At 34.6% G+C, this 57,671-nt stretch carries 47 protein-coding genes, 4 tRNA genes and 2 pseudogenes (2 of these 53 running past the window's edge); 20 read left to right on the forward strand and 33 right to left on the reverse strand.

What is annotated here, in order from left to right; genetic code table 11:
- From P700755_RS14455 to P700755_RS14485, 7 genes and pseudogenes are all read right to left on the reverse strand, one after another.
- Positions 1-1,041 (reverse strand): annotated as a pseudogene (locus P700755_RS14455) (DUF885 domain-containing protein) (it extends 667 nt beyond the left edge of the window).
- 1,359 nt (positions 1,042-2,400) lie between these two features.
- The gene (locus P700755_RS14465; RefSeq protein ID WP_015025389.1) at positions 2,401-3,213 is read right to left on the reverse strand and encodes a class I SAM-dependent methyltransferase; all 813 of its coding nucleotides are present in this window, start codon (positions 3,211-3,213) and stop codon (positions 2,401-2,403) included.
- Between the two features lie 9 nt (positions 3,214-3,222).
- A complete protein-coding gene (locus P700755_RS14470; protein WP_015025390.1) occupies positions 3,223-4,977 on the reverse strand; it encodes a T9SS type A sorting domain-containing protein in 1,755 nt (584 codons plus the stop codon).
- 155 nt (positions 4,978-5,132) lie between these two features.
- Positions 5,133-5,946: pseudogene (locus P700755_RS19485) on the reverse strand (IS1595 family transposase).
- A gap of 486 nt (positions 5,947-6,432) precedes the next feature.
- A tRNA-Leu gene (locus P700755_RS14475) sits at positions 6,433-6,516 on the reverse strand.
- A gap of 389 nt (positions 6,517-6,905) precedes the next feature.
- Positions 6,906-6,978, reverse strand: a tRNA-Lys gene (locus tag P700755_RS14480).
- A gap of 204 nt (positions 6,979-7,182) precedes the next feature.
- Positions 7,183-7,255, reverse strand: a tRNA-Lys gene (locus P700755_RS14485).
- Positions 7,256-7,359: 104 nt separating this feature from the next.
- On the opposite strand from P700755_RS14485, the gene P700755_RS14490 reads away from it, so the two are divergent.
- Complete coding sequence (locus P700755_RS14490) at positions 7,360-7,890, forward strand: shikimate kinase (RefSeq protein ID WP_015025391.1); 531 nt, start codon at positions 7,360-7,362, stop codon at positions 7,888-7,890.
- Here the strand turns inward: P700755_RS14490 and P700755_RS14495 are convergent.
- Positions 7,887-8,387, reverse strand: coding sequence for a phosphoribosyltransferase family protein (locus P700755_RS14495; RefSeq protein WP_015025392.1), 501 nt, complete (start codon positions 8,385-8,387; stop codon positions 7,887-7,889). The genes P700755_RS14490 and P700755_RS14495 overlap by 4 nt on opposite strands.
- A gap of 7 nt (positions 8,388-8,394) precedes the next feature.
- On the reverse strand, positions 8,395-8,778 hold the full coding sequence (locus P700755_RS14500; RefSeq protein WP_015025393.1) for an RNA-binding S4 domain-containing protein: 384 nt from the start codon (positions 8,776-8,778) through the stop codon (positions 8,395-8,397).
- Positions 8,779-8,847: 69 nt separating this feature from the next.
- Between P700755_RS14500 and P700755_RS14505 the strand changes: the two genes are divergently transcribed.
- Positions 8,848-9,759, forward strand: a complete 912-nt coding sequence (locus P700755_RS14505) for an FKBP-type peptidyl-prolyl cis-trans isomerase (RefSeq protein ID WP_015025394.1) — start codon at positions 8,848-8,850, stop codon at positions 9,757-9,759.
- Between the two features lie 81 nt (positions 9,760-9,840).
- On the opposite strand, the gene P700755_RS14510 is transcribed toward P700755_RS14505, so the two are convergent.
- The 3 genes from P700755_RS14510 to recR all read right to left on the reverse strand — a co-directional run bounded on the left by P700755_RS14510 (position 9,841) and on the right by recR (position 13,016).
- Positions 9,841-11,187 carry a dihydrolipoamide acetyltransferase family protein gene (locus P700755_RS14510; RefSeq protein ID WP_015025395.1) on the reverse strand — a complete coding sequence of 449 codons (1,347 nt, stop codon included), beginning with the start codon at positions 11,185-11,187 and terminating at the stop codon, positions 9,841-9,843.
- A gap of 81 nt (positions 11,188-11,268) precedes the next feature.
- Entirely contained in the window at positions 11,269-12,387 is a 1,119-nt protein-coding gene (locus tag P700755_RS14515) for a glycosyltransferase family 2 protein (RefSeq protein ID WP_015025396.1), read from the reverse strand.
- Between the two features lie 5 nt (positions 12,388-12,392).
- The gene (gene recR / locus P700755_RS14520) at positions 12,393-13,016 is read right to left on the reverse strand and encodes a recombination mediator RecR (protein WP_015025397.1); all 624 of its coding nucleotides are present in this window, start codon (positions 13,014-13,016) and stop codon (positions 12,393-12,395) included.
- Positions 13,017-13,098: 82 nt separating this feature from the next.
- On the opposite strand from recR, the gene P700755_RS14525 reads away from it, so the two are divergent.
- A complete protein-coding gene (locus P700755_RS14525) occupies positions 13,099-14,553 on the forward strand; it encodes a sodium:solute symporter (protein WP_015025398.1) in 1,455 nt (484 codons plus the stop codon).
- Positions 14,554-15,209: 656 nt separating this feature from the next.
- On the opposite strand, the gene P700755_RS14530 is transcribed toward P700755_RS14525, so the two are convergent.
- The 6 genes from P700755_RS14530 to P700755_RS14555 form a co-directional block, all read right to left on the reverse strand.
- Entirely contained in the window at positions 15,210-15,692 is a 483-nt protein-coding gene (locus tag P700755_RS14530) for a DUF192 domain-containing protein (RefSeq protein WP_015025399.1), read from the reverse strand.
- Positions 15,679-16,500 carry a prolipoprotein diacylglyceryl transferase gene (gene lgt, locus P700755_RS14535; RefSeq protein WP_015025400.1) on the reverse strand — a complete coding sequence of 274 codons (822 nt, stop codon included), beginning with the start codon at positions 16,498-16,500 and terminating at the stop codon, positions 15,679-15,681. The genes P700755_RS14530 and lgt overlap by 14 nt, the downstream gene beginning before the upstream one ends.
- A 51-nt stretch (positions 16,501-16,551) precedes the next feature.
- Positions 16,552-16,797: a membrane protein insertion efficiency factor YidD gene (yidD, locus tag P700755_RS14540; RefSeq protein WP_041758882.1), complete on the reverse strand. Its 246-nt coding sequence runs from the start codon at positions 16,795-16,797 to the stop codon at positions 16,552-16,554.
- A 5-nt stretch (positions 16,798-16,802) separates the two neighbouring features.
- The gene (gene cysS, locus P700755_RS14545) at positions 16,803-18,296 is read right to left on the reverse strand and encodes a cysteine--tRNA ligase (RefSeq protein ID WP_015025402.1); all 1,494 of its coding nucleotides are present in this window, start codon (positions 18,294-18,296) and stop codon (positions 16,803-16,805) included.
- Between the two features lie 3 nt (positions 18,297-18,299).
- Complete coding sequence (gene folE / locus P700755_RS14550) at positions 18,300-18,977, reverse strand: GTP cyclohydrolase I FolE (protein WP_015025403.1); 678 nt, start codon at positions 18,975-18,977, stop codon at positions 18,300-18,302.
- Between the two features lie 129 nt (positions 18,978-19,106).
- Positions 19,107-19,619 (reverse strand): adenine phosphoribosyltransferase, encoded by a 513-nt coding sequence (locus tag P700755_RS14555; RefSeq protein WP_015025404.1) that lies wholly within the window; start codon positions 19,617-19,619, stop codon positions 19,107-19,109.
- Positions 19,620-19,681: 62 nt separating this feature from the next.
- Between P700755_RS14555 and P700755_RS14560 the strand changes: the two genes are divergently transcribed.
- Positions 19,682-19,755: transfer RNA gene (locus tag P700755_RS14560), tRNA-Arg, on the forward strand.
- Between the two features lie 59 nt (positions 19,756-19,814).
- Here the strand turns inward: P700755_RS14560 and P700755_RS18845 are convergent.
- Positions 19,815-20,519, reverse strand: coding sequence for a DUF6965 family protein (locus tag P700755_RS18845; RefSeq protein WP_342626360.1), 705 nt, complete (start codon positions 20,517-20,519; stop codon positions 19,815-19,817).
- Between P700755_RS18845 and P700755_RS20095 the strand changes: the two genes are divergently transcribed.
- Both P700755_RS20095 and P700755_RS14570 read left to right on the forward strand, forming a co-directional pair.
- The gene (locus P700755_RS20095) at positions 20,496-20,633 is read left to right on the forward strand and encodes a hypothetical protein (protein ID WP_157609311.1); all 138 of its coding nucleotides are present in this window, start codon (positions 20,496-20,498) and stop codon (positions 20,631-20,633) included. The two genes, P700755_RS18845 and P700755_RS20095, sit on opposite strands and share 24 nt — an antisense overlap.
- A 413-nt stretch (positions 20,634-21,046) precedes the next feature.
- Positions 21,047-23,011: a P-loop NTPase fold protein gene (locus P700755_RS14570; RefSeq protein WP_169314468.1), complete on the forward strand. Its 1,965-nt coding sequence runs from the start codon at positions 21,047-21,049 to the stop codon at positions 23,009-23,011.
- Positions 23,012-23,414: 403 nt separating this feature from the next.
- On the opposite strand, the gene P700755_RS14575 is transcribed toward P700755_RS14570, so the two are convergent.
- Positions 23,415-24,005 (reverse strand): hypothetical protein, encoded by a 591-nt coding sequence (locus P700755_RS14575; RefSeq protein ID WP_157609312.1) that lies wholly within the window; start codon positions 24,003-24,005, stop codon positions 23,415-23,417.
- A 167-nt stretch (positions 24,006-24,172) separates the two neighbouring features.
- Positions 24,173-24,847, reverse strand: a complete 675-nt coding sequence (locus tag P700755_RS14580; RefSeq protein WP_041758409.1) for a hypothetical protein — start codon at positions 24,845-24,847, stop codon at positions 24,173-24,175.
- A 119-nt stretch (positions 24,848-24,966) separates the two neighbouring features.
- Here P700755_RS14580 and P700755_RS14585 point away from each other — a divergent pair, with 119 nt between their 5' ends.
- Entirely contained in the window at positions 24,967-26,001 is a 1,035-nt protein-coding gene (locus P700755_RS14585; protein ID WP_015023751.1) for an IS630 family transposase, read from the forward strand.
- Between the two features lie 2 nt (positions 26,002-26,003).
- Here P700755_RS14585 and P700755_RS14590 read toward each other — a convergent pair whose 3' ends face one another.
- Together P700755_RS14590 and P700755_RS14595 are read right to left on the reverse strand one after the other, a co-directional pair.
- A complete protein-coding gene (locus P700755_RS14590) occupies positions 26,004-26,801 on the reverse strand; it encodes a hypothetical protein (protein ID WP_041758410.1) in 798 nt (265 codons plus the stop codon).
- A gap of 247 nt (positions 26,802-27,048) precedes the next feature.
- Positions 27,049-27,492, reverse strand: a complete 444-nt coding sequence (locus tag P700755_RS14595; protein WP_157609313.1) for a site-specific integrase — start codon at positions 27,490-27,492, stop codon at positions 27,049-27,051.
- A gap of 228 nt (positions 27,493-27,720) precedes the next feature.
- Between P700755_RS14595 and P700755_RS14600 the strand changes: the two genes are divergently transcribed.
- The 13 genes from P700755_RS14600 (at position 27,721) to P700755_RS14660 (ending at position 41,170) form a co-directional block, all read left to right on the forward strand.
- Positions 27,721-28,449, forward strand: a complete 729-nt coding sequence (locus tag P700755_RS14600) for a hypothetical protein (protein ID WP_015025407.1) — start codon at positions 27,721-27,723, stop codon at positions 28,447-28,449.
- A 145-nt stretch (positions 28,450-28,594) separates the two neighbouring features.
- Complete coding sequence (locus P700755_RS14605) at positions 28,595-29,116, forward strand: nuclear transport factor 2-like protein (RefSeq protein WP_015025408.1); 522 nt, start codon at positions 28,595-28,597, stop codon at positions 29,114-29,116.
- A gap of 638 nt (positions 29,117-29,754) precedes the next feature.
- Positions 29,755-30,249 (forward strand): RidA family protein, encoded by a 495-nt coding sequence (locus tag P700755_RS14610; protein ID WP_015025409.1) that lies wholly within the window; start codon positions 29,755-29,757, stop codon positions 30,247-30,249.
- 20 nt (positions 30,250-30,269) lie between these two features.
- The gene (locus P700755_RS14615) at positions 30,270-31,025 is read left to right on the forward strand and encodes an SDR family NAD(P)-dependent oxidoreductase (RefSeq protein ID WP_015025410.1); all 756 of its coding nucleotides are present in this window, start codon (positions 30,270-30,272) and stop codon (positions 31,023-31,025) included.
- A 62-nt stretch (positions 31,026-31,087) separates the two neighbouring features.
- Complete coding sequence (locus tag P700755_RS14620; RefSeq protein ID WP_051008010.1) at positions 31,088-31,531, forward strand: nuclear transport factor 2 family protein; 444 nt, start codon at positions 31,088-31,090, stop codon at positions 31,529-31,531.
- Between the two features lie 23 nt (positions 31,532-31,554).
- A complete protein-coding gene (locus P700755_RS14625; RefSeq protein WP_015025412.1) occupies positions 31,555-32,424 on the forward strand; it encodes an SDR family oxidoreductase in 870 nt (289 codons plus the stop codon).
- A gap of 19 nt (positions 32,425-32,443) precedes the next feature.
- Entirely contained in the window at positions 32,444-33,496 is a 1,053-nt protein-coding gene (locus tag P700755_RS14630; RefSeq protein WP_015025413.1) for a proline iminopeptidase-family hydrolase, read from the forward strand.
- Positions 33,497-33,531: 35 nt separating this feature from the next.
- Positions 33,532-34,572 (forward strand): hypothetical protein, encoded by a 1,041-nt coding sequence (locus tag P700755_RS14635; RefSeq protein ID WP_015025414.1) that lies wholly within the window; start codon positions 33,532-33,534, stop codon positions 34,570-34,572.
- A gap of 2 nt (positions 34,573-34,574) precedes the next feature.
- Entirely contained in the window at positions 34,575-35,990 is a 1,416-nt protein-coding gene (locus tag P700755_RS14640) for an MBOAT family O-acyltransferase (protein ID WP_015025415.1), read from the forward strand.
- 647 nt (positions 35,991-36,637) lie between these two features.
- Complete coding sequence (locus P700755_RS14645; protein ID WP_015025416.1) at positions 36,638-37,147, forward strand: DUF4402 domain-containing protein; 510 nt, start codon at positions 36,638-36,640, stop codon at positions 37,145-37,147.
- A gap of 108 nt (positions 37,148-37,255) precedes the next feature.
- Complete coding sequence (locus P700755_RS14650; protein WP_015025417.1) at positions 37,256-38,080, forward strand: fimbrial biogenesis chaperone; 825 nt, start codon at positions 37,256-37,258, stop codon at positions 38,078-38,080.
- Between the two features lie 11 nt (positions 38,081-38,091).
- A complete protein-coding gene (locus P700755_RS14655) occupies positions 38,092-38,565 on the forward strand; it encodes a DUF4402 domain-containing protein (protein ID WP_015025418.1) in 474 nt (157 codons plus the stop codon).
- A gap of 10 nt (positions 38,566-38,575) precedes the next feature.
- Positions 38,576-41,170, forward strand: a complete 2,595-nt coding sequence (locus tag P700755_RS14660; RefSeq protein WP_015025419.1) for a carboxypeptidase-like regulatory domain-containing protein — start codon at positions 38,576-38,578, stop codon at positions 41,168-41,170.
- A 539-nt stretch (positions 41,171-41,709) separates the two neighbouring features.
- Here the strand turns inward: P700755_RS14660 and P700755_RS14665 are convergent.
- The 10 genes from P700755_RS14665 to P700755_RS14710 form a co-directional block, all read right to left on the reverse strand.
- Positions 41,710-43,002 (reverse strand): T9SS type A sorting domain-containing protein, encoded by a 1,293-nt coding sequence (locus P700755_RS14665; protein ID WP_015025420.1) that lies wholly within the window; start codon positions 43,000-43,002, stop codon positions 41,710-41,712.
- A gap of 218 nt (positions 43,003-43,220) precedes the next feature.
- Positions 43,221-44,138 (reverse strand): glycoside hydrolase family 17 protein, encoded by a 918-nt coding sequence (locus P700755_RS14670; RefSeq protein WP_015025421.1) that lies wholly within the window; start codon positions 44,136-44,138, stop codon positions 43,221-43,223.
- Between the two features lie 3 nt (positions 44,139-44,141).
- Positions 44,142-46,718 (reverse strand): MFS transporter, encoded by a 2,577-nt coding sequence (locus P700755_RS14675; RefSeq protein ID WP_015025422.1) that lies wholly within the window; start codon positions 46,716-46,718, stop codon positions 44,142-44,144.
- A gap of 5 nt (positions 46,719-46,723) precedes the next feature.
- Positions 46,724-48,223 carry a glycoside hydrolase family 30 protein gene (locus tag P700755_RS14680; RefSeq protein ID WP_015025423.1) on the reverse strand — a complete coding sequence of 500 codons (1,500 nt, stop codon included), beginning with the start codon at positions 48,221-48,223 and terminating at the stop codon, positions 46,724-46,726.
- Positions 48,224-48,246: 23 nt separating this feature from the next.
- Positions 48,247-49,530: a glycoside hydrolase family 17 protein gene (locus P700755_RS14685; RefSeq protein WP_015025424.1), complete on the reverse strand. Its 1,284-nt coding sequence runs from the start codon at positions 49,528-49,530 to the stop codon at positions 48,247-48,249.
- A gap of 6 nt (positions 49,531-49,536) precedes the next feature.
- Positions 49,537-52,989: a hypothetical protein gene (locus P700755_RS14690; RefSeq protein WP_015025425.1), complete on the reverse strand. Its 3,453-nt coding sequence runs from the start codon at positions 52,987-52,989 to the stop codon at positions 49,537-49,539.
- Positions 52,990-53,141: 152 nt separating this feature from the next.
- Positions 53,142-53,903 carry a PKD domain-containing protein gene (locus P700755_RS14695; protein ID WP_015025426.1) on the reverse strand — a complete coding sequence of 254 codons (762 nt, stop codon included), beginning with the start codon at positions 53,901-53,903 and terminating at the stop codon, positions 53,142-53,144.
- A gap of 10 nt (positions 53,904-53,913) precedes the next feature.
- Positions 53,914-54,795 (reverse strand): glycoside hydrolase family 16 protein, encoded by an 882-nt coding sequence (locus P700755_RS14700; RefSeq protein WP_015025427.1) that lies wholly within the window; start codon positions 54,793-54,795, stop codon positions 53,914-53,916.
- 19 nt (positions 54,796-54,814) lie between these two features.
- Positions 54,815-56,287 carry a carbohydrate-binding protein gene (locus tag P700755_RS14705; protein ID WP_015025428.1) on the reverse strand — a complete coding sequence of 491 codons (1,473 nt, stop codon included), beginning with the start codon at positions 56,285-56,287 and terminating at the stop codon, positions 54,815-54,817.
- 8 nt (positions 56,288-56,295) lie between these two features.
- Positions 56,296-57,671, reverse strand: the 3' end of a protein-coding gene (locus tag P700755_RS14710) for a glycoside hydrolase 5 family protein (protein ID WP_015025429.1). Its footprint extends 1,795 nt past the window's final position; the window shows 1,376 of its 3,171 coding nt (coding positions 1,796-3,171); the start codon falls outside the window, past its right edge — the gene reads right to left on this strand; its stop codon occupies positions 56,296-56,298.

The following is a 57,671-nucleotide window of genomic DNA, read 5'->3' on the forward strand; positions in this document are numbered from 1 at the left end:
GACACCATAGGGTTTTCTAGGTAAAGTCTTGAAATAGGCCGGGAGCTTGGCATCGATACGTTTGGCTATATCACGGGCTTCTTTTAAAAGGTCTTCTCCAGTTTTAGCATAAAACTGCTCATCGGTTCTAAGGAATTGGATGAACTCTTCAAAGCTCCCCTCAAAACCAAGGTTAGTTATGATGGCTTTCATTTCTGTATGGATTCTCGCCACTTCATCCAAACCAATTTGATGAATGTCTTCAGCAGTTAGATCCAAGGTTGTATAGTAATTTAACCGATTTTGATAGTAGGCTTCGCCTTGTGGTCCTTCTGAGACCCCTAAAGTGGTTTTAGTAGTGGGCAAATAGTCCACTTCAAAAAAGCTCTTAACACGTCTAAATTGTGGAATGACATTGGCCTTTATGGCTGTTCTTGCTGCTTGAATCACAGAGTCTTTTTGAGATTCTGATAGAGTAGAAGGGAGGTTCTGAAAGGGTTCGTAAAAGTAACTGTCTTCAGGTTGGTCAACGATTTGAGAATCGTAAGTCGATTCATAGCCTTCAAAAATCACTCGGGGTTGGGTGATGCCTTTTTTTAAGCCTTGTCTCAGAAGTTTAAAATGTTGGTCGACATATGTAGGAATAGCGTTGAGTTTGTTGAGATAAACTTTCACTTGCTCATAAGTGTTGAGGTCTCTCACTTCATAAGATAGACTAAGATGGAAACCAGAATCGGACAGTAGTGGATTTAAGTAGGCTTCAAACTCATAGAAGTCCACTGTTTCCTTAAGCTTAAACTTTAGCATTTCTAATGAAATCTGTTCAGTTTCTGAAAGTTGACTGTTATCTATTTCAGCTAAATCGGTAAGGAGTTGACTCGCAAAATCAGCTTCTTGTTGGTAATAAGTTTTTGTGTATAGACCCAAGGGATAGGTTTTTAGATCATACCCTTTATGGTCTTGATAGGTCTGAACGATGGAATCTAATTGCCGACTAGGGGTCTGACTCTTACCTAAATTTACTACTAAAAGGCAGACTATAGAACATATAATGTATTTCATGGATGTTTATTTTAAAGTTTAAAGATAGATTATATGCAGGAAATAGGGTCGTCTAACAACTTCCAACTAAGGAGATATCTTATAATATTGATTTTGAGATTAAGGGGTTAAAAAATATATAAGACCTATTCATATTAGACTAAAGGTATTTTTTCAAACAAAAATTCATTGAAACCACTCGAACTGACATTTCTAATATGCTATTATCATCAAGTTTTTAAAGTTATAAAAAAGCTGATATTAAGTTGTTTTGTCTTCTCGAGTATTCCGACGTTTTCGTAGGGATACTCGAGATGTGTCTTGTTATCTGAAGCGTTTTCGACTAGTTTCAATGATTTTTTCAAGCAAAAATTCATTGAAACTAGTCGAACCGACATTTCTAGTATGCTATTATCATCAAGTTTTAAATCTATAAAAAAACTGATATTAAGTTGTTTTGTCTCATCGAGTATTCCGACGTTTTCGTCGGGATGTATCGAGATGTGTCTTGTTATCTGAAGCGTTCTCGATACAATTTCAATGATTTTTTCAAACAAAAATTCGTTAAAACCACTCGAACTGACATTTCTAGTATGCTATTATCATCAAGTTTTAAATCTATGTTTTCGAAATAAACCGTTTTTTTTCGCCTGCTTTTTATCAAAAATAATCAATAAATCTGTGCTGAGCTACGTCGTAGTATAATTCAATTTATTTATATGACATTATAGGTTTAATTTGGCATTAAAGAAATATGTAAATTAAGAATTATGAAAATTGATATATGTTCACTTCTCTGGATCTAAAAATATAACTCCTCTATCTTAGGTGATTAAATTCTTTCTCACTGAATTTTTCCATTTGATTTAAAGCGGTGTTCTAAGATTAATGTGTCCAATGTTTATCTAAAATTATATAGATATGAGACCTTCAGCGTAAAGGGATGCCTTCAATTGTGTAGCCACAAAATACTTACAGTATTATTTGAATTGGTCTTTATTAAAATCAAGAACTCAACCCGTAAAATATCAACACTCACAGGCAATGCCTTTGCTTCAAATAGCGCATGCTAAGTGTGAACAACAACTATTGAATACGCTGATTAGGACTCAGCTTAATCTGATAATCAAAATAGTGAATTTCGTTAAAAATAAATCAGAAGGAAATTGAAAGTAATTAAATACTGACTTCTACACTTTTTATTTCCTCTTAGTTGAGCAAAGTATCGCGTAGATATGAAGTGTTTATAGTGTGGGTGGACGTCCGCAAAACACTTCAATGCCCAAACATCCAAAGTCTTTAGTGCCAAAGCAGCAGTGAGCGTATTTCTTTTTTAATCTTTTCTGTTTCTATAAACTCAACATATAAATACTAGCTGGTTTAAACTAGAGCCTTCTTCTTCAATAGCCATCTATCTTGAGGTAGATAGTCTTTACCTTTAGGTGAAATCACAATTTTATCAAGTATGTTGACCTCTTTAAATAATAATTCTAAAAATAGGTCTGGATGAAATGCAGAATATGTTCTATGCCCTTCCTTTACGTTTCCTTTTATAATTAGTTCTCCTTGGTCGAATTTTTTCCTTTCTTCCTCTATCAGCTTTGGCCTGAAATTTTCTCCCTGAGTTGTTATAAGCATTACCCCGCCTGGTTTTAAGACTCTTTTTAATTCATTAAACCAGTTAAAGTGCATTTCTTTTGAAAGGTGGGTAAAAATTGAGATTCCATAAATGGCATCAAATGTGTTATCTTCATAAGGAAGTTTTGCTTCCAAATTATTGTGATTAAAGTTCACCTTCTGAATATTCTTTTTGCACCATTGTATAGATTCTTTATTATAATCTGTTCCATAAAAACTAGATTGGTCATTAGAAATATAAGGCATATGCCTAATTATTCTTCCAGGACCACACCCCCAATCTAAAATTTTTCCTCCAGACAAGTTTATGTGTTTTCCTAATAGTTTAAAAATCCATTCAGCAGTTGTTTTACCCCCAAAATAATATTTTGAGTAATCAATTTGAAAAGATTCATACATTAAGTAATCAGGCGGCAGTAAAATTTCCGGATTATCTTTTTTAAATTTTTTATTCAGTTTTTTATTTTTATTTCTCTCTAATACGTACCTCAATTTATCAAGAGGATAGAGAAGTCTATACTGTCGAAGAGTATTTGATATTTGTCCTTTGTTCATTCCTTTTTGCTATTCGATGATTAACTTTATACTGCCTGTTCCTGAAAGAGTCATAACTTTTGCAATATAGACACCACTAGATAAATCGGAGACATCAATATTCATATTTAGGCTGTTTGGATAAAGAGCTTTAATCTGATGACCAAGAATATCAAACAGATATAGGGTTTCGATGATTTTATTTTCTGAGCGTATGGTCAATTGGTCTTTCGCTGGGTTTGGATAACTGCTCAATTCTCCCTTAATATTGGATAATTGATCAAAGCCATCGCTGAGTGTATTGGATACTTGCTCAATATCATCAAATAAGAATGTCGCATTAGCAGAGGCATCGTTTGGTCCATTATAGCCTAGCATCAATGTCAGAACATTATAAATTGGGTTATCCCCGTTTGAAAGGTCCCAAGTATAGGTTGCCCATTCGCCCGATACGGTAGTGAAGACGTCTTGTTCTTTTCCGAAATCCTCTACATTACTTTCTAACTTAAATTTCAACAAAGTGCCTACAGGGGCATCGGTATATACTTTCATAGAGATAGTTCCAAAAGTAGACATGTTTTCAATAAAGTCTGTTAAGGCCAACTTACTCCGCATAAATCCATCACCGCCACTTCGAATAAATTGCCCAACGTTAAGACTAGGGTTGTTTGCGTTTATCTGTGGATTCGGAATGACAGATGCTATTGCACCAAAAAAATTGGTAAAGTCTGAAGTGACGACACTGTTCTCAAAATCAATGGGTAGACTGGTTGGCTCAGGCTCTAGTATAGAAGGACCTATTTCTTGTTGTACATCGTCAAACAAAAATGTAGAGGTGGCTGAACCATTTCCAACATTGCCAAAGTCGAACATAAATTGTATTCTATCGTATTCGTTAGACTGACCGTGAAAATTCCAGCTAGCAATCTCCCATTCTCCAGAAACTGTAGTTAGATAATCTAAATTGGTAGTGCCAGAAGGCCCTTGAAGCTCTAATTTTATTCTTGTGCCTACTGGAGCTGTTGTATTCACCTTCATAGAAATTTGCCATAATGTAGAAAGGTCTAGATTATTAGCAAAAAACACTTTACTTCCAGCCCAAAAATCGCCTCCATCTCGAACAACTTGACCTACTTTACTAGAAGTGTTGATGCCATTCATTTCAGGGTTCGTAATCACGCTTAATGTTGCTCCTGAATAGCTCAGAAAATCGGTATCAACGATTCCTGTTTCAAAATCTATCGGTAAAGAAGCTGGAACTGGCGCTAATGGTCCCTCGACTTGTTCGATATCGTCAAAGTAAAAGGTTGAGTTTGATGTACCGTCACCTATATTTCCAAAATCGAACATAAAAACAAGTTCATTGAGGTTGTTAGCGGTGCCAACAAAGATCCATTCTAGAGTTTCCCATGCACTAGAAACAGTTGTGGTAGCATTTACATCTGCCGATGGTCCTGATCCTTCTAACTTAAACTTAACCGTAGTTCCTACAGGCGCATCAGTGTATACTTTCATCGAAATTTTCGTTAGTACAGAAAAATCAAGATTGTCGACTAATAAAATTTTACTTCCCGCAAAAGCGGCACCTCCATCCCTTACTATTCGAGCTACAGAGTTGCTGGTATTGATTCCTGAAGCCATTGGATTGATAGTTACAGTAGCGGTTCCTCCATCAAAATCGACAAAGTTTTCAGTAGTTATATCTTCTTCAAAATTAATTGGCAAGCTTTGAGAAAATCCCAGATAGAGACAGGAAAGGCATAAAAGGAGTGCGATTTTTTTCATTTTTTTTTAAATTTAAGACTAAGTCAGTTTTAAGGTTTACAGTATTTCCTCAAAACGTAATAGAGATTGTATTATTTATAATTTGGCAGTAAAAATAAACAAGTATTTTCATTTTTCACAAAATACTTTTATAGAGGCCGCTATTTAAGCACATATTAATTTGGAATGATATATTTTTGTGTATAAATCATTCTAGAAATAAGGTTGTGAAAGATGGTTTTCTTAGTTCTAGACCTGCTCAATCGGTAATAGAATTCATCAAAATATCCATTAATATGAAAAGAACTTTCATATAAAAATGTAGTTTTGATTTACGATTTGGTATGACGTATCATAGTATGTAAGATTTTGAAGTTTTTCCAGAATCACTAGGTATTGGTTTAATGTTGTATTTAGTGGCTATGGGTCTATGTCGTCGCCATAAATTTGTATTTATATTTTTAGTTTTTGAGATGTGTTTATCAAATAGTGGACGTAGTTCTTTAGTAGAAAAGTCATTTATTTGATTCCCTTACATTTTTTACTTATCCATCATCTGTCAACTCATGGGCTACCCCAGATTTTTTTATCTTGGTATCACAGCTTCTCCTAACCTTGCTATTTTCTTTTTCCCCTACTACAGACTCATCTATCTCAACTCTATTCACCATTAGGAAGTTTACAGTAGACTTCACAGAGTTACGAACCTAGTGCATGAACATTCGGGCAGTTACGGTGCAATGTCTACTCGTTTTGCCAAGTAGCTTGCTGATAAACTTCGAGTGGTAGTTGCCATTCTAAAACTGATGGTAAAAGCCTTATCCAGTCTGAATTTCACTCTATAGAAAAGGGTGTTTGCTGAAGGTGACTCCGTATGGATGTATTTATTGGAGATGATAGTATAATTAGGAAGGATTAGACACGAGGTATGACTGCATTTAAACCATTTTCCCACTTGATTTCTGATAGATATTCCTTAGAAGGTTCCACCGAATTGGACCGAACATAGGACTATTGGGCATTTTGTCTTTCAAAATTAATCATATAATTACTGTTTTAGTAGTTTATACTATACAGCAAGTATGAAGTTACAGGGTGGCCTCTATACTTCTAAATCTATTAAATTTTCGATAGGGTCTAAAGAGTATTAGATGGTTTGGTCTGTTGCGTCGTTTTATTGAATTCAAGTTTAGATATATAAATTTACATTAACGGTTGTTTTAAAATTATCGCCAATTCGTTATATCAAAAAAAACTTCACGTCTACTTGTGAATGTTCCGTTATAAAATCACGTTGCTATGTTTTTTATTCCGTTTCTAATGTGTCATAAAACAATGGGCTATATATAGAATAAGTAAGTTGCCTTAAGGGTTGAGTGCATCTAAATATTAGAAAACTTTGTTTAAACGATAGTGAATAAAGATTTTTCATAAAAAAACTCCCGCAAAACAAAAGTTTTGTAGGAGTTTAAAAAGTGCCCAGAGCGGGAGTCGAACCCGCACACCCCGAAGGACACATGGCCCTCAACCATGCCTGTCTACCAATTCCAGCACCTGGGCATAATAAATACGAATATAAGCACTCAAAGCTGTTTTTGATAATTTTTAAAAGAATTTATCAATACAATCATAAATGAAAATATGTATTTATAAATGAAGGAGGTGTACCCTCAAAAAGAAATTAAGTAAAATCTAATAGATAATATACTGTTCAAATTCACCTTTCGGCTTGCTCAGGATAAACTTCTCACCAAACAAAATCATAACCTAATCATTGTGATCTGACTGGGGCTTCCTTCGACTTCACCTCTCGGCTTGCTCAGGATAAACTTCTCACCAAACAAAATCATAACCTAATTATTGTGATCTGACTGGGGCTTCCTTCGACTTCACCTCTCGGCTTGCTCAGGATAAACTTCTCACCAAACAAAATCATAACCTAATTATTGTGATCTGACTGGGGCTCGAACCCAGGACCCTCTCCTTAAAAGGGAGATGCTCTACCAACTGAGCTATCAGATCTTGTAATAAACTAAGAACTTAAAATTAAAAATTCATCTGACTGGGGCTTCCTTCGACTTCACCTCTCGGCTTGCTCAGGATAAACTTCTCACCCAACAAAATCAAAACTTAATTATTGTGATCTGACTGGGGCTTCCTTCGACTTCACCTCTCGGCTTGCTCAGGATAAACTTCTCACCAAACAAAATCATAACCTAATTATTGTGATCTGACTGGGGCTCGAACCCAGGACCCTCTCCTTAAAAGGGAGATGCTCTACCAACTGAGCTATCAGATCTTTTAACGTCTTTTTGCGGGTGCAAATATAATATCTTCCTTCGGTATTTCAAGTAAAATTAAATTAAATTTGAAAGAATTTTAATTTATTCAAAAATACAAGATATGAAGTTAGTTTTATTAGGATATATGGGGGTTGGAAAGTCAACTTTAGGTAAGCTTATTGCCAAAACATTCAATATCCCTTTTATAGATCTCGATAATTACATCGAAAATAAAGAGCAATTATCGATATCACAGCTTTTTGAACTCAAAGGTGAGATTTATTTTAGAAAGGTCGAGGCGGAAGCCTTAATCGAAATTCTCTCTAAAAATGAAGATTATGTTTTGTCTCTGGGTGGGGGTACTCCAGTTTATGCGGATAATATGAAGAGTATTATGGAGGCTCTAGATGTCACGTCAGTTTATGTAAAGTTAAATCTTGAAGAATTAAGAGATAGGCTTTTTCAACAAAAAGAATCAAGACCCGTGATAGCTCATTTAAGTTCAAAAAGTGATTTTGATGATTTTCTAAGAAAGCATTTGTTCGAACGCCAGCAGTTTTACTTTATGGCCGACCACGTTTTAAATGTGACAGGAAAGACTGAATCTGTAAGTTTGGATGAATTGACGTCTCTTTTAAATCAGAATACTTAAATCAGTTCTGCTTTAGATGGAGAACTAAAGTCTACTTCAACCCTTTCATTGAGAGATGTGGATAGCGAAATCCCCTTAAAATCTGCTTTGATCGGGTATTTTTTATGGTTTCTATCTACCAATACAGCAGTTTTAAATTGTTTTAAAGGCACATCCAGAAAGTGTTTTGCAGCAAAAATGAGTGTTGAGCCCGTATTTAGAACATCATCGACGAGGATAACGCTTTTGTTCTTATATAGAGAGGGCTCTATAGATACTTGGACAGAATGTAATGGATTCTTTTTGTCTAAAGTGACAGTTGCTAAGACTACCTCGGTATCTGTTAATTGCTTTAGCTGTGCTGAAATTCGCTCTGCAAGTAAAGCGCCATTTTTATAAATGCCAGCGATAATAATTACCTTATCCTCCAAGCAAGTCTCTAAAATTTGAAGAGAAATTCGTTTGATTTTAATGGAGATATCCTCATCAGATAAAATTAAGGTTGGGCTTGTTTCCATGTTCGTTTTATTCAATATCGTCTTTAGTGTCTTCTTTTAAATCGTCTAGCTCTCTACGGTCTTTCTTGGTAGGTCTTCCTGCACCCTTTTTTCGATAATAGTCTTGAGAATATTTGAGTAATTCTAATTTTTCTAAACTTTCTTTTGGAGTAATATCAGTACAATAAATAGCAACAAGCTTAGCTCCAACTCTCGACTTTGGAATGTCTAGAATTTCTATTTTGTAATTGATTTGATTTTTTCTTATTTCTAGCTTGTCGGTAGGAAACACATTTCTTGAGGGCTTTACAGAATTCCCACCTATTTTGACATGGCCTTTTTTACAAGCACTTGTTGCAATATTTCTTGTTTTGAAATACCTTACAGACCATAAATATTTATCAACTCTCATTAAAATCAAATTTTTATCGTCTAACAAAAATAGAAGAAAATCGTATCTTGCAACAAAAATTACAGTTAAATGAAATTACAAAGATTGCTTTTTATTTTAATGCTTGGTTTTATCTTTTCATGTAGTAATGATGACGATACCGGGGAACCACTTGAGCTTAGAGATCCTGAAGAAGTGAGGGATGAAAATATGCTTCAAATAGAAGGTTTTTTGGAGACCCATTTTTATAGATTTGAAGATAATCCTCAAAATTCGAATTTTCAAAATATAATATTCGACACAATTGCTGGTGATAATGCAAACGAAGAGCCTGTTATAAATTCAGAATTTTTAAAATCCAAACTTGTTTTTCAACAAGACGTAGAGTTTAAATTATATTATTTAAAATTTCGAGAAGGAGCGGAGTCTGTTAGAACCCCAACCTTTGCAGATTCTGTTCTAGTTACCTACAGAGGATTCTCTTTATTTAACAATCAAACATTTGATGGGTCACCTAATCCACTTTGGTTTGATTTAACTAATAATATTAGAGGATTTTATGAGGTCATGGATGAGTTCAAGGGGTCAACAAGTTTTCAAGAAAACCCTGATGGTACTATCAGTTTTGATGACAACTTTGGTATTGGAACCGTATTTATTCCTTCTGGAATAGCTTATTACTCAGCGCCTCCTTCAGGTTCTGGTATTGCAGCTTATGAACCTATAGTTTTCAATATTCAATTGTATAGGTCTATAGAAGCTGATCATGATCAAGATGGTGTCCCGTCGTGGATGGAAGATATTAATGAGGATAGGCGTTTAACCAATGATGATACCGATGGGGATAATATCCCAGATTTTGCAGATGTAAACGACGATGGTGATGGAACACTTACCGAAGATGAAATTGAAATTGATGCTGAGGGAAATCTTATTCTTCCAGATTCCAATGGAAACGACACCCCAGATTATTTAGATCCTACTTTTCCAGAAGATGCTTAATCAAATAAATAGTAAATTAGATACAAAAAAAAATCCCTTTATTTTAAAAGGGATTTTTTTTGTTCAATAGTAAGGATCCAATTAGATAGTTTGATTGGTATCAAATTTCTCTAAGTAGTCTTTCATCCTTTGAATAAACTGTCCACCTAAAGCACCATTAACGACTCTATGGTCATAACTGTGAGATAAGAACATCTTATAGCGGATACCTATAAAATCACCTTCCGGGGTTTCAATAACAGCAGGAACTTTCCTAATAGCACCTATGGCCAATATTCCTACTTGTGGCTGGTTGATAATCGGTGTGCCCATTATACTTCCAAAAGTTCCTACATTGGTTACAGTGTAAGTTCCTCCTTGAGTTTCGTCTGGTTTCAGCTTTCCATTTCTGGCTCTTCCTGCAAGGTCATTTACTTTCTTGGCCATGCCTAAAAGATTAAGCTGATCGGCATCTCTTATAACAGGGACTATTAAATTTCCATCTGGTAGAGTTGCAGCCATTCCTAAATTGATATGTTTTTTCATGATGATTTTATCACCATCAACTGCGATATTAATCTTGGGAAAGTCTTTTATGGTTCTAGCAACGGCCTCCATAAAAATAGGAGTAAAGGTGAGTTTTTCACCTTCTCTTTCTTGAAAAGCTCCTTTATGTTTTCCTCTCCAATTCCAAATGTCTGTGACGTCTACCTCAATAAAGGATTGCACATGTGCAGAAGTTTGAATGCTAGCAATCATATGGCTAGAAATCAATTTACCCATTCTACTCATCTCCATTATTTCGTCACCTGCATTTATATTCACAGGAGTACTAGGTTTAGCGACAGTTTCTACTGCTTTTTTAGGTTCTGGAGACTTCTCATTAACAAATTTTTGAGCAGAAGCTCCACCTTCTTTTTTAGTCTTTATATAAGTTAGAATATCGTCTTTGGTCACTCGCTCATCTAGGCCAGTCCCCTTAATTTTATCTAACTCCTCTACCGAAATATTTTCTTTGTCAGCAATATTTTTAACTAGCGGAGAATAAAATTTGGAAGAGTCTGAATAATTTGATGCGGAAGCCGTTGTGTTCTTAGCACTTTTTACACTATCTTGAATAGCAGAGGCAGATTCTATTTCATTTTCTGAGACTTCTTCAGGTTCGGAGGTAGAACTAGCTTCCCCTTCATTCTCATCAGAATCTTCACTCTCTACTTCTATAATAGCTACGACTTCGCCAACTTTGACTACATCATCAACATCAAACAATTTTTCAACTAAAACACCATCATATTCACTTGGAACTTCAGAATCTACTTTGTCTGTAGCAATTTCGAGAACAGCTTCATCAGCTTCTATGGTATCTCCAACTTCTTTTAACCAAGCGGTAATTGTTGCTTCAGCAACACTTTCTCCCATTTTGGGTAATTTCAATTCTTTTTTTGCCATATATATAACCTAAAAGGTAATTTTATATTTAAGATTGCAAATTTACTAAATTTAAGCCACTTATATTTTTAATACATTAACTTATTCGTTCAGTTTTAAAATCACACCCTTAAAATGTTTACTCTCACTTCCAATAATGAAATTTTGCTTTCTTGGTCTATATCGAAATATATTATTTTTATGCTTAGTTTTAATCAGTGCCTCTATAGACTCTTTATAAGAAATAAACTCAGCATCAAAAACAATAAGAGTATTAGTACACTCTTCAGGTATTTTAACAGCAAAGTTTGCTTCAGAAGCTGTTTTTGATTTGATTTGTTTTGTAAGACAAGAGTCTTCAGTTATGATAAGTGTATTTCTTTTAGACGAATCTATGGATTTTAGGCTTTTCAGTCTTACTTTCTCAATAATTTTGGCAAGCTTCAAAATTTGTTTTACTAGCTTATAAGATGTTTTATAATTCCTAAAATGCTTTTTATAAAAAATATACATGGCATTATAAAACCTCTTTAAGTAAACTTGATCTTTTGTAGTGCTTTCTCCTTTAAAATGAACAGCTTGAATTTCGCCAAAGTAATAATTCTTAAAACCTGCTTTTAGTATTCTATAACTTAAGTCGATATCTTCTCCGTACATAAAATAATCTTCGTCAAAACCATTAACTTGTCTGTACAAGGAGGTCTTCATAAACATAAAAGCACCAACTAAAATATCGGTTTCTCCTCTCTTATTTTGATTTAATTTAAGGTTATAATACTGACTGCAATCACCTAATAATTTCATTAGAGCTACTTTTGGCGTGGGAACATTTCGTTTGCTCTCTTTTAAAAACTCTCCCGCTCCATCTATCAATTGGACTCCAATAGCCCCTGGATTTTGGAGTTCTTTGTGAAAGCCTATTAGCTTTGTAAAACAATCTTCTGGTAATACAGTGTCAGGATTCAAAATGCATAAATACTCACCTTTTGCCTGTTCTACCCCTATATTATTTCCTTTGGAAAATCCTAGATTTTCAGTATTTGAAATTAAAATAACATCTGGAAAAAATGCTTTGACGAACTTACAGCTTTCATCTTCAGATTTATTATCGACAACAATAATTTCAGCATCTAGATGCTCTATAGCTTTAGTAACACTGTCTAAGCATAACATCAAATAATGTGGTACTTTATAATTGAGTATAACGATTGAAAGTTTCAATTGGCTTAGTTTTTTAATGAATTTTCAAAAGGGACGCGTTGAAGAATGCTTCTTCCTAGCGTAATTTCATCTGCGTACTCCAACTCATCTCCAATTGAAATACCTCTAGCTATTGTAGAGGTTTTAAGCGAGTGTTTTGAGGCTTGTATTTGTTTATAAATATAAAAGTTAGTGGTATCTCCCTCCATGGTACTACTCAGAGCAAAAATTACTTCTATAACTTTTCCAGTTTTAATCTTATCAACCAGACTTTCAATGTTCAATTGATTAGGTCCAACACCATCCATTGGACTTATTTTTCCACCCAATACATGATAAATCCCTTTATATTGTTCTGTATTTTCGATAGCCATGACATCCCTTATATCTTCAACTATACAAATTATAGAATGGTCTCTGCTTTGGTTTGCGCAAATTCCACATAACTCCTTATCTGAGATATTATGACAACTTTTACATTGTTTCACTTTTGTCTTTAAATCCACCAAGGCTTTTGCAAGATCTGTGGTTTGAGACTGTGGTTGTTTTAAAAGGTGTAAAGCCAAACGTAGTGCAGTTCGCTTTCCAATACCCGGAAGTAAAGCAATTTCTTCAATTGCTGTCTCAAGAAACTTAGATGAAAAATCCATGAGGGCTAAAATACAATTTTGAGTTTTCTTTTTATAAAAATCTCATCAAAACATTTGTACTTTCGCTTTCCAAAATTAAAGTATGCAGGCTTACCAAATTCTACTCCTCGTTTTAGCTTATTTTATCGTCTTAATCTTGATCTCTTTTCTGACCAATAAAAGTGGGAATAACAGTGAATTCTTTCAGGCCAATAAACAATCTCCCTGGTATTTGGTCGCCTTTGGTATGATTGGAGCCTCCCTGAGTGGGGTAACGTTTATCTCCATCCCGGGAACTGTAGAGTTTAATAGCTTTAGTTATTTCCAAGTGGTATTAGGATATACTATTGGTTATGCGGTTATAAGCTTGGTTCTTATGCCTCTCTATTATAGAATGAATCTGACTTCAATTTACACTTATTTAGAGTCTAGATTTGGAAATTATGCCTACAAAACAGGCGCCTCTTATTTTATACTTTCTAGAATTGTGGGATCGAGTTTTAGGCTCTTTTTAGTAGCTAATGTATTGCAACTGATTGTTTTTGATGCTCTCGGTATTCCTTATTACGTGACGGTGAGTATCACTATTTTATTGATATGGCTTTATACGTTTAGAAGTGGAATCAAAACTATTGTCTGGACAGATACCTTGCAAACCCTATTTATGCTTATAGCGCTAGGGTTTTCTATATATTATATTTCTGATGCTCTGGAAATTAAAAGTCTTTGGGGCTATTTAGAGACTCATAATAATTTTCAAATCTTCTTTTTTGAGGATTATAAAAGTTCAGATTTCTTTTTTAAGCAATTTATTTCAGGAATGTTCATCGCTATTGTGATGACTGGACTTGACCAAGATATGATGCAAAAAAACTTGACGTGCAGGACACTCAAGGATGCTCAAAAAAATATCTTTTGGTTTACTTTAGTTTTGACTGTTGTCAACTTTTTATTTCTTCTTTTAGGTCTGCTATTAACAGATTTCGCAGATGTTGCCGGAATTAATGAAATCAAAGATGATTTATTTCCAGCTATTGCCACCTCTGGTGTCTTGGGAATTAGCGTAGCTATTACCTTTATTCTCGGGCTTATCGCAGCGGCTTATTCAAGTGCAGATAGTGCGTTAACCTCATTAACGACCTCTATTAGTATAGATATTTTAGATATTCAAAAGCGATATTCTGAAGCTTCACAAATCAAAGTTCGTCAATACATTCATATTATCATTTCTTTAGTTCTTATAGCGGTTATGATGATTTTTAAATATGCTGTAGCAGACAAAAGCGTAATTAACAAGTTATTCGAATTTGCGGGGTATACCTATGGCCCTCTTTTGGGATTATATGCTTTTGGTCTTTTCACAAGATGGAACGTAAAGGATAAATGGGTTCCTGTTATTGCTATACTATCTCCAGTTTTATCTTATGTTATCAGTCAGCTCAGTTTTACTTATCTTAAGTTTGAATTTGGCTTTTTCATACTGATTTTGAATGGGCTTTTAACTTTTCTAGGTTTACTATTGATTCGTCGCCAAAAGAACCAAGGTGCAAACTTCTAAAGCATCAATATCAGAAGCTTTCAATTTCTTTTCAACTCTAGATTCTCTGTGTCGGGATTAAAGATGACACGCTCTGGTTTAAGCTGGTGTAAATAGTCTTCGTACTCTTTTTGTAAACTCGTGTTGATGTCTAAAGTTACTGTATGAATATCGGTTCCCTTTTGTGGTTTATACCAATTTAGACCTATAATGTCGCAATAAGTCGTTTTACCGATACGAATTCGGCATAGGTTTTTTTCGCCTGTATTTTTAATTTCAATTAATCAAAAAACCTGTGCTGAGCTACGTCGTAGTATAATTTAATTTATTCATACGGCATTATAAATGTAATTTGGTATTAGTTACAATCTCCACGACACTACCCCGACCTTTTCGCTTTCCAACAGCTGTCAATTATGTTCCTTCTCCAACAAGGCGAGTATCGCTCTATTAGCATATCGACTACTTTTTTTTGAAGCTTCAATCACTAGAGTTTTGTAAGTTACTTTAATCAAAATTTTGTTTAAAATTATCAGCTTTTGATTACTATTTTGTTAAAGTCTGTTAATAACTGTAACAAACCTTATCTTTTTGCGTTATATAATTAAGTATTATTATTTGGATTAGTCTCTGATAAAGCTTGTTTGATAAAAGGTGATTTAAAAAATCATCTTTTATTACTTTAAAACAACTTGGTCCCCTTTTTTTATAGTGAGTTGGTTGACTTGGCCAGCATTTAATTCCAAAACAAACATTGAAGGAATTTCCGATGAAATATAGTCTTCTGAAAGTGGTTTAGTATCCAAATTAAAATCAACAATTTCTAATTCTGAATTGAGATAAATCAAATCTAAAGGGATAAACGTATTTTTCATATAGAACGTTTGTCGCTTTCTTTGATCCTCATATATAAAAAGCATTCCTCGATTAGTCTTCATTTGCTTTCTATGCATTAAGCCAGTTTCCTTCTGGTAATCGCTTTTAGCTAATTCAATTTCAAAAGTGAAAGGGAGAGTATCCATATCCTTTACGAATTTGAGCAATGTATCTTTTCTGAAAGAAAATGCTTGAGTAAGATCAGTTTCCTTATTTTTATCTGTCTGGCAGGAGAACAAGGCACCTATGATATTCAAGGCCACTAAAATTTTAAGCTTTTGCATTAGACCTTGAAGAAAAATAAATAATCCCTAAGCCAATTAAAATCATAGGTAAACTCAGGAGTTGTCCAGTGTTGAATATCCAATCGGCACGATCTGCAACCTGAGGCTCTTTGACGTATTCTACAATAAAACGGATGGTCCATAAACTTGCAAAAAAGACTCCAAAAAGAATTCCTTTTTTTTGTTTCAAGTTAGTTTTCCAAAAGAGGAAAGATAAGACGGCAAATAAAATAAAATAACAAATGGACTCATACAGCTGAGCTGGATGTCTTGGAAAACTTTCACCAAGCTGCACAAACACAACACCAAAATCGGAAGTAGTGGCTTTACCTACTATTTCTGAATTCAAAAAATTACCAACTCTTACAAAACCTGCTCCCAAGGATACGGGGACTACAATCCGGTCCAAAATCCAGAAAATAGGTTTTTGCATTACCTTTTTGCTGTAGAAATACATACCAATAGCAATTCCTATAGCAGCTCCGTGGCTTGCTAAACCTCTAAAGCCAGTTAATTCAATCTCGGGAACAAAGCTCACGGGTAGAAAAACAGATAAAGGGTCTTCTAGAAACAATTCGGGTTGATAAAAAATAACATGACCCAATCTAGCCCCAATTAAGGTGGAAAGTATGGTGTAAATGAGAAGCTTATCTAGCTTTTCTAAAGAAACCCCTTCTTTGAAGAATATCTTTTTCATGATATAAAACCCAGTCCCGAACGCAATGAGGAACATAAGGCTGTAATATCGAATCATAAAAAAACCTATATCTAGACCTAAAGACGGGTCCCACTGGATAGCATGGAGCATAATTCTGTTATTTAAAAAATGCTAATATAATTATAATTGAAACCTGAGAGGTTAATCTTGCTGTTTTTTGGGCTTTGGAACTGGATCATACCCAGAATCTCCCCAAGGATGGCATTTTGAAACGCGTATGATACTCAAGTATAAGCCTTTCAAGACACCATGTGTTCTAAAAGCTTGGAAAGCATAATGAGAACAAGTTGGTTGAAATCTACAACTAGGTCCTAAGAGTGGAGAAAGTATCCATTGGTAAGCTTTTATGAGTGCCAAAAATGGAAAAATTAATACTTTTCGCCACATCATCTTTAGGATTTGATCGTAAAGCTAGTCCCTTCCTTCTGGTCTTTTAACTCCACATCCATTTTTAATAATTTATCCCTTATTTTATCACTTGTTTCGAAGTCTTTATTAAGCCTAGCATGATTTCTCATCTGAATCATAAATTCAATAAGTTCTTTGAAATCATCTGTATTTGCCTCACTTTTCGAGGTGTCTTCCAAATCTTCGAGTCCCATCACTTCAAAGATGAAGTCATTCATGGTTTTCGACAATAGATCAAGACTCTCTCGACTCAATCTTTTATCGCCAGACTTTGCGAGATTAATTTGTTTGACTGCCTCAAATAAATGGGCAATAAGAATGGGACTATTAAAGTCATCATTCATCGCTTCATAGCACTTGTCCTTCCAGGTATTCACATTGAAATCTGAAGTTTTTGAAGCTTTTAAGACCTTTAGAGTGGATAGACTCTCCATCAGTTTTTGAAAGCCTTTTTCTGATGCAGATAATGCTTCATCAGAAAAATCAAGAATACTTCTATAATTGGCCTGAAGCATAAAAAACCTAATCACTGGTGCTGTATACGATTTGGAAAGTGTTTCATTGTCGCCAGTAAATAATTCTCGGGGTAAAATATTATTCCCCGTACTCTTAGACATCTTTTTACCGTTGAGGGTCAGCATATTAGCATGCATCCAGTAGTTTACGGGATCTTTACCCGTCGCTGCCTGACCCTGTGCAATCTCACATTCGTGATGTGGGAATTTGAGGTCCATGCCTCCACCATGAATATCAAATTCATCGCCTAGGTATTTAGAACTCATCACGGTACATTCTAGATGCCATCCAGGAAAACCAATACCCCATGGAGAGGGCCAACGCATGATGTGTTGAGGTTCTGCTTTTTTCCATAAGGCAAAGTCTTGAGGATTTTTCTTGTCAGATTGTCCCGCAAGTTCTCTGGTATTAGAAATAAGATCTTCAATTTTTCGGCCGCTTAATTTTCCGTAGTGATGTTTTTCGTTATATTTCAGGACATCAAAATACACATTACCATTAACTTGGTAAGCAAGTCCTTTGTCGATAATTGTTTTGATAGTTTCAATCTGTTCAATAATATGACCAGTAGCTGTAGGTTCAATACTAGGAGGTAGGTTGTTGAATTTTTCAAGAATTTGATGAAAATCAATACTGTATTTTTGAACCACTTCCATTGGTTCTAACTCCATCACTTTAGCTTTTTTAGCAATGCGGTCCTCTCCCTCTTCACCATCGTTTTCTAGGTGTCCCGCATCGGTGATATTACGGACGTAACGTATTTTATAACCTAGATGCTTTAAGTAACGAAACACCAAATCAAAAGAAATAAAGGTTCTACAATTCCCTAAGTGAACATTGCTGTATACCGTTGGTCCGCAAACGTACATGCCCACATAGCCTTTTGTGATAGGTTGGAAGTCCTCTTTTTCTCCTGTAATGGAATTATAAATCTTCAGGGATTGGTGCTCGTATAAAGCCATGTATTAAAATTTAGTATCTAATTTGATATAGCTGAGAAGTTCTTTCCTCACATCTTCATCTTTAAATTTCCCTCCATATTCACTAGTCACCGTACTGCTTTCAATGTCATTGATGCCTCGACTATTCACGCAAAGGTGCTTAGCATCTATAACGCAGGCTACATCTTCTGTCTCAAGAGCTTTTTGCAACTCTTTCACCACTTGCATGGTCAATCGTTCCTGAACTTGTGGGCGTTTAGCGTAATAATTCACAATTCTATTCATTTTTGAAAGACCAATGACCCTTCCGCTGGAAATATAAGCGACATGAGCCCTACCAATGATAGGGAGCAAATGGTGCTCACAAGTAGAATATACGGTAATGTTTTTCTCAACCAACATTTGACCATACTTATAGTTATTTTCAAACGTAGACACTTTAGGTTTTTTATGGGGACGCAAACCGCCAAAGGTTTCGTTTACATACATTTTAGCGACTCGGTTTGGAGTCCCCTGTAAACTGTCATCGGTCATATCCATACCTAAGGTTTCCATGATTTCATGAACATGGCCTTTTATTTTTTCAATCTTTTCATCATCACTCATGTCAAAAGCATCCTCTCTTATAGGATTTTCGTATGAGGTGGCTATGTGATTATCTCCTAGTTCTTCAGTTAGATCTTCTTTATTTTGATCGCTCATCTGTCTTGTATAATTAGAATTTGCAAAGATAGGTTTTTTGCCAAATTTCTTATCCCATAGGACTTATTTATCGGGGTTTTCGGCTATAAATTAACTAAGCTTTTGTAGTTTTTCTGAATTTGATTTAGATTAAAAATGAATTAAAGACTTCACTTTGTCTTTTGGAAGCAGTTGTCGACCTTTTAGAAAGTCGAGTTCAATGATGAAATTGACTTGTTTGATTTCTCCTCCAAGAGTTTCAATAAGTCGACAAGCTGCTGCTGCTGTTCCTCCTGTAGCTAATAAATCGTCGTGGAGTAAAATCTGCTCTCCTTTTTGAATAGCATCCTGATGAATCTCGATCGTGTCGCTGCCATATTCTAAGTCATAGGACTGAGAAATGGTTTTCGCCGGTAGTTTCCCAGGTTTACGAATAGGGACAAATCCTACGTCTAGCGCTTTGGCAATAAGCATCCCCAAGAGGAAACCTCGAGATTCTATGCCTACGACTTTATCGATAGGTTGACCTTCAAGGCCTTTTATGATTTCTGAAACGGCAAAAGAGCACGCAGTGGGGTCGAGGAGTAGGGGTGTGATGTCTTTATAAGAGATGCCTTCCTTAGGGAAATCTTCTATAGTTCTAATATAATTTTTAAGTTCCATGATATTTACTTTATAATGTTTGGTAAAAGTATAAAAATAAATATATTTGCAAACTCAAAACAGGCCACGTGGCGCAACTGAATAGCGCATCTGATTACGGCTCAGAAGGCTGCAGGTTTGAATCCTGCCGTGGTCACTTATTTACTACCTAAACCCCTCATAATGAGGGGTTTTTTATTTTATGTGGCGCCCGATTTAAAAACTTAATCTTTTCGTTAACCTCTCTCTTACCTTTTGCAAACGTTCAACATAAGGAATAATGGTTGGTGAATTTTTACATTCGATAATCAGAAAGTGGGATTCTATCATATTTTTTAAATCTAGAATTTTTTCTCCTGAATTTAATATCATCGTATTTTTAGAAAGATTCTTTCCTTCAAAATAATGCATGAGGTCCATTATCTCCTTTTGACTTATGTAAGAGGGTTCACTTTCCTCTTCTAAAGAAGTAACAAACAAATCCCATTCCTTAGCTTCTAGTTCAGGGTCGTATAAGTCAGAATTGAACTCTTTCCAATCCTTCTGGATCAAATAATCTGCTAAATCATTCCCATCGTTTCTCTCTTCTTCTGTGGATACATGTTCTAGGTAATCATATACTTTAAAGGTTGTATCTGTTAATCGTTCTTCAAAATCCTTTGCTCTATTCGACCAAAGATCAAAAGCCTTGCTTTCTTTGGATAAGTCTGGAAACAAAATAACATCTCTTCCTTCTAAGATCTTACACTTTTCAAATTTCAGACTTGAAAGATTATACACAGCTAACCAAATCAAGTCTGAAGGAGTTTTAGGTAAACCAAAATACAAAGCTCCGTATATAGCTGTTTTTGGAGCTTCAACTAAAGCTATAGGATTATTTTTAAAATCTTTGAGTAGATGTTCACCAAAAAGGCTACTTATAAATCTTTTTTAAGAGCTTCAAAATCCTTTAAAGAGAGAAGTGATGATAAATATGCTAAACCAGTTAAAACCACCTTAAATAAGGATAATCGAAGTGATTATTTTAAAAGATAGAAAGAGAAAAACCTGATTCAACTCTGAATGATTATTACAGGTCTAAAAAGAATTGAATCTATTTATTTTAAAATTAGTTGAGGATCCTTTTTGTATTTAGCCTGTAAACCCTACTAAAGATATCATAATGTCAGTTTAGGAAAGAATTATATTTTGGAACGGAATTTGTTAATTTATTTTAAAAGTCATTAATATTATAACTAACTTCTTGTCGATTAAATATCTTAAATAGTCATTACCTTTGATGGAATATTTACTGAACTAAGTAAGAAATTAGAACTGTAAGAGCAACAAATATTCCAACTCCAATTGTACAAAATGGATTAATTCAACAATCGTTGATTTGGTAAAAAATGTTTTTTATGTGGGAGTTGCTTTATAACATTATAAAAAATCTAAAATCCAAATTAAAAATGGAAACTTCAGAGAATACAAGTGATATAAATCAAAATGTTAAGAACTATTTGAATGATTATATTAAAATGGAAAATCCACAATACGCTGTAATGATTACAGGTAAATGGGGGTGTGGTAAAACATTTTTCGTCAAAGACGAACTCGAAACATGGATAAATAGAGATAAAATAAGTGATGATGAGTTAAAACGAAATCCTATTTATATAAGCGTTTATGGAATAAGCAATATCAAGCAACTTGTTCAAAAAATAAAAGAAAAAATTTCACCATTATTATATTCTAAAAGTGCTGAAATTCTAAAGAAAATTGGAGCAGGTATTATAAAAACTGCTATAAAAGTAGATTTTAATTCTAATGATGAAGGTACTTATTCTTTACAATCAGAGTTAGATTTAATAAGTATATTTAAAAGTAACGATGCAAATATAAAAGGCAAAAAGGTATTTATTTTTGATGATTTAGAACGTTCTGAAATTCCATTAAATCAATTATTTGGTTTTATTAATGAATTCGTTGAACACCATCAATGCAAAGTGATTTTGGTATGTGATGAAGAAAAACTGATTGATCAAAACTTGGCTAAATCTATAAAAGATAATCAGGAAGAGGAAAAAGAGGAAAAGACACCTTATAGATTAGCATACAAAGACTTCAAGGAAAAATTAGTAGGCCAAACCTTAAGTATAGAAGCTGATTATGAACTTGCTGTTGCAACTTTCATAGATAAGAAAGCAGATAAACAAAAGATTTTTTTTAATGAAAATATAGAACTGATTTTAAAAATTTTTAAAGCATCAAAAACTGATAACTTAAGAATTTTACGCCAATTTTTTTCTGATTTTGAGCGCTTCATACAACCTATTGATAATGAATATGGACGGGATAAAGAAATTAATAGTTTGAAGGTTCCTGTGATGGTTAACTTTCTAATCCTGTATTTGGAGTATAAGTCTGGAAATGATAAAGTTGAAGAACTTTCATCTTATATTGGTGTTATAGCAACTGGTTTTTATTTTTCTTTAATAGATAGAAAAGTACCAGATTATGAAATTAATTTTGATACTAATTACGGGCAAATTATCAGAAACTTTAATCTAAATCTCACTACAATTATCCCAGACTACCTAATATTCTCAGATTTCATAAATAAAGGTAAAAATGATTATCTAGACTCTGATGTAACAAAACTAGTTGAAGAGGTATTAAACAATAAAAAAGATGAAATACCAAGTTGGAGAAAACTATATAAATGGGGTAAACTTGACAATACAGAATTTACGAGTTTACTTGATTTAGAATTTAAAAAATTTGTAGAAGAGCAGATTGATAATATTGGAGTTTTAACTCACTTGTTCTACATATTTCATAATTTAAAAAAACATCAAATCTTTGATAAAGAAAATGATATTAATACGTCGTACATTAAAAATATTGAAATAATATTGAATAATTCGAATGATTTTGAACCTCAAATTAAAGAGTTTGCATTTAACTTAAATTATCAAAATCGTGATCTTGAAATAGATAATATTAAAGATGTAGAGGGAGTAATTAGAAAAGTTAATAAACTCATCAGTAAACACGAATTTAAAATAGTTCAAAAAAAAATAATAGAAATAGTAGAAAGTCTTTGTGATGGAAATATTGATAAACTAGAAGAAGATCTGCAAACTAGACAAGCCTTTGGAAGTAAAGTTTATTGGTCGCATAATATTTTTGATGGAGTTGATCCAGATAAACTTTACAACAAGTTTTTTTTGATAGGTATAGATAGTCAATTAAATTTTTTGGAAATGCTTAAACATAAACGTTATAAAAGCGCTGAATACATAGGAACTGAAAAAGAATTTCTACAAAACTTTAATATTAAATTAATTGAGCGATTAAAAGAAGTTGAGCTTGTTGAAAAAGTAAGACTTAAAAAATATGTAGAAATACTAAATGAAATTATTACACTTTAGATCATAAAGAAATTAGAAGGAAAAGAGTAATCTTTCTATAATAAAATTGATGGAGGCGTGATGACCAACAACCCTACTTAATTAGGTGATATTGAAACCTTAAAAGCTTTAGGTAAAATATTTAAAGATTTATAAACTCTATCTTTAGGTACTGGATATAAAAAATATACCGAAGGAGATTCTAAAAGGAAAAAATGATGATTATTTTATTGGATGCGTATGAATGGAAGAAAAACACAACAAAGAATCACAAATGTGAATCCATGAGCTTAGAATACTAGTGTTTCACATTAAAGTAGAAAAGAGTTGTTTTTTACCTCAGTTCTTTGTTAGCCTCTCTATTTATTTTTCATATCTATTATACCAATCACTTACAAAACAACAAAGTGAAAGTGCTTTTAAGCTATTCTTTTCCGTAATCAGTCGATTTTCCATGCATAACAGAGTGTCTGTTTAGGTTGCTAAAATATTTTGATTTATTAATCTTAATCGATGGAACATTTAAAGAACTATCGTCTTTTAAAATTTTCACAAAGCTTGGGTTTTTTTTATTGTCCAAGTGTTTATCTAAATTCTTTCTATTATGAAAAATCTTCCCATCTATAATTCCATCTCCTTGAGACAAAAATAAAATTGTAGAAGAATAGAACATATTAGACTTATGAGCTTTAAATGCCTCTTCAATTATGGATTTTCTATCTGAGTGTTTTGTAATTAACCGCTCTTCGATTTCTTGTAAATTATCTTTAAAGAAATTCATCAAAATAGTTTCTGCTTCTTCTGTTTTTCCTGATTTAATTAATTCAATTACTTCAGATATTTTTTTCATTTTCATCTGGGCAGAAATATACCAACCATAGTTTAATAATGTCCTAGTATTTTTCTCGATAGAATTATTTTTAATACCGAATACTTTTGATAGAATTGGCGTTATATCAACATTTTTTTCTAATTCCTCTAATAGTTTTTTTGTGGTGGTTTTGACTCTTTTCATTTTATCAAATGTAGTTTTTTGGTATTGTTGCAACGTTTTCAGCTTCGAGAAGTTGGCGATTTTCACCATAAATGTTTATGCTAAGAACCAATGTTTGATTAACCACAAATGAGTCTGCGGAGCACTGAATCGCCAATTTTTTCTAGCTGCTGTTAGCTGCTAGTGTTCTATTTCTTTCCATATTTTCTAAATGCTGCAATGAATTGGTAAATTAAAAAACCTACGAGGATTTTATTTATGTAGTCAATTGTCACGCTTAGTCCACTAAGCTCTGTCTTTTTGACTAAAAAATCGGTTCTGTGAGTGATATCGAGAAATGCAAAATAATAACCTATTAAGTCATAGTCAATTTGGTTGCTATCGAACATTCTTCCTAAAGTCCATAGATACAAAATGTAAAAAATTACAGAGAGAATTATGGTTGCGAAAAACGGTTCTTTGATTGATAGTCCATGATTATTTGAAAGACTATTAATTTTTAAAATTAGTCTGTCCCAAAAAGGAAGATTTGCAATTTTCCGTAAAGCTTCATTTGAAACTGCTTGGAGTTTTTGAGACTCATAAAAATTACCTGATGATTCTAATAGCTTCTTTAGTTGCAGGAAGGTTTCATATCTTGTTTTATAATAGTTATCATCAAGTTTGTCAGGGTAATGAATATTCTCTACAGTTTTGAATTTGTCAAACCCTTTATAATTGTCGGGAAACTCACAAGATGTGATTGATGTTTGTCCGAACTTGTTTCTGTAAAATGAAATGATTGAAAAGTCGTTAAAGGAAATATTGTCAAACCATACATTGTCAAGGTTTGATTTATGAATTTCAAATTTCTTGTCGGTCAATTCATTTCTAAATGGTTTTATGTTGTAAAAATTAGAACCAAGTTGAGTTGAAAAATTATGGATATTAACTTCGAATCAATAGTTCTTTATTTATAGTTAAATATTTCGTATATTTATAGATGGAAAAAATAGACTTAAGGAGTGTTTCTGATCAGGAAAGAGGTATAATTCGAAGGGATGCTGTAAAAATGATAAAACGTGGAGATAAAAAAAAAGACATAGCTCTGTTTTACGGTGTTCATGTAAATACTGTTAGAGATTGGTGGAAGCTTTACAATAAAGAAGGTCATAAATCTTTGTCATATCAAAAACGAGGAGTCAAATCAGAAGATCGAAAACTACTCAATAAAGATCAAGAAGCTGCAATCCAAAAAATGATTATTGATGTAATGCCCGATCAACTAAAGTTAGATTATGCTTTGTGGACTACAAGGGCAGTAAGGGATTTGATAGCAAGAGAGTTTAGTATTACAATCGGAAGAAGAGCTGTCGGTAATTATCTCAACGCTTGGGGATTCACGCCTCAAAAGCCAAAAAAGAGAGCTTATGAACAATGTTCCAAAAAAGTTCAAAAATGGTTAGACGAAGAATATCCAGCAATAAAAGAGAAGGCAAAACAAGAGAAGGCAACTATTCATTGGGGGGATGAAACGGGTGTAAAAAACAATAATCATCATGGACGTTCCTATGCTCCAAAAGGAAAAACTCCTGTTAAAAAACATATGTCGAAGCGGTTTTCAATCAACATGATTTCTACAGTTACAAATCAGGGTTTAATTCAGTTTATGATATATAAAGAAAATATGAACTCAGATGTATTTATTCAATTTTTAGAACAGCTCATCAAATCGCAAGAAACCAAAGTATTCTTAATCCTTGATAATTTACGAGTCCATCATAGTAAAGTTGTAAAGAAATGGGCGGAAGAAAATGGCGAAACCATAGAACTATTTTACCTGCCATCATACTCACCTGAGCGAAACCCAGATGAATATCTGAATTGCGATTTAAAGTATGGACTCTCGGATAAACCGGCACCAAAAACACAAGAAAAAATGAAAGAAAATTTAGAGAATCATATGAAAATGCTTCAAAATGATAGCGAAAGGGTAGCAAAATATTTTAAACATGAGAGCATCAAATATGCTGCATAAAATTAAAGATCTTTAAGTGCGAGGTTAATATACCAGTTGTCAATTTTTGAACTTTCTACAATGAGTTCACCAGTTGAATAACCTTTTATTGATAAAGCAGATAATTTTGCATTTACGATTTTTGTAAGTCTATGCTTAATGTTCGCAGAATATTGGAGGCATAGACTGATTTTGAATTTTTCCTTTTCCTCATCGGTAAAATAGTAACCTATTTTATTTTTAACTTCATTGGAATATGGTCTTTTATAGATTCCTCTCATTTCAGTAGCATTTTCATTGAGGCTAAAAACAATATTCTTGGTGTCGTATATATAGTATGAGTGTTTATCCTCTAAAAGAGTTTTAAGGTCTGTATTGATGCTCTTTAAAAGCTTTTTCCACCTGATGGGAAAAATATTGTCTTCGGTACATGAAACAACAGCGTTCTTAAGGTTCAACAGGAAAAGTGAGTTGTTTAGCAAGCAGTTGTTAACTGTCACGCTTTGCAAATTACTATTCCTTATTCGTCCTTGTAATATTGAGCTACCAAAAAATAATGAAAAGTTAGTTGTAGTAAAAGTCTCTACATTAATTTGTGCTATGAAGCAACTAATAAATTGAATACTGATGCCTTTAAAATTAATTGTTTCATTGTTTTCAATTTCCAGATTTCTAAATTTACAGTTGATAAATGAAAAAGTAATTTTTCCGTTTTGAAATTGAATACCATTAAAATCGGATTTCCTAATTACAATTTTAGTGTTAATAGGGTAGTTATTATTTTCAATAATTGAATATGGTGTCAAGTATATTGTATTCATTTATTTCTTCATTGTCGTTTTGTCGTAGGTCGTCCGCTACACTTACAGCTAACAAAACAAGTTGTGTTATTTCTATTTTATTTATAGTATGAATTTAGTATTTTTTTATTGTCTTAAAAGTCATGGTATTAAAAATATAATTTAATAAACGGTGGAGTCTCGGAGCTATCTAATGGCCTACAATGGCTCTACAATTACCTTCGTCTGAGAAGCCAATGGTTAATCATATTTTTTAATAAATTATAGACTACTGGAAAAAAGCATGACCTTTAATTTTACTAAAGCGGTCCCTCGATGTTGATTTTATATAAATAAAAAATGCTTTTTCTGTTTTATGACCAGAGATAGACATAATATCTATGGGTTGCATTCCTCCGTTGAAAGCATTGGTGCAAAAGCTTCTTCTAGCTGTATGGCTTGCAACTCTTTGGTACTTTGGCATGCTAGTCAAAGAAGTTTCTCCCCCTTCTATAATTTTCATTTTAACGGCTTCGTTAAGTCCTGCTGCTTTGCAAACTTTTTTGATATATAGATTGATCCTGGAATCGGAAACTTTAGGGGGGAAATTATTATCGTATTTATCAAGAATCTTCTGAAGATCCCTTTTAATCGGAATTTCAATTCTTTTTTCAGTCTTTTTAGTCTCAATTGCAATAGCGGTCATCGTTATGTCACCTTCTTTAAACTCCAAAATGTTTTTTTGAGTTAGTTTCAATATCTATAAAATACTTTAAGAATAAACTTATTTAAAACAGAGACTTCAATCTATTGAAATTTGAAACCTGGACTACTAAAATGTTGTGGTAGTTAAACTAAATTTTAAATACCTAAAACTCAAAACCACATGAAGATGTGATTGACTCGTAATGGAATGTTAAATACTTTGCAGTTGTTTAATTATCAAAATAAAAATTAAATTATGAATCAGCTGTTTATTATTTTATTGGTGTTACCGCTAATGGCGATGTCACAAACTTTTGAAAAGAAAATGTTTTCCATGACCGAATTTACGGTCAAACAGGGACACACTGCTCAATTTATGGAGGGCGTTAAAAAATGGAAAGAGTGCTACAACGAAAATGAAGGAACTAATTCTTGGGGTTTTTGGTCAAGAGTTCAAGGCGAGAATAACGTGTACGGTGTAACTGGTTACATGCCAAACTGGGCTGATATGGACAAAGAGGATATGGCTGGTAAGTCCTGTAGAATGTTAGCAATGACCTTTATAGTGCCTCACGTTGAAAAATCGCATTACTCCATTTCTAAAACTTTACCAGATTGGAGTAAAAAAACTTTAGCTACAGACGTTAAGCTGGTTTGGGCCACTTATTTTAAAGTTAAAAATGGAGCTTTATTTTCTGAGATCATAAAAGAGGTAACAACTACTATTGCTGCAGAAGAAGGTGAGGCTAGAGGTTACTGGTACTCTTTTATGGGTGGAGGTGAAGATGATCCTAATTATATGGTAACTGATTTGTTTAGCAGTTATGCAGCCATAGATGAAGATGATAAAAAAGATGGCCCCTTTGCCTTATACAAAAAAGTCCACGGCGATAAAAAAGCCAAACAAATGATGGAAAAATGGAGTATGGCTATTGGTAGCTCTTGGTCTTATATCTGGGAATTCAACGAAGAGTTATCTAATTAATTTTTTATGTTTTTTTTGATTTGTTTAAACCCGGAGACATAGTAAAGATTTATCCGGGTTTTTAATCCTTAAGTATTCTATTTTACAAAAAAAACCTGTTTATCAATCAACTTTAAAATTTTTAACTCACTTAATACATACTAACATGAAAAATTTATTTTTTGTAGCTCTCTCAATAATGCTATTTACAGCCTGTAATCAGGAAAAGAGATACACACAGCAATCCACTGAAATTGAGTCTTATAAAAAGGTGATTAAAAATTATGTTGCTCAAGACTGGAAAAGCTTTGCCACTCACTACGCCGATACTACTATTATATTTAACAATGCCACCAAAGACAAGGGGCAAACTTTATCGGAAGCTATAGCGTCAAATAAAGCAGGTGCAGAACTTTTCAACAGCTGGAGTTTTATCGAAGATGAAGGCGATTATGAAATGGTTATCACCGATGATAACGAAATTTGGGTAAACTTCTGGGGTTTATGGAAAGGGAATTTGAAGGCTAATAATAAAGCCTATGAGATTCCATGCCATATGACAGCACGATTTGTCGATGGTAAAATTGTGAGAGAAAATGGCTATTGGAATACTTCAGAAATTCTTTTAGACATGCAGGAAATGGAGAGAATAGCGACTACTAAAATAGACAGTTTAACGTCTGAATGAGATAAATGTCCGCATCAGACTATTTTGTAACCACTAATCTATCATGAATAAAATAGCGCTTAAAAAAGTAAAATTTAATACGTTCTAAAAATTCGGTGCTTTGTTATTTATCGTTTTCAGCTTTTAGTAGAGTTGGCTGTATTTTCAAGATGTTTGTTATTCCTATCCTAGCTGATTTTTGTGGTGATGAAAAAATGTTGAATACCTATTTGGTAATAGCATCTATTTTAATAACTGAATCTTTTTTGTACAAGATTTATGGCCATGCGATCGACTAATAAATGCATTCATCCTGTTTTATTATTTGTTCAGCACTTTGACGGTAATAGGTCTATGCGCCACGTTTATAAAACTATGCTGGTTGACGATTGCAGCTTCACAATTCATACTATTTGTGGTGCTATCAAATGTTGGAAGAGCAGCAGGATCTGGTTGAGTTGGCAACCAAAAAAAATCAATATGCTGGATTATGTTTTGCCATTACACCATTACTTTCAATACCTTTTTAAAAGGATGATTAATTTCAAAAAAAACGAACTCGCTAATTCAAAATTTAAAATGGATTACTGTTTATGACACTACCATTTATACCAAAGTTGGTTCGAGTTTAAAATAACAAAGACTATAAATCTACAATAATGAAAACAAAATTCCTTTCGATTTCAATCCTAACACTAATTTTGTCTTTTTCTGTAATCAGTTGCAAAGTAAAGACTACACTAGCCTACGATAATAGTAGTCCTGAAACACCCGACTATTTTCTGTTAAGACCAGAGGTCGAAAAAGCCTACGGCTATTCACATGCTGTAAAAATTGGAAATCATATCAAAATTTCTGGTGCTGTAAGTATGGATGATGAAGGAAACCCAACTGCTGAAGGGGATTTTGAACAGCAGATGAAAAACTGCTATGCAGATTTAGATAAAATACTAAAACATTTCAATTGCACTTTCGATGATGTGGTTAAAGAAGATGTCTTTACTACCAACATGTCTTTATTTTTGGAACACGCTGCCTACCGAACTGAAATTTATAAAAACCATTTCCCAACTGGCTCGTGGTTGGGTGTCAAAGAACTAGCACTCCCTGAATTTATGATTGAAATTGAATTGGAAGTGTATAAAGCTGAATAAGTGTCAAAATAACTTAAAGTATGGATTTACAGCTTAAAGGAAAAAATGCCATCATCACTGGGGGTAGCAAAGGCATAGGAAAAAGCATCGCCTTACATCTTGCCGAAGAAGGTGTGAATATCGCCATTTGTGCACGTGGCAAAGAGGCCCTCCAAAAAACAAAAAATGAACTTCTTGAAAAAGGAGTAAAAGTTTTTACACAGACATGTGATGTTGGTGATTCAGAACAATTCAATTTATTCCTTACCGCTGTAAAGAATGAATTTGGCAGTGTAGATATTCTGGTCAATAATGCCTCGGCGCTCACTATGGGTGATGAATATCAAGATTGGGAAGCATCACTACAAATTGACTTGATGGCAAGCGTAAGGGCGACAAAAAAAGTAGTGCCTTGGATGAGTGAATCGGGTAGTGGTAACATTTTATTTATTTCATCTGTCTCTGGTTTAGAGTCTGGATCTCCGCCGGCGTATGCCGCAGCAAAAGCAGCGCTTATAAGTTATTCAAAAACAATGGCTGTTCAGTTGGCTCCACAACACATTCGAGTCAACACCATTGCGCCAGGTGCAATTGAATTTGAAGGTGGGCTTTGGGAAATGATTAAAGAAAATAACCGCCCATTTTACGATATGGCAATCGATGCCAGTCCTTTAGGTAGATTAGGAACCCCAGATGAAATCGCAAAAGTTGCCACCTTTTTAGTTTCGTCCTGTGCCAGTTTGGTTACTGGAACATGCCTAGCTATCGATGGTGGATCACATAAATCGAATTTGTAAATCATAGTCATATTAAAAACTGTAGTATGAAAACAATTAAAATACAATTAGCAACACTATTCATGGTACTGTTTAATGTTATTGCATACGGCCAAGAAAACACAGACCATCAAAACGCAGTCATTATAGACAGTCTCTACAAAGCCTTTTCAGTAGGAGATGTGCCTTCGGTTCTGGGTTTAATGGATGCCGAAATTGTTTGGAACGAAGCCGAAGGAAACGCCTATGCCGATGGTAACCCATACATTGGCCCAGAGGCGGTTTTAAATGGTGTTTTCGCAAGAATTCTTGCAGAGCATGACTACTTTACTTTAGAGGACATTGAGTTGCACGATATGATCAATAACAAAGTGCTAGCCACTTTACGCTACAATGCCAAACACAAGGAAACAGGTAAAACATACAACGCGCAAGCCGCTCATTTGTGGACTTTAAAAGCTGGTAAAATCACAGCCTTTCAACAGTATGTAGATACCAAGAAGCTGGCTGATGCCGCAACAAATTAAATTTTAAACTAAAAACATTAAACATGAAAAAAATATTGATCACCGGTTGTAGTACCGGATTCGGATTTGAAGCTGCCAAATATTTGGCTAAAAAAGGACACCAAGTTTACGCTACTATGCGAAACCTAAACACCTCAAATGCTGAGGCAGGAGAAACTTTAAAAGATTTTGCAAAGACAAACACCCTTAAAATTGATGTGGTTGAACTTGACGTAACTTCAGATGAAAGTGTCTCTAAAGCCATGAGCAACATACCAACGGTAGATGTCCTCATCAACAATGCAGGACGTGGTTTTGGCGGTCCTCTAGAAAGTTTTACCTCAGCAGAATGTCTAGCACAATTGGATTTAAATGTAGTAGGCAATGTTAGAATGATCAAAGCTGTGTTGCCAGGAATGCGTGCCCAAAAATCGGGCTTAATCATTCAATTGAGTTCCGTTGCCGGTCGTTTGGCTGTTCCTGGTTTTGGCATTTACCATGCTAGTAAATGGGCTGTTGAAGCTTTAAGTGAATCCTTACGATGTGAGCTTGGACCTTTAGGAATTGACGTGGCCATGGTGCAACCTGGACCATTTTCAACCAATTTTTTACCAGGTCTAGTCTTGGCGACTAATGAAGAAGTGGCTAAAGCTTATGAGCATGTGAACGCTTTTAGCGAAGGTTTTGCAACCAATGCTCAAGCCGCTTTTGCAGATGAAAATGCCCCAACCGATCCGATGATTGTTGTTAAAACCTTTGAAAGACTTATCGATACCCCAGAAGGCAAAAGACCCTTAAGAACCATTGCAGGTATGGACTTTGGAGTACAAGCCATCAACGATGCCATGGAACCTTTTAGAATAGGTGTTTTAGAAAGTTTTCAAATTACCGATTGGGATGGTGTAAAAGCATAATTATTAAATCGAATTAAGCATGAAAACAAAAATCATTTTAACCCTAGTTATTTTATTCTTCATCTTGAGTTGTGTTGAAAAACCCAAAAATTCAGTAGAACCTCAATCCACTAAAAAATCTAGCTATTTTGATTATTCCAATAGCGATGACCAAGTTACAGGTGGCATCAACATGATTCCTATAGACACCAAAAAAGGCACCTTCAACGTTTATACCAAACGCATGGGTAACAATCCCAAAATGCGTGTTTTATTGTTACATGGTGGCCCAGGAGGAACTCACGAAGCCTTTGAAAATTTTGATGGCTACCTACCAAACGAGGAAATTGAATATATCTATTATGACCAACTAGATTCCTATTACAGCGATAAACCCAACGACCCTTCGCTTTGGACCACAGAACATTTTGTTGAAGAGGTAGAGCAAGTGCGGAAAGCCTTAAACCTTAACAAAGACAATTTTTACCTACTCGGTCAGTCTTGGGGTGGCATATTAGCTATGGAATACGCTCTAAAATATCAGGACAATTTAAAAGGGCTTATCATTTCTAATATGGTGGCTAGTGTTGCTGAATATAACAAATATGCCCAAGAAGTTTTAGGACCACAATTACCGGAAGAAGTGTTGAAAGAAATCAAAGCTATTGAAGCCATTAAAGACTATGCCAACCCCCGATACGAAGAGCTATTGATGACTCATTATTATACGGAGCATATTTTACGCAAACCTTTAGAGGAATGGCCAAAATCCATCCACCTCATGTTCGAACATCTTAATCCAAATATTTACATCTATATGCAAGGCCCAAGCGAATTTGGTATTACCGATGAAGCAACATTGAGTGATTGGGATGTTTCCGATAGACTCAAAGAAATAAAAGTCCCAACCTTAATGCTCGGTGCAACGTACGACACTATGGATCCAAAATATATGGAATGGATGGCCACTGAAGTCCAAAATGGACGAAGTGTGACCACCAACGGATCACATGTCTCACAATTTGACGACCCAGAAACTTATTTTACTGGATTGATACAGTTTATCAAAGACGTAGATAATGGATCATTTTAAGATTTGAATAGATAACTCAATTACAACCAACTCATATGAATCTTAAAAAATCTTTAGTCATTGCCGTTTCTTTAAGTATATTAAGCATAGCAGCATGGGAAATCTATTGGCGTTCTCAAGGCTATTTCCCAGATTTAGACGACGATAAATACCTTTGGGCAAAAACACGAGCCAATGTGGACAAGGCAACTGGAGATGATGTAGTACTTATAGGGTCTTCCAGAGTGCTCTTCAATATTCAGCTTGGTCAATGGGAAACATCAACTGGTATCAAGCCTATTCAATTAGCAAATGCAGGCGCTACCCCGTTGCCAGTATTTCATGATATTGTTGAAAATACTAACTTTAAAGGAACTGTAATCGTTGGTGTAACACCACCTTTATTTTTTTCAACCACTTTTGAACAAGCCCCACCTTGGAGCAGAGCATCCTCGTTATCAGTATTTTATAAAAATCGTACTTATGCACAACGCCTTAATCATAGCTTGTCTATTCCAATTCAAAATTGTTTAGCCTTTGTATCTAATGACGACGAAGCTTGGTTTGATGACATTAATCTAAAAGCTATACTCAAAACTATTCAACTGCCATCTCGAACAGAAAAACTTCCAGAATCTCCATTTAGAAGATTCCAAGATATAGATATCAACAGAAATGTTAGAATGAAAGAACGAATGTTGAGTGATACGGCCTTTGCAAATTCTATTAAAACAGTTTGGAAGACTATGTTATCTGGAGATATGCCACCACCAGAAAAAGAAGCAACAATCGAATACTTCCTGAAAGATGCTGAAAAGTTCACCTCTAGAGGAGGAAAAATCATCTTGTTACGAAGCCCTTCGGATGGTTTTTTTAAAGAACTAGAAAGCAAGGGTTTGCCGCGATCAGAATTTTGGGACGAATTGGTTACAAAAGCAAATGTTCCCGCTTATCATTACCAAGATTATGAAAGTTTAAGCGCATTTAAAACCATAGAATGGTCTCATTTATCGGCTAAAGATGCAGATCAATTTACAGAAAATTTTGTAAAAATTCTTCTAGAGGATGGACTTATCACTAACATTAAAACCAACTAATTATGTTATTTAATTCATTGAGTTTTGTTGTGTTTTTGGTGATAGTTTTGGCACTTTATTATTCAAAATTCTTCAGCTGGACAAGTAAAAAAAGAATGCTGCTTTTAGCTAGTTATTTGTTTTACGGCCTTTGGAATCCACCTTTGGTGATTTTATTGTGGATATCAACACTTGTAGACTGGACTGCTGGAAAAAAATTAGCTATAGAAGAAAATCAACGTAAAAGAAAACTTTGGTTATTGCTAAGTTTAATTGTTAATCTCGGTTTTTTAGCTTTTTTTAAATACAGAGATTTTCTGTTAGATAATTTTACAAGTGTTGTAAATGCATATGGTTATGGCTATGAAGCGCAACCTATGGATATTATTTTGCCTATGGGTATTTCGTTTTACACCTTTCAAACCATGTCTTATACCATAGATATTTATAAACGTCAAATAAAACCTGCCCATACTTTTTTGGATTTTGCACTTTACGTCACCTTCTTTCCACAACTTGTTGCAGGGCCAATTGTAAGAGCCAAAGATCTGATTACCCAATTTTACGAAGAAAAAAGAGCTACTTTTAATCAATTTGCTTGGGGAACTTTCCTACTGACTATTGGCTTGTTTCAAAAAATAGTCTTAGCAGACATTTTATTGGCAGACACGTCTGATAAAGTTTTCGGTTCTCAATCCATCCTTCACGGATTAGACGCTTGGACGGGCACATTGGCATTTTCAGGACAAATATTTTTCGATTTCGCAGGGTATTCTACGTGTGCTATTGGTATAGCCTTAATGTTGGGTATTGTGTTACCAGACAACTTCAAATATCCTTATGCATCCATTGGGTTTTCAGATTTTTGGAGACGTTGGCACATTACACTTTCCACTTGGTTAAGAGATTATATTTACATTCCGTTGGGTGGTAATCGTTATGGTATCACCAGAATGTATGCTGCTTTAATTATCACAATGCTATTAGGTGGTTTATGGCATGGTGCCGCTTGGACATTTGTCGTTTGGGGTGCTTTACACGGTTTTTATCTTGTTATTGAAAGAATACTAAGGTCTAAAATTCATATAAAAATTAATGTATTTAACGGGGTTTTGCTTGCATTGCTTACCTATATTATGGTCAATTTTACGTGGGTATTTTTTAGAGCACGAGAGTTTTCAACTGCCAAAAACATGATTACCTCTATGTTATTTATGAATAGTGAAGGCGAAAAAATCATTGAAACTTTTGACGTAACAAAAGTGCTTTTGCTAGTAGGCATCTTGTTTATATGCCATTGGCTGATGAGAAACACCTCAATGAAAGACGTTTCCCTAAAAGTACATCCCTGGATTTTGGGGGTTATTTGGGCGGTGATTTTGTTCTTAATTATCATTTCGCAAGGAAGCAGTGAGCAGTTTATTTATTTTCAATTTTAATCACTGAGGCTTGCCTAATGCTGTTTTGTCTCGAGGATTCTTTACTAGATTAAATCCTAATTTATGAAAAACCTCACACCTATCTCACTTACAGACCGAGACCGTACAGGCTTTAGCTGTTTTAAGAGGCATATCTCTCTCTTTTTTTTTCACAGCTAATAGTCCTACTCTTTTCGGCTTTGGCTTTTTTTTTGAGGTAGATAGAAGAGTTGAAGGAATTAGTTGGGCTAGTAATGAGGTTGTCAGTTTTCTTTACTACGTGCTTGTAGAGGATAAATTTTATTTTATAATTCTAATAATTTTTTGTGTATTGGTCATGTATTCAAAATGATAATTCAGTTTGTACTTCTCTATGAAAAACTGATATAAGTAAATTTTTAATTAAGAGAATAATAGAAATAGGTGAAGGAATAATGCTTTTGAAGTCCTAAAAAGTAAGTGTACTAGACCTGTAGATCAAATGTAGCAACTATATAAAAGATAACTTGAAATTCTTTTAACAGATCAATTAATGTAAACCTTTGACTACAGCCAATGTGTACGAATATCTGTTAAAAAAGCAGGCATTACAACAATTTTAAGACTGTTTCCAATGTATAACGCATAGATTTGTAGAATAATTAATATAAATTTATAAATAATTAATCATGAAAAAGATTAATTCGCTTATAACAATTATTATTATCGCAATTACTACTGGTGCAATGGCACAAGAAAGTGCAACCGCTAGTTCTTCAGCAACGATTGTTGCTCCAATTGGAATTGCACAAGCTGCCGATATGAATTTTGGAAATGTTGCTGTGAGTTCTGCAGACGGTACTGTAGTTATGACAACAGGTGGTTCTACCAGTCTTACAGGAGGAGTGACCTTACCAAATAACACAGGAACAGTGACCGCTGCCGCCTTTGATGTGACTGGTGAATCAAATTACACGTACAGTATTACGCTACCTAGTGATGCAATTACTCTTGTAGAGGAAGAAGGGTCAGAGGAAATGACCGTTGATACGTTTGAGAGCGATCCTGATACTACAGGAACTTTGACTACAGGAGCACAGACAGTAAACGTGGGTGGTATTCTAAACGTAACAGGTGGACAAACCGCTGGAGTCTATACAAATTCGACTGACTTAACAGTTACGGTTAACTATAACTAAAAAGTTGTTTTATAAAAATGTGCCACAATTTTGTGTGGCACATTTTTTTTTACCAATTCCTACGAGACGCTTTTTATAAGTTTAAAACATCCTTAGATAAACACTAAAATGAGGTTACTATTCACAGTTATTTTCTCGATTATTTTTTTCCTCAATTCCGTTGCTCAGGGAGACTTGATGATTTTTCCAAAACGTCTTGTTTTTGAAGGCACTCAAAAAAGAGCTCAGACCCTCTATTTAAGTAACAACGGCAATGAGATAGAAACCTATAGAGTATCTTATCTGGAGATTCGTATGGGTTCTAAAGGTCAATTTGAAACCATCAAATTACCAGATCCTGGTCAGAGATTTGCTTCACCCTATTTGAGGTTTTATCCTCGTACCATTACCCTTGCTCCCAATGAGGCACAAGTAGTAAAGGTACAGCTCACCAAAACTAATGAGCTTAAACCTGGAGAATACCGTTCCCATTTATATTTTAGGGCAGTTCCAGAAACTAAGAGTGACCAAAAAAACAAAGAAACCAATGACAAAAAGGGGTTTGATATTAGTTTGACTCCAGTATATGGAGTTAGTATTGCAAATATTATCCAAATTGGAGAGCCTGAGGTTGATGTATCCTTATCTGATCTGAATTTTGAAGTCTTAAAGAACAACGTCCCAATTATTTCTATGAATTTTAATCGCCAGGGAAAATACTCAGTCTACGGTAATTTTAGAGTTTACCATACCTCCAAAAAAGGGAAAGAAACAGAGGTGGCCGTAATGAAAGGATTTGCAGTTTATGTTCCAAGTGCTACAAGAAAGGTTCGTGTTAAACTTAATACTAGCAAAGATGTGGATTACAGTTCAGGACTATTGAAAGTCATTCATACCTCGCATGCAGAGGGGGAAATCTACGCTACAGAATTATTGAACTTAAAGAGTTCATAAAATTTCACGATTTGAACCTATTGAAGTCCCTGATACTTGCTTTACTATTTCTTGTCTGCTCGACAGTGCGCTCACAAAACATTTATATAACTGTAGAACAGAACTTAGTTTTTGGAAATTTTTACCTTTCCAACGGAACTGATAGTGGAACTGTATCTCTTTCCAATAAAGGAGAATGGAGTTCTTCAAGAAATATTCATCAGTTACTATCAAATCATCAGCCAGCGGTTTTTAATATTTCAACAAAAAGTAAAACCCCTGTTAATGTTAGAGTAGAAGTTATGACAGGTACTTTGAGTAACGAAAATGGATACACTATTTCTCTTAATCCACAAGATTCTGGAATCCAGTTTTACAAAGTTCAGAAAGGGCTTCCTGTAACTATCTCTAGAGGTGCAAATCTAGAGGTCACACCAAAAAATAAAAACTATCGGGGAGATTATCAAGGAAATATTTCTATCACTGCTACTGTCCATATGGAGTAGGTGTAAAAGAATGCATTCTAAAAAGCAATCACCCACATGCTTCTTGCTATCAAAAGGAGTTTTACTTCTTATTTTCCCACTTTTTTTACTAAATATCAACGAAGTCAATGCTTCTCAAGACCCAGTCTGTGATGAAGTATCCATCTCCTTTCACGTTGACGAAATCGGTACCACAGAAATTAATTCCGTTATATGCGGCGGTGACATTTATTTATCTGTTTCTGAAATTTTTGATTATCTAAAAATACAAAATGTTTCTACGAGTGACTTTAAGTTAACAGAGGGTTTTTTTATAAATCAAGAAAACACATATGCGATTAACCAACCTCTCCATCATATCATCTATAAGGGTAAGAAGATTCAGCTAAAAGAAAATGACCTTATCTACACAACAAACAATCTGTATTTAAAAGAAGATTACTTTGGTTCAGTTTTTGGCCTTCATTGTGAATTTAACTTCCGAAATCTATCTGTTTCCTGTATATCTGACATAGAATTACCTTCTGTAAAAGCAGCAAGGCGAGAAAGAATGCGGCTAAATATTCAATCCTTACAGAAAAATTTTACCGCAGACACCACAATCGCCAGAGAACGGCCTTTACTAGACCTAGGCGTGGTAACTTGGGATATTAATTCTCAACAACATACAAATGGGTTTCAATTTAATCGGGCCTCTTTGGGACTTGGTGGCCTAATAGGTGGTGGAGAATTTATCGCCAATCTCAACTACAATGACACACAATCACTATCACTCAGAAATCAATTTTACCAATGGCGTTATGTAAATAATGAAAATAATGTATTAAGGCAGGTTACAGTTGGTAAAATCAGAAACCAGTCTATTTCTTCCATTTTCCGTCCGGTGGTTGGTATTCAGCTTTCCAATCGCACTACTTATCTTAGAAATTCATTCGGTACCTATCTGTTAAGTGAATACACAAATCCTAATTGGACAGTAGAAGTTTATATTAATAATGAACTGGTAGATTACACAAAAGCAGATTCTACAGGCTTTTTTTCATTTGATATCCCACTTGTTTATGGAAACACCTCTGTGCGTCTTAAATATTATGGGCCTTGGGGTGAGGAAGAGGTCACCACTAGACATTTAAACATCCCATACAATTTTTTACCTACTGGCAAACTTGAATACAATATTGACGCAGGTGTTATCGAAGACAGCCAAAAAAATATTTTTGCCAAGGCACAATTAAATTATGGACTCTCTTCTAAAATCACTCTAGAGGGTGGCATTGAATTAAATACGGCAATTGAGAAAACCCCTTTAATTCCTTTTGCAAGGACATCTATACGATTACCCTATAACATTATCTTTTCTAGTGAATATTTACATCAAGTAGGCTACAAAGGAAACCTCAGTTACAGATCGGCTTCCAACTTTCAACTGGAATTAAATTATGTCAACTATGATAAAGATCAAGAGGCTGTTCTTTTTAACGGAAGCGAAGAGCGTAGTGTTATTCTTTCCAAGCAGCTGCATTTTGGAAAATTTTCTGGATTTTCACGTTTGGTATGGCGTCAGAATCTTCTTCGTAACATGAGATATACCAATGCAGAATGGCTTTTATCTGGAAGAGCTTTTGGAGTTAATCTAAACCTTATCACCAATGCATATCTAAGCACCTCCTTAAATGAGCCAAGAGTTTTCAGTAGATTATCTACAACTATTAACTTACCAAAAGGCATTGCTTTTTCTCCCGAGATTCAATATGATTATAACGGTGGGAGAGTTAATTCCATCAGAGGAAACTTTAGAAAAAAAATAGGTGAAGATCTTTATGTACAGGCCTCCTGTGATCAAAATTTTAAATTTAATCAGTTTAATCTAAATATTGGTTTAAGTTTTGAATTAGGCTTTGCAAGAGGTAGTTTTTCCACCAACACAAGTAAATCTGGAACTTCCTTTTCTGAAGCATTGGGAGGATCTATGATTTTTGATCCTAGTCAAAAGCGTGTAAAGTTTAATAATAGATCGTCCCTAGGACAAGGCAGTGTAAAATTTATTCCTTTTTTAGACATAAATCAAAATGGAAGAAAAGACGAATCGGAGCCCCAAATAGAAGGTGTCAAGGTGCGTTCTTCTAAAGGTGGAACCAAAGAGGTAACTATTGATGGGTCTACTATTTACCGAGGACTGGAGCCTTTTATAGATCATCATTTTAAACTGAATACGATTAGTTTGGAGCGTATTGACTGGAAACTCAAAAACCAAAGCTTAACTATTTTTGTCAATCCAAATCAATTGAAAGTAATCGAAATTCCTATTGATGTTGTTGGAGAAGTGGCAGGTTACGTGTATAAATCAGGAACAGGTATGGGGAACATAAAAATCATTATCAAGGATCATAAACAGCAAACCATTACACGTTTAATATCTGAGCCCGATGGCTATTTTAGTTTCTTGGGTTTAAAATCTGGAGCATACACTGCACAAGTGGATTCAAATCAACTTAATGAACTTAAATTGGAGAGCACAAAGACTTTTCATAATTTTAATATCGTAAATACCAAGAATGGAGATTATATGGATAATTTGGAATTTGCTCTGCGATCCTTAGGTGAAAATGATATGCCTACAAAATAAAATCTGAAATTATATGAAGGGTCCCCATTTTTGACGAAAAAGTGATGACGGCAGATACTATTCATAAGGGTCTCATGGAAAATTCTTTGCATTAGAAAGTGGTACTATTCAGTGAGAATTGCAGGGGAATGTTTTGAGAAGCTTATAGCACCATTAATCGAACGTTACACCAGCTTGTCTATGGGAAGTAAAAGACCTTAGATTATATTGGGCAATCGGGCCTTATCATTAATTTTTTATCAATCGGCCTTGTAAAAGATCTGCTCAATAACCTGAATGGCTTAATGATTTTTGGTTTTTTCTAAAATGGTTTGTAAATACTTTCAATTAAAGGTTTATACCAAATTAGACCTATAATGACGCAATAAATCGTTTCTTTTTCGCCTGCTTTTCATCAAAAATAATTCAATTTATTCATACGGCATTTAATAACTAAATTGGTATTACTTGTATTCAAAAGATAAACGATGCTCTTAATTTATCCCATAAAAAAAGGCTTGTACATCAGTACAAGCCTTGATCATTAAATTAAAACTAGTTTAGTTTTTAATAACTTTTACTGTTTTAAAGTAGTTGGCTTCATTCTCAATTTTAACAAAGTAAACACCAGTTGCTAATCCTTCAGAAGATATGACAGCTTCGTTAGCATCAACTTTTTGGTCTAATACAAGATTACCCAGTAAATTATAAACTTTTACAGATGAAATATTTACACTTGTTTTAATATTCCAAACATTCCGAGTTGGGTTTGGATATACTGTAAAGTCGGCTTGGCTAAATTGGTTGGTACTTAATGTTGAGTTTTGAGTTAATAGTACATTATCAAGATAAACTATACCATCATTGTCAACACTATCATTAAGTGGACTCATCTTCCATTGGAAGAAAGCTGTCTCAGAAAAACCAAGATCAGTAAAAAATGACATAGGAATTTCAACTTTTACCCAAGTTCCATTAACAACAGGCTCTTGAATACTTATTTGATATTTGTGTTCTGTAATTCCAGCATCATTACTAATCATAACGAAGTCAAATCCTACAACTCCAGCTCCAGCCCAATAATCAAATGATACAAAATCATAAGCAGAAACATCGTCAGGTCCGCCTTCACCTTGTCCCCAACCTGCAACACCAAAATTAAATTTCAATGCTTTATTCATATCATCTGATGGGTCTAGGTCTGGCTCTCCTGCTAAAACTCCAAATGAATAAACGACAGGGAATATAGTAGTAAAACCGTTGGTATCATTATAAATGCTATAAGTTTCATCATCTAGTGCAGTTGGCACTGGAGCCGCTACACTTGGTATAGGATCAACAGGTATAACTATTCCATTAGGACCAGTTATATCATCAAAATAGTAAGTACCTAATTCCCCATTATTAAAGTCTGGAAAAAAAGACATTTTTGGATAGTCATCTGCTAAGTTAGGTCCAAAGTTAATTGAAATTGATTGCCATCCTTGCGCGTTAGAATCAAAAGTTAATTCGACTGCTCCAGGTCCATTTGTAGCACCCTCTAATTTTAATAAATGTGTTCTCAAATCTGGAACGGGAGACCAAAAATCAAATGTAATAGTGTTGGTAGCATCATCAGACAAATCTATATAGGTTGCCATAGTTATTGTAGCTCCGTCAAATGGCTGACCATTTCCTATTAACTCTAAAACCATATTTGAACCATCTGTAGGATCAATTACAACAGAAGTTATTGCACCATTAAAAGGTTCAAAAGTATCGTCCTCGGGAACTTCAAAGTCAAGAGGAAGTGTTTGTGCAAAAACCAGAGTACTGGTTAGCATCATCATAAGTAAAAATGTAATTTTTTTCATTGTTTTTAATTTATAGTTTATAAAATTTAGTTATCCTTAAATATACCTTTATTTTTCTATTAATATCATAATTTAGAGCTTACAAAAAGCATACACTATTTTAGATAATTTATTTAATTTCGAACTTTGTAACTCCCTGCATTTACTCACTTTCAAAAGATAGATTTAAAATTTGTATGGTTTATGTATAGGTAGTAATCGTTTGACTTTAAGGCTATTTAGTATTTAAGTTGTTCGTCCTTATCCCAAATTCCCCAATATGCACCAACATCACCTTCATCACCTACTTTCCAAGACTCATCAAAAGACGAGAAATAGAAGACTTCAATGCCTGCTTTTTTACTCCATAACTGGGTATTTATAAAGTATTTTAAGGCATTCATCTCCGAGGGGTGTGCATCGCCGAGACTTTCCCCTTTGCTAGGCCAGCCGGTCTCTGTAATTATTACTTTTTTACCTTTTGCAGCATTTAAGGCTTGGCCATACATATGTTGCATATGGGTCAACGAATAGTCGTAGTGGCAACTTTCCCAAAAGGGATAACAGTTAGCTAAAATAACATCGCATTTAGCGGTTAACTCAGGATGAACTGTAAACTCATAATAGGCATCGACGTAACCAACAGGAATATGTGATGGGATAGCAGCTCTCACTTCATCCAAGTGTTGCATAAGTTCTTCAATAGATAAATCGTTTCTATATAAAACTTCGTTACCTACGGCAGCAATATCCACCAAACCCTCATTGGCCATCTTGATTAAGCTATCTAGTTCTTCCCTGTTTTTCTCTTTGTCATCACTTAGCCAAGCTCCAACTAAGGTTTTTAATCCAAGTTGCTTAGCTACTTTTGGCACAAATTCATTTCCTTCAATACAGGAGAAGGAGCGTACCCACTTGACGTGAGGTTTTAAAATATTCATTCGTCTCAGTACTTGTTCTTCTGTAATATGATGTCCAGGTTCCTGTCCATCTTCATACATACTAAAGCACATGCCATGAAAACCTTGTGACATGATAGTCTTAAATACATCGTGAAGTTCTTCAGTGGTGTATTCTTTTAAAAAATTCTGCGTTTTTATAGACGCTAAAAATTTTTCTTGTTGTTTGGATAGTTCTTGTTCTTTTCTGTAAGTCATGTTTTATTTAAATTTAAGTTGTTCGTTTTTATCCCAAATTCCCCAGCGTTGGCCAACATCTCCTTCGTGATGAATCTTCCAAGATTCATCAAATGAGGAGAAATAAAATAATTTAATATCTTCTTTATTCACCCAGCTGTTGACATTAATAAAATATTTCATGGCATTGTACCCTGAAGGTACAGCTTCTTCTGTATTTTCACCTTCACTTGGCCAGCCAGTTTCTGATATAATTACAGGTTTACCATTCGCTTTGTCCTTAATTAATTTATACATATCCCTTAAATAAGAAGGCGAAATTTCTATAGCACTGCCTTCCCAGAAAGGGTAGCAATTTATTAGAATAACGTCGCATATATCTATAAGTGATGGATATTCGTTAAAGATATAATAAGAATCAACGTAAGCCACTGGAATGTTAGGTAAAGCTTTTTTAACTTTTGAAATGTAATCCAGGACATCTTTTTCAGATAATTCTTCACGAAGAAGGACCTCATTCCCTACAACTGCTATATCTACAAACCCAGCTTTACCAAGTTCTATCAGTTTTTTTATTTCATTTTCATTTTGAATCATATTTGCACTTATCGAAGCACCTACCATAGTTTTAAGATGATTGTCTTTAGCTACTTTTGGTATATGTTCATTCCCATTTGTACAAGAGAAAGAGCGCACCCATTTTGTATAAGGTTTAATAATATTAATTCGTCTTATAATTTGTTCTTCAGAAAGTATATCACTGGTATCTTGGCCATCCATATATGGGCTAAAGCACATACCATGCATACCATTGTTTAAGTTTGTTAAAAATAATTTTTTGATCTCGTCAATTGATTTTCCAGAAAAATCGATATCATATTTTGGATTTGGTGCCCTCTGAATAGAACCTAAAGACCATGGCTCCTGATTTTGGTAATACAAAGAACTGATTTGTCTTGGCTTAGGCTTACTGTTTCTTATTTTGAGCTCAGCGCCAATTCCTCTAACTCGTTTTTCATCAAGATCATATTTCCACATCACAATAAAGGCTAAAGCAGCAGTTGATACTGGTAGAATAATATCAGCTATTCTTAATTGGTTCATCGTTTCTACAGTTTGGGTGACAGCACCCTCATCGAACCCAACTAAAGTTAATATGGCTCCTCCTAATACTAGCGCAATAGCTTGTCCTACTTTAACCATCCACCAGTAGATTGCTCCAAAAGTTCCTTCTTTTCTTGGCAATCCATTTTCTAATTCATCTAGATCACAAACATCTGCTGTCATAGACATCATAAGGGTAAATAAACCACCTAAACCAAAAGCCATAAAAGGAATAGGAACAAACATTAACCAAGGTGCACCTTGACTGATGTCGATGCTAAACCAAGACATCCCAATGCTGTCTAAGAAAGGATTTATCGCATTAAATATGGAGGCCACAAAATTATTTAAACCTTGACCAGCACTCGATGCGTTGAATTGAGCATTTAATGAATTATCAAATCCCCACCACTTAAGTCCATAACCAACTATAGAAATTGCGGTAGATATAAGGAAGGCTTTGCGTTTTCCAAATTTATTTGCAATACTAGATATAATAGGAATAACTAAAAATGCAGTAACTAGCGCGGTGATTGAAGCAAACCATGCAGGCCATGTTCCTGCTTGACCATAATCCCCATTATAAATATAAAAAACAATAATAAAAAAACTGAATGAAGCCACCATTTGGAAACCGTTAAAAACAAGAAAAGTAGCACTGCATAATTTTATGAAAGGCTTGCATTTAGAAACTTGTACAATCCCTTGAAACAATTCTTTGAAGCTAGAGGATAACGTACCCATGCTAATTTTTTTACGGTTTTCCATTTGTCCTGCATCCATTCCTTTACAGAATAGGGCTGGAAGAATACCCAATACAGCGCAAACCAGTCCTACCATTAATGATAATTGTCGGACTCCATTAGCTTGTAATTTTTCATTCGTTATTTTCTGTAATTCGTCACCAGTTAGTCCCATTTCGCCAATTGTTCTCAAGGCTACGTCACTTAATGGAAATACAGTAGGATCTGCGATAACTACCCAAAACCAAGGAACTATCATCCAAGCAATTTGACCTATGGTATTTGCAAATGCCATTAAGCGCGTACGTTCATTATAATCTGGAGTCATTTCATAACCAAGACCTACTAATGGTGTGGCAAACATGGTATTACCAACTAAAAATACCAAAGACATTAAAAGAAAATAACAAAAGTTAAAGGTAACGGAGTTGTCTTCACTCAATTGGAATAAAAGGGCAAACAATATACCACTCAAGATAGCCCCAACAAATATATATGGTCGCCTCCTTCCTAATTTAGATTTCGTGTTATCAGAAATAAATCCCATTATAGGATCAGTAATAGCATCAAATATTCGTGGCAAACCACCTAACAAGCCTGCTAAAAATGGATCCATACCGAATGCTGTCACCAAGAAAAACATGAAAACGGCTAAAGCTCCTGGTAATAAATTGAGTACTAAATGGCCTGCACCAAAAGCTGCCTTCTGTTTAATGGGAACTTTATCTTTTGCCAATGTTTTTTCTTGGGACATAAGGCTTATTTTTTAGGTTTTAATACAATAGTTTGAATGGCTTGAGGGCTTATAGAAACTACTTGTTCTGCTTCTTTCATACTAAGTTCAAATACTTTTTCTTCTTCTGAAGGGTTAAAAACGATAACGATATGACTTCCATCTGGATTTGTGGCAGCGCTCACTTGCAAGTCTTTATCTGTAGATTCGAAATCAATTCGTTTCGCACCTGGTCTTATGTATTTACTGAAATGAGCCATGGTGTAATAGAGTGGGGTAAAATAGACTTCATCTTGATCAGGATCTACAATGACTGGAGCCACACACCAGTTTTTAAACCAGTTAGGTCCACCTTGTCGGTCCAAGACCATATTCCAGTCGACCCAGCCATCAACCCAATTGTTCATACATCCTATAATATCTCTAGCATAGCGATAAACAGGAACGTATTTTGGATGTAAGTGTTTTTGATCTTCGGGGGCCCAATCCCAACCCCAATCTGTCGCTTCTTTACTCCAATACCAGTCGTCATCTTTCCATTTAGGAACTTCGGAATCCACACAGGCTTCAGTTTGTATCAAGTATTTCTGGGGTGCTTTTTCATGTGCATATTGCAAAGCTTCGGGAAACACTTCAAAGGTACTTTCGTACCAGTGTATGGCAGTTCCATCATAATATTTAGCATTTTTCTCATTCTTATACATCACATCCACCCACTCTTTAATGCCTTCGCGATTTTGGTCATATCCTAAAATAATTTTATCGCCTTTACCGTCTTTTTCTAATTGAGGGCCAAGGTGATTGCTCACAAAATCAGTCATTTCTTCTGGGGTATAGTGCATGCTTTCCCAATTATTGCTATTACCATGTGGTTCATTTTCCACAGTAAAACCCCATATATCAATCCCTTCAGCCTCATAAGCATCAACATATTTAGAAAAGAAAAGAGCCCAAGTGTCGTAATGTTCTGGCTTTAATTTTCCACCAACCCACTCATTATTATCTTTCATCCAAGGTGGAGCAGTCCAAGGAGAAGATATAATTTTGAATCCTTCCTTTGAGGCTTCCATAGCCTCTTTAATCATAGGAATAATATCGTCTTTATCCTCTTTAATAGAAAAACTAGTCAGTAAGGTGTCGCCTTCAACGGGGGCATATGAATATTGACCTAAAGAGAAATCACTTGAGTTCATATGAGTTCTTGTTAACGAATATCGTGCACCACTTTCCGCAAAATAAGCATCGATGATTTTTTGACGGTTTTCTTTACTCAATCGATTCAGTAAATAAGCGGAAGATTCTGTAAATGATCCGCCAAAACCCGTAAAGGTTTGAAACGTTTTATCAGGGTTTAAATTGATTTTAGAAGTTGGTTTTCCTTCGCTAAAGACATCGACTTTAGAGAGTTTATTTCCACTTCTGGAGGTTTCAACAACGTCAACCTTTAAAGATTTTTCTGTTTCTATACAAGAACTAATCACCATGAGAGCTATTAAGTTTATAGATAAAATTTTCAGACTTTTCATAAATACCGTTTTTTATGATTGGCTTAATGATTAAGCATAATTTCATTTTTTACTGGAGGCATTTGCACGTCCAGAAGAAGATCTTCCAAGCTTCCGTTATAGGTCTTGGTCATTTTGTTTTTACCGCGCTTAAAACCTTCGAAGGTGCCTTTATCCAATTCATCCCAAATGACATATTTAGCTTCTCCATCTACTGTAAATAGGCCGAAAAAGTTCTCAGAACCTTTTGGGTTGTGTTCATCTTTCCAGGGTTCGTCAAAGGCTTCAAAATAGAAGCATTTTATTTTGTTTTTTGAGGCCCATTCTCGCATTTTGTTATAGTATAAAGCTTGCTTATACTCATCTGATGCCTTAGAGCCATTTTCACCATAAAAACCAGCAGAGACAGTGGCCCATCCTGTTTCTCCAATGTGTACTGGTTTTTTCACCTCTAAAGTCTCCATATAGTTCACAACACTATCATACTGAGAGATAGCATAACTCAAGGAACGAGTCATCACTTTATCTAGCTGTTTGGTGTTACTCAATTTTTTTTCTTTTGGAAGTACTCCCCAAAACACAGGATTATAGTGTGTATCATGCATTGGATAGGTATGGATAGAAAGATAATCTACCGCTTTAATAAGCTCTTCAAGCTCTGGAGTGTGGTATTCATGTTCTCCACCGCCCCAAGACGCAAAATTATCTGAACTCGTAATCCATAAATCCTTATCTATTTTGCCTTCTTGTTTTAAATCTTGTAGGTATTTTACCCATTTTAAAATAATATGTGGCTGAACGAAATAAGCAGAAGCCCATTTTACCATGGCTTCATTGCCAACCGCAATTATTTTTACAATATCTGGGTATTGATTCGCTAGTTCTACAGCTCTGTCGATTTCTATAGCGTTATGTTCGCTTCCCTCGTTGTGGTTGAGTGGCATTTCGGTCCACGCATTTTTACAATCGATCCAAGCCCCGAGCATCATATACATTTCAAATTCAGGATTAGCTTTCTTCAGTTCGTCAATCGCTTTTAAAATATTGGCGGCATGGGGGAGACGAACATTATAGGTTCGTAATATGCGAATATCCATAGCATGAAGAATTTTTAGATCTTCTTTAAGCTGTTGAATGGTGGGTTGCTCTTTGCGCGTCTTTTTTCTGTAGCCACCATAAGAAATTGCTAAAAATTCTGGTTTACTAAGAATTTCTTTAGCGGTTAGATTTCTGTTATTTTGCATAGGGTTTTTCTCTTTTTGAGATGTTTGACAACAAACCAGTAAAACAAAGCTTATTACTAAAAGTATATTTTTTACTGGCTTCATGACTCTTTATTTTAAAATAGACGCTTTGATATAAACGTGAATTATTTTAACTTTACCTGAGCGGTTAAAAACGTCTTGACTAATTTCTTTAGGCAAATGAAGTCCTTCAATCTGTTCTGAATTTTTAGTATAGAATTCTACTTCTATTTTGTTTTGATCTGAAATAGAGTAAATTATTGGGACTTGGCAAAAGGTAAATCCTAGTGAATTATGTTTTAGTTGAAGACGATGCTTTTCATCGCTAAGGTCTACATATCTGAAAATATGTTCGTCTTCTAAAAATTCGGTTTTTCGCAACAAATCGGGTTTAAATTGAATTTCTCCTTTATAAATATGTACACCCAATTCTCTAAATCGACTTAAAATGTCTTCCTTCACTTGACCTGTCATTCCAGGTTGTTGTGCGCCTTTTCCTTGCGGTGTATGAGAATAAGGATCCGTTGGAAATGCGCCATATAAGTTAGGTGATTTATGAACACCTATGCCTTCATTTATTTCATAATAGTGTTCTAGTAATCGACCGATAACTTCGGCAGATGCTTTAGCATTTATGGCTTGTATACAGGTTTCTAAAACCGCTAATTGCAGTTTTGATACCATATGCCAATAAATAGAACCTAAGCCCTCATACCCATAAAAAGTTCCGGAACGACCTGTAAATGATTTATGGTTAAAAACTTCTTCATAGACCTTAAGTAATTGGTCTATTTCTTCTTCTGCTAAAGTTGAATAGGCTTCGTCTTCTAAAGATAATAAAGCTTCTTTTAATTTCTTAGCATTATTAAAATTGCCATTAAAGTGATAATTGTTCTTTACATCTTTCTCAATTATACCTTTATGCTCATCTTCCACCAACTTTTGAAGCAATTTTGATGACTTTACAGAAGTTTCTGGAACATTATTTCGGTCCAAAAAGCCATTTAAATCTTTGTAGGGGTATAATAAATAACTGTATTGGTCAGGTCTAAATAAAGCGCTTTGTTTTAGGGCATCAAGTAAAGTTAAAGCTTGATTTGAATCTAGGTAGCCTGAACTTAACACAGCTACTTGACCTTCGAGCATCTCAGAAAGGTAATCTATGGAGACCTTATCTTGATTAACCGTCATTAGATTATAAGCGTGGTATAGGTTGTCAGTACGTTTATTAGCCTCAATGGCATGTTCTAGATAAACTAAACTGGTAGTGATAAAATGACCAATTTGTAGTGAAGAGACTTGAGTCTTACGTCCTGTAAAGCCAATAGTGTAAACTTGAGTTCTATACACACTAGCTGCTTCACCTAGTTCGTCCAAAACCTCTTTACGTTGGTGATCACTAAATTTACCTTCTGTTAAATGTTTATTCTTAGCGAATGTTTTTTCCATTTTGGTGAACATCTCAGCTAATTCTTCGGAAATTTCATAGTTTTCTGAGGCATCGACGTCTTCAAAAACCGATTTAAAAAAGTCTAAAAATCGTCTTAAATAGGCTAAGGTGACCATAGATACACCATTGCCGACTAAAGCATTGTTAGCATCGTTCCATTCTGGGCGTTGGGTATTCATCCATATTCCCGCTTCAGGAATAAAGTTGGATAATTTGGCTAAAGTAGTAGCTAGTATTTTTTCAACAAAATTGACGTGAATAATTTTACCTCTTTTATTTTGAAGTAATGCACCATCAGCTCCAATCTTATCGCGTTTACCTCTAATTTTAGCATCGGCTTTATGGTCAAATTCTATGGTATCTTTTGGATCGTTTAGAATATCCTGATATGACTTTATCCTGTAAGGAACATTAGCATAAACAAACTGAGATTTGTTGAATAATTGCGCTAAACTCCCTGGTTGATAGTCTTCATAAAATTCTAAGAACTTAAGCAAATAAATAATTTGATGATCTCCCCAATACCCTATGTAAGACCAAGGATCGTCTGGCTCTATAGTTTCCCAATCAAAGCCATCTTTGGTGACACGATAGGGGTTGTAACCATCAAAAGTTGTAGCATTTAAAAACTTGTAAATCATACCTTCAATAAATTGAGGATAGGAGTGTACTAAGCTTTCCCAATTTTGAAAGATATCACGCCAGTTGCCTTCGTAATCAAGAATTTTGGAGCCATTTTCATCTTTGGTATTTATTGAAAATTGATTCCATGGTCGACTTGGATCTCCATGTCTACGGCTAAATTTTAGAGGCAAGTATTCATAGGAAAGCCTAGTGAAATCGTCATTATTTTGATCTTTAGCTAAATCCTTTAGATCTGTTAATGAAAAATTCTCAGGTAAGGCTTTAATCTTTGCTTCGAATTTTTTAGCTAATGGAGCGTTTGCTTTTAGGATATAGTTTTTAAAATCCCATCGCTCAATCTGGTAATTATTATCAAAAATTCCTCCACGCATTATATTAAACATGGTGTTGGAATAATGACGAATATCTCTCAAGTTGTCATTAGAGCGTTGAAGTCCGTCTGCGGCCGCATTAAGTCGAACTAATTTCTCAGTTCCAGAATTTATATCTTCTTCTATTAGATTTAAAAGATTCTCTTGGAGTAAATCTTGCTGAAGTTTTACTACTGAAGCAGTATTATAATTAACATCGGCACCAATATGCCATGTTATAGTCTCTTCTGCTTCTAGTTGAAGTGTTTTATTAATAAAATAAGCTCCTTTTTCTGCTTTAACATCAGTTTCTTCAGTCAAGTCTTTTCCTGTCCTAAAGTTTTCAAGTTGTAAAGAGGAAAGGAGGTGGGTAGGGTTTTCAATTCCCAGAGACCAAGCCACATTAGCTTTTAAAGCTTCACTAGGTTCGGCTTTATCTACCGGTACAGCACTAAGTGCAAAAATGCCTAAGCCTGTTTTTTTATCAAGCTCGTTGCGTTTATAAGCATCAACCAAATTACTGCTTTGAGTTTGCAAATCACTGACGACACCAGCTGGTAGGATGTTTTGCAGCCCATCTACAACTTCAACTTTTATTGGAGTAGAGTTATGGCTAACCAATTGAGATTTTTTAATAAAACCAAATTGATCACTAGTTGACCATCGGTATGTGAAAGTAAGGTTTAAGCTGTGGTTGATTTCTTCAAAAAACAGTTTATTTCCATAAATATTTTTATAGATATTTCTGGTAATCTGATACTGTTCTACAAAACGGTTTGAAAAAGGTTCCCAGAAATTAATATTATCATTTAAGTGAACTCTAAAAATAGTTTTACTTCCTGTATAATTTGCCGATTCGGTGATTTTATCGTCCGTGTAATATGGGAATAAGGCATATTCTGCATTTCGTCTTCCTGCTGTTAAGCCTCCATTGCTAGAAATAAACATCCAGTGGTTAGAGTCGCTTACAATACTCATGAAAAAAGGTCTCATGGCATCGTTGTTATTAATTTTAAGGAATTTCTCACCGTTTAACCTTACTTGCTCTAAGGTACTAGTTTTAGACGTTTGATCTTTAGTCATATTGTCTTCAATCATTACTTTACTATTTGGTTTATTTTTTAATTTAGGAACAAAACGCTAAGGTTTTAGGTTACCGCTTGTCTTAAATCTGTTTAATTCTTGTGTTTGACTTACTGTTTTATTTAAATTATATGTAGTTCTAAATAGATACAGTGTTCTTATAAAGACTATTGTAAATTTAAAGAGACATTGTCTATTCTCACAAGACCGGCATCCCCATTAGAGTCAAATAAAACTCGAGCGTCAAGAGCTCCAAATTCTTGTGAGCTTAGTGTGATTTCAAATTGTTGTTGTGTATTAGTAAGGTTTACAGTTTGGGTGTCATTTGAAAAATCACCTCCACTAAGACCTATACCTGCAATTAAAGTTCTATTACCATCTGACCAGGCCTCGAATGTTAAGACATAAATTTCACCTTGTGTGATAGTCACCTTTTGACTTACATTAACTAAAAACGGTTGATTTGGGTCGGGGTTAGTGATGTTAACTTCATAAAAAGAATTATCATTTTCTGTGACAACCGGCGCGGGTACATTATCATCTACACCAACTATCCAGCCTTCCGAACCATTTTCAAAGTCTCCGTTAATGATCAATATGATCTCAATTTCAATGATATCTTGAAAAGCTGCTATTTCACTGTTTTCATTACTTACTGTAAGCTTCACATCGTAGGTGCCACTGGCATCATAAGTTTTTTCTGGATTTATGACTATCGATGATGTTCCATCACCAAAATCCCAATTATAGGAAGCCGCATTTTCTGATAGATTGATAAAAGTGACTGTTCCTTTACTCTGATTAATGGTTTGAGTAAACCTTGCAACTAATTCGGTTGATATACCAGTATCATCATCCTCACAAGATTGAAAAGATAATCCGATACATAACAGACAAATAATAAGTGTACTATATTTCAAGATTTTCATAGTTTTAGTTTTAATTATATACTCTTACATAATCTACAATCATGCTTTGAGGAAATACAGTTTCACTAGTAGGATTTCCAGGTAAATTACCACCGACAGCAACATTCAATAGGATGTAAAAAGGTCTATCAAATACCCATTCTCCTTCTCCATCCGTTTCTTCTGCTATGTCCTCTCGAGTAAGAGTTTGGTATATATTGCCGTCAACATAAAAGTTGACGGAAGTCGGCGACCACTCAATCCCAAACACATGAAAACCTGTATCAAAACGGTCGTTTTCAAGAGTAAATTCTTTAGAAATGGATTCTGCCCCAGAAAACCCTGGACCATGCAAAGTTCCAAATACATTGGTTGGTTCGTCTCCAAGATATTCCATAATATCTATTTCGCCTACAGCAGGCCATTCTTCTAAAACTTCTTCACCATCAACCATTATGGTTTCAGGCACTCCTAAAAGCCAAAATGCAGGCCAATAGCCTTGTCCATAAGGCAATCTAATGCGAGCTTCAAAACGTCCATATTGCTGTTCAAGCAAACCTTCAGTGGTTAACCTCGCTGAGGTATAATTTCTATTTTCAAATGATTCTTGTCTAGCTGTAATAAGGAGTACTCCATTTTCAACAACTGCATTTTCGGGTCTATCGGTATAATATTGAAGTTCATTATTACCCCATCCAGGGATATTTTCTGCTGTACCATCACCAATATCATAATTCCAATTTTGAGAATTTGGTGCTCCATCCACATCAAACTCATCAGACCATACTAGATTATCTAGGGTAGTGACTTCTTGTGTTTCGTCTAGATCGCAACCTATAAAAACCAATAGCAATCCTGTTAAAAAAATAGTGGCTGCATATTTGTAAATTATATAATTAAATATACTTTTCATGTCTTCTGAAATTAAATTATTAAGGAACGTAGAAATAAATATTATCTAATATAAAGTCGGGACCACCAACCAAAATAATACCAGCCAAATTATCTTTTTGGTTCGAAATATTCCCAGCCAGAGGGATTTCTATAGAATTCCACTCACCAGGATTAAGGTTGCTAATTGTTCGTCTAAAATCACGGTCATCGTTAATCGGAAATCCATTATTATTTGAATCAATAATTCGATCTTCGCCTGCATCCCTTATTTGAAATTCAATTGATCCATTTTCATCTTCTATAAAAATATCAACATGCATAAAAGAAAGATTACTAGCATCTACAATACCATCAAATAGTATCCCGGTGAAATTATTTGTTGAATAAACCAGTGTTTGATCATTAAAGGGTTCACTAACTGTATTATTTAATCTTTCAAATAAACTTACTTGAGTGGTAGAACCACCAAAACCAGGGTCAAAATTTATTTGAACAACGTCTTGATAACTATCACTAAACACGGATTTTACATTTTCTGGTAGAAGTGATGGAATAGGAGCGAAGGGTAGCGGCCCTAAGGAGGTGATTTCATAAGATCCTTGAACATTTGCATTACTTATAGTTGCACTGATTAAAGTTGTTCCTGAATCCCCAATAATATTTATCACGGGTTCACCTGTAAAATCGATTTCTGCTACATTTGGATCTGAATTTTGAAAATCAAAGTATAAAGGACTAGTTGCAACTTGTACATTTTCTCCTGTTTCAAGGTTAAACGTTGTTGAAATTCCAAACAAATTTAGTCTTGAATCTTGAAAACTTGTAGTAGACAAATCTTGCCCATTAAATAGTAAAGCTTCTGTTAGCAATAGTGTTCCTAATTTCTCAAATTTTATTTCATCCAACCAAAATGTCCAACCAATTTCGTTACCATTTGGTTCGTCATCAACTATATCTAAACCACCTGCTGCGAACAAAAACATACCTCTCTCTTGAGTTAATTTTGAAGAATTAGGAATAGGTATTGTATATTTTTTCCAGTCTGTTGTTAGCTGTATAGCAGTTCGACTTGCAGGATATTTATCTTCTAGAAAATCCGTTCCAAATCCAACTTGACTTAGGATCCCTGTTGCAGACCCTTTAGCCCAAAAAGTTAAGGCATCATAGCCTGTTAAATTTCTACCCTCACCTCGATCTCTAAAGATACCCCCAACAAAATTTCCGTTGGGATCATCTGGTGAAGGAACATCAATTCTAATTGAAGAGGATCCTAAATAAGCTTCATTATTGTCTGTACCAAAGGCCTCTGTATTTGCGCCTTCTACCGGATCAAAGGATATAAAAAACTCATCTGTAAGTCCTACTGGATTATCTGTAAACACGTCTGCTGTTGTAGGGAAAGTTGCAAGTATAGCATCATCAGATACTTCTCTTTCACAACTTGTTGTTACTACCATAGATAGTAAAACAAGTCCTATTAATTGTAGATATTTTAATTTGTTATGTATCATTTTAAATATTATTTACCAATGTTAAATCTTATATAAGACATGATTTCCCACTCAGATCCATTAGGAAATCCAACAGCGCTGAGAATAGGTTCAGCGTTAAAAGAACCAATGGGTGTGTTATTTGGAGAAAATCGAGGAGAAAATTCATTTAAAGATCTCCAGATGCCTCTAATTCCGATTTGTGTACTTGGTAATATATACCATTGTGGCATCCCTAAAGTTGTAGATAAGTCAAGCTGCAATTGAAGAGGAAATGTCAAGTTAAAATCTCTGTGGTAATCAAAGGGACCCCAGTCGTTTACTTTTACATCTCCATTAATGATAAATTTTTTATAGAACACATTTAAATTTGCACCAAATCTGTCGGTGACAAGTCTTTGAGAATCCCCTTGCCCCTGTCCATTTCCATAATAGAAAGCACCTACAATCCCCAATTCTGGGCTTAATTTAGAAACAATTCTTGCGTGAGCCTCATAAAGGTCTTCAGCTGGAACAGAAGTCCCAAAGGCTAAAAACTCTCGAGTGTCAAGAAAACCTATATGTGCATCCATTGTTGTAGGCAGATGTCTAAAGACGAATCCGGCACTAATAGCAAATTCTGCATCTTCAGATACATTATTATCCCAATCATACATATAAGTTCCAGGAGTAGGGTCGTAGGTAAATAGAATTTCACCAGCTGTTGTTTCTCTGTTCCATCTTACCGCAAAAGGATCATCTATAAAATTCCTTAATCGTCCAGGGGCTTCTCCGTTGTTAGGCATTGGGTCTACTAGTGGTTTTTGCCATAAAAAATTAGGGGCTATTTGCCATTTCCCAATATTATAGGTCATGCCCGATAAAAAATTGCTTTGGTTTCCGCTCCCAGTATCTTTGAGTTTCCAGCCTGTAAACGTTATGGTTGGGTCTGCACTTCCATTGGCAACAAGACCCATGATCGAACCTTGTGCATACCACTTAAATTTACCAGCCTCGTAGGTTAATTTAGCTTTTCCACCCCAATTATCATTTGAGTTAATTTTATCTACGACAATCTCTCCTGCATCATTAATATCTTGGTAAGTACTCCCATTTAATGGCCTTCCAGCCCAAATACTACCAAAGGTTAATCCAAACTTTCCAAAATCCCGTTCAAAAGCAAGAGTTGCTCTTTCCATTGGCCAGGGCGGAATCACCCCACTCCTAACCTGATTTTGATCTAAAACACGTCGTCCATTTTCATCGAATTCTAAGTCTGTTTCTACATCCCTATTATAAATCCCTGTAATATCCCACTTAGCAATAGTTTTGGAATATTTAAATAGCATGGTTGGATTAGCTCCCCACCACAATTGTGGACCTAGAGCTGCTTTTAAGCCTTCTAACTTTCCTTTAGCATCCACTT

The organism is Psychroflexus torquis ATCC 700755, assembly GCF_000153485.2.
In the GTDB taxonomy this organism is placed as follows: Bacteria; Bacteroidota; Bacteroidia; order Flavobacteriales; family Flavobacteriaceae; genus Psychroflexus; species Psychroflexus torquis.

Bases quoted from the DNA above. Each gene is read 5' to 3' on its own strand.
- P700755_RS14510 (WP_015025395.1), bottom strand. From the start codon at position 11,187: ATGGCAAAAAAAGAATTGAAATTACCCAAAATGGGAGAAAGTGTTGCT.
- P700755_RS14620 (WP_051008010.1), top strand. From the start codon at position 31,088: ATGGTACTGTTTAATGTTATTGCATACGGCCAAGAAAACACAGACCAT.
- P700755_RS14675 (WP_015025422.1), bottom strand. From the start codon at position 46,718: ATGTCCCAAGAAAAAACATTGGCAAAAGATAAAGTTCCCATTAAACAG.
- P700755_RS14495 (WP_015025392.1), bottom strand. From the start codon at position 8,387: ATGGAAACAAGCCCAACCTTAATTTTATCTGATGAGGATATCTCCATT.
- P700755_RS14665 (WP_015025420.1), bottom strand. From the start codon at position 43,002: ATGAAAAAAATTACATTTTTACTTATGATGATGCTAACCAGTACTCTG.
- folE (WP_015025403.1), bottom strand. From the start codon at position 18,977: ATGAGCGATCAAAATAAAGAAGATCTAACTGAAGAACTAGGAGATAAT.
- P700755_RS14630 (WP_015025413.1), top strand. From the start codon at position 32,444: ATGAAAACAAAAATCATTTTAACCCTAGTTATTTTATTCTTCATCTTG.
- lgt (WP_015025400.1), bottom strand. From the start codon at position 16,500: ATGCTCCATGCTATCCAGTGGGACCCGTCTTTAGGTCTAGATATAGGT.
- P700755_RS20095 (WP_157609311.1), top strand. From the start codon at position 20,496: ATGTTCACCAAAAAGGCTACTTATAAATCTTTTTTAAGAGCTTCAAAA.
- P700755_RS14640 (WP_015025415.1), top strand. From the start codon at position 34,575: ATGTTATTTAATTCATTGAGTTTTGTTGTGTTTTTGGTGATAGTTTTG.
- P700755_RS14555 (WP_015025404.1), bottom strand. From the start codon at position 19,619: ATGGAACTTAAAAATTATATTAGAACTATAGAAGATTTCCCTAAGGAA.
- P700755_RS14670 (WP_015025421.1), bottom strand. From the start codon at position 44,138: ATGACTTACAGAAAAGAACAAGAACTATCCAAACAACAAGAAAAATTT.
- P700755_RS14705 (WP_015025428.1), bottom strand. From the start codon at position 56,287: ATGATACATAACAAATTAAAATATCTACAATTAATAGGACTTGTTTTA.
- P700755_RS14645 (WP_015025416.1), top strand. From the start codon at position 36,638: ATGAAAAAGATTAATTCGCTTATAACAATTATTATTATCGCAATTACT.
- P700755_RS14575 (WP_157609312.1), bottom strand. From the start codon at position 24,005: ATGAAAAGAGTCAAAACCACCACAAAAAAACTATTAGAGGAATTAGAA.
- P700755_RS14650 (WP_015025417.1), top strand. From the start codon at position 37,256: ATGAGGTTACTATTCACAGTTATTTTCTCGATTATTTTTTTCCTCAAT.
- P700755_RS14590 (WP_041758410.1), bottom strand. From the start codon at position 26,801: ATGAATACAATATACTTGACACCATATTCAATTATTGAAAATAATAAC.
- P700755_RS14690 (WP_015025425.1), bottom strand. From the start codon at position 52,989: ATGATTGAAGACAATATGACTAAAGATCAAACGTCTAAAACTAGTACC.
- P700755_RS14465 (WP_015025389.1), bottom strand. From the start codon at position 3,213: ATGAACAAAGGACAAATATCAAATACTCTTCGACAGTATAGACTTCTC.
- P700755_RS14470 (WP_015025390.1), bottom strand. From the start codon at position 4,977: ATGAAAAAAATCGCACTCCTTTTATGCCTTTCCTGTCTCTATCTGGGA.
- yidD (WP_041758882.1), bottom strand. From the start codon at position 16,797: ATGTGGCGAAAAGTATTAATTTTTCCATTTTTGGCACTCATAAAAGCT.
- P700755_RS14610 (WP_015025409.1), top strand. From the start codon at position 29,755: ATGAAAACAAAATTCCTTTCGATTTCAATCCTAACACTAATTTTGTCT.
- cysS (WP_015025402.1), bottom strand. From the start codon at position 18,296: ATGGCTTTATACGAGCACCAATCCCTGAAGATTTATAATTCCATTACA.
- P700755_RS14500 (WP_015025393.1), bottom strand. From the start codon at position 8,778: ATGAGAGTTGATAAATATTTATGGTCTGTAAGGTATTTCAAAACAAGA.
- P700755_RS14615 (WP_015025410.1), top strand. From the start codon at position 30,270: ATGGATTTACAGCTTAAAGGAAAAAATGCCATCATCACTGGGGGTAGC.
- P700755_RS14635 (WP_015025414.1), top strand. From the start codon at position 33,532: ATGAATCTTAAAAAATCTTTAGTCATTGCCGTTTCTTTAAGTATATTA.
- P700755_RS14585 (WP_015023751.1), top strand. From the start codon at position 24,967: ATGGAAAAAATAGACTTAAGGAGTGTTTCTGATCAGGAAAGAGGTATA.
- recR (WP_015025397.1), bottom strand. From the start codon at position 13,016: ATGGATTTTTCATCTAAGTTTCTTGAGACAGCAATTGAAGAAATTGCT.
- P700755_RS14490 (WP_015025391.1), top strand. From the start codon at position 7,360: ATGAAGTTAGTTTTATTAGGATATATGGGGGTTGGAAAGTCAACTTTA.
- P700755_RS14605 (WP_015025408.1), top strand. From the start codon at position 28,595: ATGAAAAATTTATTTTTTGTAGCTCTCTCAATAATGCTATTTACAGCC.
- P700755_RS14695 (WP_015025426.1), bottom strand. From the start codon at position 53,903: ATGAAAATCTTGAAATATAGTACACTTATTATTTGTCTGTTATGTATC.
- P700755_RS14700 (WP_015025427.1), bottom strand. From the start codon at position 54,795: ATGAAAAGTATATTTAATTATATAATTTACAAATATGCAGCCACTATT.
- P700755_RS14625 (WP_015025412.1), top strand. From the start codon at position 31,555: ATGAAAAAAATATTGATCACCGGTTGTAGTACCGGATTCGGATTTGAA.
- P700755_RS14685 (WP_015025424.1), bottom strand. From the start codon at position 49,530: ATGAAGCCAGTAAAAAATATACTTTTAGTAATAAGCTTTGTTTTACTG.
- P700755_RS14505 (WP_015025394.1), top strand. From the start codon at position 8,848: ATGAAATTACAAAGATTGCTTTTTATTTTAATGCTTGGTTTTATCTTT.
- P700755_RS14680 (WP_015025423.1), bottom strand. From the start codon at position 48,223: ATGAAAAGTCTGAAAATTTTATCTATAAACTTAATAGCTCTCATGGTG.
- P700755_RS14570 (WP_169314468.1), top strand. From the start codon at position 21,047: ATGGAAACTTCAGAGAATACAAGTGATATAAATCAAAATGTTAAGAAC.
- P700755_RS14525 (WP_015025398.1), top strand. From the start codon at position 13,099: ATGCAGGCTTACCAAATTCTACTCCTCGTTTTAGCTTATTTTATCGTC.
- P700755_RS14600 (WP_015025407.1), top strand. From the start codon at position 27,721: ATGAATCAGCTGTTTATTATTTTATTGGTGTTACCGCTAATGGCGATG.
- P700755_RS14660 (WP_015025419.1), top strand. From the start codon at position 38,576: ATGCATTCTAAAAAGCAATCACCCACATGCTTCTTGCTATCAAAAGGA.
- P700755_RS14530 (WP_015025399.1), bottom strand. From the start codon at position 15,692: ATGCAAAAGCTTAAAATTTTAGTGGCCTTGAATATCATAGGTGCCTTG.